57 protein-coding genes and 2 pseudogenes (1 of these 59 cut by a window edge) are annotated in these 56114 nt (G+C 67.2%); 25 read left to right on the top strand and 34 right to left on the bottom strand.

What is annotated here, in order from left to right:
* Positions 1–110: 110 nt before the first annotated feature.
* Entirely contained in the window at positions 111–920 is an 810-nt protein-coding gene (locus EL338_RS16235; RefSeq protein ID WP_126334684.1) for a hypothetical protein, read from the bottom strand.
* Positions 921–1342: 422 nt separating this feature from the next.
* Entirely contained in the window at positions 1343–1768 is a 426-nt protein-coding gene (locus EL338_RS16230) for a PPOX class F420-dependent oxidoreductase (RefSeq protein ID WP_126334683.1), read from the bottom strand.
* A 329-nt stretch (positions 1769–2097) separates the two neighbouring features.
* Between EL338_RS16230 and EL338_RS16225 the strand changes: the two genes are divergently transcribed.
* Positions 2098–2628: a TetR/AcrR family transcriptional regulator gene (locus EL338_RS16225; protein ID WP_126334682.1), complete on the top strand. Its 531-nt coding sequence runs from the start codon at positions 2098–2100 to the stop codon at positions 2626–2628.
* Positions 2629–2649: 21 nt separating this feature from the next.
* On the opposite strand, the gene EL338_RS16220 is transcribed toward EL338_RS16225, so the two are convergent.
* Entirely contained in the window at positions 2650–5547 is a 2898-nt protein-coding gene (locus tag EL338_RS16220) for an MMPL/RND family transporter (protein WP_126334681.1), read from the bottom strand.
* Complete coding sequence (locus EL338_RS16215; protein WP_126334680.1) at positions 5544–5972, bottom strand: MmpS family transport accessory protein; 429 nt, start codon at positions 5970–5972, stop codon at positions 5544–5546. The genes EL338_RS16220 and EL338_RS16215 overlap by 4 nt, the downstream gene beginning before the upstream one ends.
* Before the next feature lie 473 nt (positions 5973–6445).
* Between EL338_RS16215 and EL338_RS16210 the strand changes: the two genes are divergently transcribed.
* A complete protein-coding gene (locus tag EL338_RS16210; protein ID WP_435404908.1) occupies positions 6446–7588 on the top strand; it encodes a ferredoxin reductase in 1143 nt (380 codons plus the stop codon).
* A 12-nt stretch (positions 7589–7600) separates the two neighbouring features.
* Positions 7601–8839: a fatty acid desaturase family protein gene (locus EL338_RS16205; protein ID WP_126334679.1), complete on the top strand. Its 1239-nt coding sequence runs from the start codon at positions 7601–7603 to the stop codon at positions 8837–8839.
* A 28-nt stretch (positions 8840–8867) separates the two neighbouring features.
* Here the strand turns inward: EL338_RS16205 and EL338_RS16200 are convergent, their stop codons facing one another.
* The 6 genes from EL338_RS16200 to EL338_RS16175 form a co-directional block, all read right to left on the bottom strand.
* Complete coding sequence (locus EL338_RS16200) at positions 8868–9113, bottom strand: hypothetical protein (protein ID WP_126334678.1); 246 nt, start codon at positions 9111–9113, stop codon at positions 8868–8870.
* A gap of 72 nt (positions 9114–9185) precedes the next feature.
* The gene (locus tag EL338_RS16195) at positions 9186–9704 is read right to left on the bottom strand and encodes a thermonuclease family protein (RefSeq protein WP_235666173.1); all 519 of its coding nucleotides are present in this window, start codon (positions 9702–9704) and stop codon (positions 9186–9188) included.
* 9 nt (positions 9705–9713) lie between these two features.
* A complete protein-coding gene (locus tag EL338_RS16190) occupies positions 9714–9845 on the bottom strand; it encodes an excalibur calcium-binding domain-containing protein (protein WP_235666172.1) in 132 nt (43 codons plus the stop codon).
* A 326-nt stretch (positions 9846–10171) separates the two neighbouring features.
* Positions 10172–10501, bottom strand: a complete 330-nt coding sequence (locus tag EL338_RS16185) for a PASTA domain-containing protein (RefSeq protein WP_126334676.1) — start codon at positions 10499–10501, stop codon at positions 10172–10174.
* Positions 10502–10548: 47 nt separating this feature from the next.
* Positions 10549–10881: a PASTA domain-containing protein gene (locus EL338_RS16180; RefSeq protein WP_126334675.1), complete on the bottom strand. Its 333-nt coding sequence runs from the start codon at positions 10879–10881 to the stop codon at positions 10549–10551.
* 87 nt (positions 10882–10968) lie between these two features.
* A complete protein-coding gene (locus EL338_RS16175; protein ID WP_126334674.1) occupies positions 10969–11748 on the bottom strand; it encodes an SDR family oxidoreductase in 780 nt (259 codons plus the stop codon).
* Positions 11749–11946: 198 nt separating this feature from the next.
* On the opposite strand from EL338_RS16175, the gene EL338_RS16170 reads away from it, so the two are divergent.
* Positions 11947–12639 (top strand): DUF899 domain-containing protein, encoded by a 693-nt coding sequence (locus EL338_RS16170; protein ID WP_126334673.1) that lies wholly within the window; start codon positions 11947–11949, stop codon positions 12637–12639.
* Positions 12636–13112: an SRPBCC family protein gene (locus EL338_RS16165; RefSeq protein WP_126334672.1), complete on the top strand. Its 477-nt coding sequence runs from the start codon at positions 12636–12638 to the stop codon at positions 13110–13112. The genes EL338_RS16170 and EL338_RS16165 overlap by 4 nt, the downstream gene beginning before the upstream one ends.
* Here the strand turns inward: EL338_RS16165 and EL338_RS16160 are convergent.
* Positions 13109–13738: a TetR/AcrR family transcriptional regulator gene (locus EL338_RS16160; protein WP_126334671.1), complete on the bottom strand. Its 630-nt coding sequence runs from the start codon at positions 13736–13738 to the stop codon at positions 13109–13111. The two genes, EL338_RS16165 and EL338_RS16160, sit on opposite strands and share 4 nt — an antisense overlap.
* A 111-nt stretch (positions 13739–13849) precedes the next feature.
* On the opposite strand from EL338_RS16160, the gene EL338_RS16155 reads away from it, so the two are divergent.
* Positions 13850–14878 carry an aromatic ring-hydroxylating dioxygenase subunit alpha gene (locus EL338_RS16155; protein WP_163792194.1) on the top strand — a complete coding sequence of 343 codons (1029 nt, stop codon included), beginning with the start codon at positions 13850–13852 and terminating at the stop codon, positions 14876–14878.
* A 13-nt stretch (positions 14879–14891) separates the two neighbouring features.
* Positions 14892–15974, top strand: a complete 1083-nt coding sequence (locus EL338_RS16150; protein ID WP_126334669.1) for an NAD(P)H-dependent amine dehydrogenase family protein — start codon at positions 14892–14894, stop codon at positions 15972–15974.
* A 4-nt stretch (positions 15975–15978) separates the two neighbouring features.
* Here EL338_RS16150 and EL338_RS16145 read toward each other — a convergent pair whose 3' ends face one another.
* The 7 genes from EL338_RS16145 to EL338_RS16115 form a co-directional block, all read right to left on the bottom strand.
* A complete protein-coding gene (locus EL338_RS16145) occupies positions 15979–17076 on the bottom strand; it encodes an acyl-CoA dehydrogenase family protein (RefSeq protein ID WP_126334668.1) in 1098 nt (365 codons plus the stop codon).
* A gap of 10 nt (positions 17077–17086) precedes the next feature.
* Positions 17087–18319, bottom strand: a complete 1233-nt coding sequence (locus EL338_RS16140; protein WP_126334667.1) for an acyl-CoA dehydrogenase family protein — start codon at positions 18317–18319, stop codon at positions 17087–17089.
* Between the two features lie 412 nt (positions 18320–18731).
* Complete coding sequence (locus EL338_RS16135) at positions 18732–20087, bottom strand: DEAD/DEAH box helicase (RefSeq protein ID WP_126334666.1); 1356 nt, start codon at positions 20085–20087, stop codon at positions 18732–18734.
* 217 nt (positions 20088–20304) lie between these two features.
* Positions 20305–21306 carry a diphosphate--fructose-6-phosphate 1-phosphotransferase gene (locus tag EL338_RS16130; protein WP_126334665.1) on the bottom strand — a complete coding sequence of 334 codons (1002 nt, stop codon included), beginning with the start codon at positions 21304–21306 and terminating at the stop codon, positions 20305–20307.
* Between the two features lie 4 nt (positions 21307–21310).
* Positions 21311–21502 (bottom strand): YbdD/YjiX family protein, encoded by a 192-nt coding sequence (locus EL338_RS16125; RefSeq protein WP_126334664.1) that lies wholly within the window; start codon positions 21500–21502, stop codon positions 21311–21313.
* A complete protein-coding gene (locus tag EL338_RS16120) occupies positions 21448–23739 on the bottom strand; it encodes a carbon starvation CstA family protein (RefSeq protein WP_126334663.1) in 2292 nt (763 codons plus the stop codon). Before EL338_RS16120 ends, EL338_RS16125 begins: the two co-directional genes overlap by 55 nt.
* A 79-nt stretch (positions 23740–23818) precedes the next feature.
* Complete coding sequence (locus EL338_RS16115; protein WP_126334662.1) at positions 23819–25372, bottom strand: ATP-dependent DNA ligase; 1554 nt, start codon at positions 25370–25372, stop codon at positions 23819–23821.
* Between the two features lie 126 nt (positions 25373–25498).
* Here EL338_RS16115 and EL338_RS16110 point away from each other — a divergent pair, with 126 nt between their 5' ends.
* From EL338_RS16110 to EL338_RS16070, 11 genes and pseudogenes are all read left to right on the top strand, one after another.
* Positions 25499–26257, top strand: a complete 759-nt coding sequence (locus EL338_RS16110; protein WP_126334661.1) for an SDR family NAD(P)-dependent oxidoreductase — start codon at positions 25499–25501, stop codon at positions 26255–26257.
* A gap of 49 nt (positions 26258–26306) precedes the next feature.
* On the top strand, positions 26307–28472 hold the full coding sequence (locus tag EL338_RS16105) for an acyl-CoA dehydrogenase family protein (protein WP_126334660.1): 2166 nt from the start codon (positions 26307–26309) through the stop codon (positions 28470–28472).
* Entirely contained in the window at positions 28473–29876 is a 1404-nt protein-coding gene (locus EL338_RS16100) for a FadR/GntR family transcriptional regulator (RefSeq protein ID WP_126334659.1), read from the top strand.
* A gap of 38 nt (positions 29877–29914) precedes the next feature.
* On the top strand, positions 29915–30901 hold the full coding sequence (locus EL338_RS16095) for an NAD-dependent epimerase/dehydratase family protein (RefSeq protein ID WP_126334658.1): 987 nt from the start codon (positions 29915–29917) through the stop codon (positions 30899–30901).
* A gap of 4 nt (positions 30902–30905) precedes the next feature.
* Positions 30906–31712, top strand: a complete 807-nt coding sequence (locus tag EL338_RS16090) for an SDR family NAD(P)-dependent oxidoreductase (RefSeq protein ID WP_126334657.1) — start codon at positions 30906–30908, stop codon at positions 31710–31712.
* A gap of 21 nt (positions 31713–31733) precedes the next feature.
* Entirely contained in the window at positions 31734–32615 is an 882-nt protein-coding gene (locus EL338_RS16085; protein ID WP_126334656.1) for an SDR family oxidoreductase, read from the top strand.
* 259 nt (positions 32616–32874) lie between these two features.
* A pseudogene (locus EL338_RS16080) lies at positions 32875–33320 on the top strand (IS607 family transposase).
* Positions 33313–33405: pseudogene (locus EL338_RS26850) on the top strand (hypothetical protein); the annotation flags it as partial. The pseudogenes EL338_RS16080 and EL338_RS26850, both read left to right, overlap by 8 nt.
* A gap of 115 nt (positions 33406–33520) precedes the next feature.
* A complete protein-coding gene (locus EL338_RS26585; protein WP_235666171.1) occupies positions 33521–34435 on the top strand; it encodes a transposase in 915 nt (304 codons plus the stop codon).
* The gene (locus EL338_RS26580; protein ID WP_235666170.1) at positions 34435–34773 is read left to right on the top strand and encodes a zinc ribbon domain-containing protein; all 339 of its coding nucleotides are present in this window, start codon (positions 34435–34437) and stop codon (positions 34771–34773) included. Before EL338_RS26585 ends, EL338_RS26580 begins: the two co-directional genes overlap by 1 nt.
* A gap of 44 nt (positions 34774–34817) precedes the next feature.
* Positions 34818–35654 (top strand): class I SAM-dependent methyltransferase, encoded by an 837-nt coding sequence (locus tag EL338_RS16070; protein WP_235666169.1) that lies wholly within the window; start codon positions 34818–34820, stop codon positions 35652–35654.
* A 6-nt stretch (positions 35655–35660) separates the two neighbouring features.
* Here the strand turns inward: EL338_RS16070 and EL338_RS16065 are convergent, their stop codons facing one another.
* Genes EL338_RS16065 through EL338_RS16030 form a run of 9 tightly spaced genes read right to left on the bottom strand, consistent with a single transcriptional unit; the run spans position 35661 to position 42972 of the window.
* On the bottom strand, positions 35661–35906 hold the full coding sequence (locus EL338_RS16065) for a HypC/HybG/HupF family hydrogenase formation chaperone (RefSeq protein ID WP_126334654.1): 246 nt from the start codon (positions 35904–35906) through the stop codon (positions 35661–35663).
* The gene (locus tag EL338_RS16060) at positions 35906–36397 is read right to left on the bottom strand and encodes a hydrogenase maturation protease (protein WP_126334653.1); all 492 of its coding nucleotides are present in this window, start codon (positions 36395–36397) and stop codon (positions 35906–35908) included. The genes EL338_RS16065 and EL338_RS16060 overlap by 1 nt, the downstream gene beginning before the upstream one ends.
* Positions 36398–36401: 4 nt before the next feature.
* Entirely contained in the window at positions 36402–36521 is a 120-nt protein-coding gene (locus tag EL338_RS26945; protein WP_435404907.1) for a DUF6893 family small protein, read from the bottom strand.
* A gap of 19 nt (positions 36522–36540) precedes the next feature.
* The gene (locus tag EL338_RS16055; RefSeq protein ID WP_126336911.1) at positions 36541–37857 is read right to left on the bottom strand and encodes a hypothetical protein; all 1317 of its coding nucleotides are present in this window, start codon (positions 37855–37857) and stop codon (positions 36541–36543) included.
* A gap of 17 nt (positions 37858–37874) precedes the next feature.
* Positions 37875–38513, bottom strand: coding sequence for a DUF6084 family protein (locus tag EL338_RS16050; RefSeq protein ID WP_126334652.1), 639 nt, complete (start codon positions 38511–38513; stop codon positions 37875–37877).
* Positions 38510–39133, bottom strand: coding sequence for a DUF5947 family protein (locus EL338_RS16045; protein WP_126334651.1), 624 nt, complete (start codon positions 39131–39133; stop codon positions 38510–38512). Before EL338_RS16045 ends, EL338_RS16050 begins: the two co-directional genes overlap by 4 nt.
* Entirely contained in the window at positions 39130–40065 is a 936-nt protein-coding gene (locus EL338_RS16040; RefSeq protein WP_126334650.1) for a NifU family protein, read from the bottom strand. Before EL338_RS16040 ends, EL338_RS16045 begins: the two co-directional genes overlap by 4 nt.
* Positions 40066–40068: 3 nt before the next feature.
* Positions 40069–41865 carry a nickel-dependent hydrogenase large subunit gene (locus tag EL338_RS16035; protein ID WP_126334649.1) on the bottom strand — a complete coding sequence of 599 codons (1797 nt, stop codon included), beginning with the start codon at positions 41863–41865 and terminating at the stop codon, positions 40069–40071.
* Between the two features lie 51 nt (positions 41866–41916).
* The gene (locus EL338_RS16030; protein WP_126334648.1) at positions 41917–42972 is read right to left on the bottom strand and encodes an NADH-quinone oxidoreductase subunit B family protein; all 1056 of its coding nucleotides are present in this window, start codon (positions 42970–42972) and stop codon (positions 41917–41919) included.
* Positions 42973–43177: 205 nt separating this feature from the next.
* Between EL338_RS16030 and EL338_RS16025 the strand changes: the two genes are divergently transcribed.
* Positions 43178–43477, top strand: coding sequence for a hypothetical protein (locus EL338_RS16025; protein ID WP_235666168.1), 300 nt, complete (start codon positions 43178–43180; stop codon positions 43475–43477).
* A gap of 3 nt (positions 43478–43480) precedes the next feature.
* Here EL338_RS16025 and hypB read toward each other — a convergent pair whose 3' ends face one another.
* The 5 genes from hypB to rpe all read right to left on the bottom strand — a co-directional run bounded on the left by hypB (position 43481) and on the right by rpe (position 48492).
* Entirely contained in the window at positions 43481–44254 is a 774-nt protein-coding gene (gene hypB, locus EL338_RS16020) for a hydrogenase nickel incorporation protein HypB (protein ID WP_126334647.1), read from the bottom strand.
* Between the two features lie 14 nt (positions 44255–44268).
* Entirely contained in the window at positions 44269–44604 is a 336-nt protein-coding gene (locus EL338_RS16015) for a hydrogenase maturation nickel metallochaperone HypA (protein ID WP_126334646.1), read from the bottom strand.
* A 181-nt stretch (positions 44605–44785) separates the two neighbouring features.
* The gene (locus EL338_RS16010; RefSeq protein ID WP_126334645.1) at positions 44786–45667 is read right to left on the bottom strand and encodes a phosphoribulokinase; all 882 of its coding nucleotides are present in this window, start codon (positions 45665–45667) and stop codon (positions 44786–44788) included.
* 78 nt (positions 45668–45745) lie between these two features.
* Positions 45746–47800: a transketolase gene (gene tkt / locus EL338_RS16005; protein ID WP_126334644.1), complete on the bottom strand. Its 2055-nt coding sequence runs from the start codon at positions 47798–47800 to the stop codon at positions 45746–45748.
* Positions 47797–48492: a ribulose-phosphate 3-epimerase gene (rpe, locus tag EL338_RS16000; protein WP_235666167.1), complete on the bottom strand. Its 696-nt coding sequence runs from the start codon at positions 48490–48492 to the stop codon at positions 47797–47799. Before rpe ends, tkt begins: the two co-directional genes overlap by 4 nt.
* 163 nt (positions 48493–48655) lie before the next feature.
* Between rpe and EL338_RS15995 the strand changes: the two genes are divergently transcribed.
* Entirely contained in the window at positions 48656–49327 is a 672-nt protein-coding gene (locus EL338_RS15995; protein ID WP_126334643.1) for a response regulator, read from the top strand.
* Positions 49324–50529, top strand: coding sequence for a GAF domain-containing sensor histidine kinase (locus EL338_RS15990; RefSeq protein WP_126334642.1), 1206 nt, complete (start codon positions 49324–49326; stop codon positions 50527–50529). The genes EL338_RS15995 and EL338_RS15990 overlap by 4 nt, the downstream gene beginning before the upstream one ends.
* Here the strand turns inward: EL338_RS15990 and EL338_RS15985 are convergent.
* Positions 50517–51515, bottom strand: a complete 999-nt coding sequence (locus EL338_RS15985; protein ID WP_126334641.1) for a class I fructose-bisphosphate aldolase — start codon at positions 51513–51515, stop codon at positions 50517–50519. The genes EL338_RS15990 and EL338_RS15985 overlap by 13 nt on opposite strands.
* 169 nt (positions 51516–51684) lie before the next feature.
* Here EL338_RS15985 and EL338_RS15980 point away from each other — a divergent pair, with 169 nt between their 5' ends.
* Genes EL338_RS15980 through EL338_RS15965 form a run of 4 tightly spaced genes read left to right on the top strand, consistent with a single transcriptional unit; the run spans position 51685 to position 55493 of the window.
* Positions 51685–53115: a form I ribulose bisphosphate carboxylase large subunit gene (locus EL338_RS15980; protein ID WP_126334640.1), complete on the top strand. Its 1431-nt coding sequence runs from the start codon at positions 51685–51687 to the stop codon at positions 53113–53115.
* A gap of 18 nt (positions 53116–53133) precedes the next feature.
* The gene (locus EL338_RS15975; protein WP_126334639.1) at positions 53134–53559 is read left to right on the top strand and encodes a ribulose bisphosphate carboxylase small subunit; all 426 of its coding nucleotides are present in this window, start codon (positions 53134–53136) and stop codon (positions 53557–53559) included.
* A 3-nt stretch (positions 53560–53562) separates the two neighbouring features.
* Positions 53563–54594, top strand: coding sequence for a CbbX protein (gene cbbX / locus EL338_RS15970; protein ID WP_126334638.1), 1032 nt, complete (start codon positions 53563–53565; stop codon positions 54592–54594).
* Positions 54591–55493 carry a LysR family transcriptional regulator gene (locus EL338_RS15965; RefSeq protein WP_126334637.1) on the top strand — a complete coding sequence of 301 codons (903 nt, stop codon included), beginning with the start codon at positions 54591–54593 and terminating at the stop codon, positions 55491–55493. Before cbbX ends, EL338_RS15965 begins: the two co-directional genes overlap by 4 nt.
* Positions 55494–55497: 4 nt before the next feature.
* On the opposite strand, the gene EL338_RS15960 is transcribed toward EL338_RS15965, so the two are convergent.
* Positions 55498–56114: the 3' portion of an AraC family transcriptional regulator gene (locus tag EL338_RS15960; RefSeq protein ID WP_235666166.1), read on the bottom strand. 562 nt of this gene lie beyond the right edge of the window; only the last 617 of its 1179 coding nucleotides appear in the window; the start codon falls outside the window, past its right edge — the gene reads right to left on this strand; the stop codon is at positions 55498–55500.

The following is a 56114-nucleotide window of genomic DNA, read 5'->3' as shown; positions in this document are numbered from 1 at the left end:
GCGTGGATTTTCTGGGCTCCATTGCAAAGTAGATGATGGCCGGGATCGTGAACGCCAACCCGTATAGCACTGCAGTTGTCACAGTTTCTCTTTCGACGGAGTTCTGGCGGTCACTTGCACTGACCGAGTTCGTGGCTCGCCTCGCCGGCGACCGCCAAACCGGCGATGAAGCCCACCGGTCCGGTGAAGATTGCACCGAGTCCGCCGGTGACGATCAGGGCGGTGTCCCAGAATTTTTCTCCGGTGGAGCAGTTCTTGAGCGGGGCCTCGAGGGTCCAGCCCCAGTTCCAGTAGTAGTGCCATTCCTTCCCGGCTGGTGCAGGTGGCAGCTCTGTGGTTGCACCCCACCGAGGGCCTGGAAGCTGAACCGCATCTGCTTCGAGGGGGCCGACTGCTGGAGGTTCCGGTAGCGGGCCGAGGCCGGCGGTGGTGGTCAACGAATTGGCCACGGCTGTGTCGGTCTCGACCAGGCTGAGCGCCTCGGCCCAGATGTGTGCGGCGTGAATCTTGGCCTCGGCTTCACCGATGGAGTCGCCGAAGTCGTTGCCCGACGATTCCCACGAGACCGATAGATCATCGTGAACCGCGAGGCCGGCCTCCTCGGCCCGCGCGATCGTCGCGAGGGCCCTTCGTTGCGCCGCTTCGATCTCGGCGGCTCCAGAGCGGGCTCTGGCAGCGGTTTCGTGGAGTGTGTCGGCGACCGCGAACACTTTCAGTCGGTCGTCATGGGCGCGGACGATTGTGGCGTGAGCGGTCTGTCCGGACCAGGGCGATCCGCCAGGCGCAAGGGTGTGGTTGTACGCGGTGCTGAACGCGTGCTCCCACGTCTCGGCAGTGATTGCCAAGTAGGCGGCCGACTCGGTGAGGTGGCCGGTTCGCCAAGTCTGGATCTGGGGCCGGGAGGGCGCAGCAACGCTCATCGAGGGGTTCGGGATTGGACCTGGGCCAGGATTGCACTGGAGCGTCCCTCGTTGTTGGTGAACTCCGTCGCTACTTGGACGAGGGAGGCCGCGTTGGACTCCAATCGACTCGCGAATACCTTGGCCATAGTGCCTACCGCCGAGGTGATCATTCTGGTTGCGGCCGAAGTGGGCTGATGGGACGCGCCCCCTGTGCGCGGGGCGTTTGCTTCGAGCAACGACGTGGCCAGGCCGTCGTGCAGTATGGCGGTAGCCATGAGGTCGTCCGGATTTACCTCCACTGAATCCATGCTGGAACTATCGGGCGTGGGACTGTCGGGTGCAATTCACCTTGCTCCCCGCGCGGTTCCCAGCGCGCAGGCGACGCCATCACGATCTGCGTCGAGCCACGAACTTCCCTGCTGCCGCTCTCTAATCCTGCCCTACCCCCGACCGTCGGGCTGATCGTTGTTCTTCTGCGCTCCCCAGCCGTGCACGCGGTCGATCGCGATCAGGGCGCTGACCCGTGGACGGTCGCGGTCCGGGTACTGCTTGCCCTGATAGTGCCGCGACAGCGCGTCGATGTCGGTGAGGCCGTCGTCGGCGTAGATCTCGGTGACGTGCCCGATGAGCGTCAGGTGGGTGTACCAGTTGGCCTCGTCGAGCACCGTCAGCGAGACTCGCGGGTCTTTGCGCATGTGTTCCAGGCGCTTTCGGCCGACATCCATGTTCACCAGGACCTGGTCGTCACGCATCAGGTACCACGTGGCGGCCGAGACGGGTTGTCCGTCGGATCGAACGGTGCTGATGACGGCGGGGTTGGGCTTGGACAGCATCGTCTTGGCGTTGTCGGTCAGTAGCGAGGGCATCTGGGTCTCCGTCGTTCGGTGGGAAGGTCGTTGGGCGGGCAGTCGGACACAGAATGCCCCAACCGCACCGGGCCAACCAGGATGGCGCCGCAGCGCCTCGTCCGGACCGGAGCTTCCGATCGAAACATTTGGCCCACCGGATTCGACGTAACCAGAAGGACAGCGGTTCGGCGGCCTCGAGGTCATCCACTTGGCTAAGCTGATTGTTACGCGCGGCTTACTCGACGTCGAGAACTCCCAGGTAGTGGGTTCGCTGACGCAGCGCCGCGCGGAGCAAGGAGAACGAAGTGGCTAAGTCGGTACTGGGTCGGGGCACTGCCCGGGCCCGGGTGCTCGAAGCGGCGCTGGCGAAGTTCGCCGAGCACGGTGTCAGCGGTACGACCCTGCAGATGATCGCCGACAGCATCGGGGTGGGTAAAGCCTCGGTTTACTACCAGTTCCGCTCGAAAGAAGACATCGTGGCAGCCGCCGCGCAGCCCATGTTCGACGACATGGCGCGGGTGGTCACCATCGCCGAAGCGATCTCCGATCCGGATGCCCGTCGCGAAGTGACCATCAGCGGCTTCCTCGAGTTCAGTGTCCGGCACCGGAGGCTGTCTGCCGTCCTCGCCCGCGATCCGGCCTTGGAGAGCCTCGTGCAATCACGCGAGGATCTCACCGAGATCGTCGACCGCTTCACCAATCTGTTGATCGGCGACGGCACCAGGCCGGAGGGCAGGATCCTCATCTCGTTCGTCACCCACGGAATCTATGGCTCGGTGACGGACAAGGCTCTGGAAGACGTCAGCGATGAGGAACTCCACCGGACCTTGTTGGCCGTCGCGCAGCAGCTGACGCGCAAGGCCCCGCACTTCGAGTAGGGGGCCCGGCCGCGTGGAAAATCACACCGACGCATCCTCCGGTTGACGCTGAACTGGCGGCCAGGGTTGGGGTTTGGGTCGCTGCCGGACCATCTGAGGCCACCAGAACCACTTGCCGAGCAGCGCCGCGATCGACGTCGTCATGAACGATCGGACGATCAGGGTGTCGAACAACAGTCCCAGCCCGATGGTGGTGCCGACCTGACCCATGATGGTCAGGTCACTGACGGCCATCACCATCATGGTGAACGCGAACACCATGCCGGCCGCGGTGACCGTCGAACCGCTACCTCCGACCGCCCGGATCATGCCGGTGTTGAGGCCGGCGTGTTTCTCCTCTTTGAGCCGGGACACCACCAGCAGGTTGTAGTCCGCGCCCACTGCCAGCAGGATGATCACCGCCATCGGCAGCACCATCCAGTGCAACTCGATGCCCAGCAGATGCTGCCAGAGCAGTACCGACATGCCGAAAGATGCGCCCAGCGAGAGCACTACGGTGCCCACGATCACGGCGGCGGCCACGATGGCCCTGGTGAGCAGCAGCATGATCAGGAAGATCAGCGCGATCGCGGCGATGCCGGCGATCAACAGGTCGTACTGCGTGCCGTCGGCCATGTCCTTGAACGTCGCCGCGGTACCACCCAGGTAGATCGTCGAACCCTCCAACGGAGTGCCCTTGATCGCATTCTTGGCGGCGGTCTTGATCGGTTCGATCTTCTCGATGCCGTCAGCGGACATCGGATCGCTCTCGTGGTTGATCATGAACCGCACCGCATGCCCGTCCGGCGACAGGAACTGCTCCAAACCCTTTGCGAAATCAGGGTTGTCGAAAGCTTCCGCGGGTAGATAGAACGAGTCGTCGTTCATCGCATCGTTGAAGGCCTTACCCATCTCGGTCGAGGTCTCCTGCATGATGCGCTGCTGTTCCTGCATACCCAGCTGGGTCTGCTGCATGGTCTGCATCATCTCCCGCATGCTGACCATGGTCTGCTTCATCTCGGGCATGATCGCGATCATCTGCGGCATCAGCTCGTTGAGCCGATGCATGTGCGGCATCATCGATTTCATGTCGTCGGTCATCACGTCGATGCCGTCCAGGACATCGAAGATCGAACGCAGCGACCAGCACACCGGAATGTTGAAACAGTGCGGTTCCCAATACAGGTAATTGCGGATCGGCCGGAAGAAGTCGTCGAAGTTGGAGATGTTGTCCCGCATGTCCTCGATGTTGAGGACCATGCCGTCCATCGAGGTCACCATCTGGTTGGTCGTATCGGCCATCTCGACGGTGATGGCCTGCATCCGATCCATGTTCTCGATGGTCTTGGCCATCTCGTCGGCCTGTTTGGTCATGTCGGCGGTGCGGTCGGCGTTGTACTTCTCGTTGATGCGCTGCAGCGTGCTCTGCTGGCTGATGATGTAGGGGATCGAGGTGTTCTCGATCGGGGTGCCGTCGGGCCGGGTGATGGTCTGCACGCGGCCGATGCCGTCGAGTTGGAAGACCGCCTTGGCGATCTTCTCGATCACCAAGAAGTCCGCCGGATTTCGCAGATCCCGGTCGCTCTCGACCATCATGATCTCCGGGTTCAGCCGCGCGGGCGAGAAGTGCCGTTCGGCGGCGGCGTAGCCCTGATTGGACCGGATGTCATCGGGCAGGTAGAGACGGTCGTTGTAACTGGTCTGGTAGCCGGGTAGCGCCAGCAGTCCGATGAGCGCGACCGCGATGCTGGTGATCAGGATGGGACCGGGCCAACGCACCACGGCGGCACCGACTTTGCGCCAGCCGCGAACGCGTGTGGCGCGCTTGGGATCCAGGAATCGACCGCCGAGGGTGACGATCGCCGGCCCGAACGTCATGGCCGTCATGATCAGGACCAGCATCCCCACCGCCAGGGGGACGCCGAGGGTCTGGAAGTAGGGCAGCCGCGTGAAACTCAAGCAGAACGTCGCACCCGCGATGGTCAGTCCTGAGCCGACAATTACATGCGCGGTGCCACCGAACATGGTGTAGTAGGCCGATTCTCGGTCCTCGCCACTACTCATGGACTCCTGATATCGACCCACCAGGAAGATCGCGTAGTCCACCGAGATCGCGATGGCCAAGGTGACCAACAGGCCCGTGGCGAAGGTGGAAAGCCCGATGACCTCGTAGTAGCCCAGGAATGCGACCGCACCGCGCACTGTCAGCAGGCTGACGAACACCATGACGAGGATCAACACCATCGTCATGATCGAGCGGAAGATGATCAGCAGCATGACGATGATGACCAGGAAGGTCAGCGCCTCCACGAGTCGCATGCTGCCGTGGCTGGCCTCGGTCTGTTCGGCCGTTATCGCCGCCGAACCGGTGACGAAGACCTCGACCCCGTCGGGTGTCGGCAGGGTCTCCACGAGGGTCTTGACGGCCTCGATCGACTCCAGCGACAAGGCCTCGCCCTGGTCGCCGGCCAGGTTGGCCGAAACGTAGACGGCCTTGCCGTCGCCGCTCTGCACGCCGGTGGCGGTCAGCGGGTCGCTCCACAGGTCCTGGACATGTTCGACGTGCTTGGTGTCGGCCTGCAACGCGGCGATCAGTTCGGCGTAGTACCTCCTGGCCTCGTCACCCAGCGGTTCCTGACCCTCCAACACGATCATCACCGAGCTGTTGGACTCGTACTCCTGGAACACTTGGCCGATGTGCTGGGTCGCGATGACGGCCGGCGCCTCCTGGGGGCTCATCGAGACCGAGCGCAGCTCGCCGACGGCTTCCAGCTGCGGCACCGAGACGTTGAGCAGGACGGCGATGGCCACCCAGGCCAGGATGATCGGGACCGAGAGCTTGCGGAGCACGCGGGCGATCCGGCCGAAATGTGCGGTTTCGTAGCGCGGCCGCTGCGCGGCGACGGGACCGGTCGGCGCCTCGGCGCTGTGGGCGCTCACGCGGACTTCACGATGCAGAAGGTCTGGACGTTGGTGCCGGACGCGGTGCGCTCATCCTTGAGTTCCCCGTCGACGATCACCCGACAGCCCAGGAAACTCGTCTTGCCCTGTGCGACGAGGTTGGCTGCGGCCGACGGATCGGTGGTCTGCAGCGTGATGGACCACGGCAGGGTCACGCCGTCCACCCGTTGCGGTTCGCCGTCGAGATCCACGTAGTTCACGTCCACTGCAGCTCCCTCGGGTCCAAAGACCTCGTATGTCAATACTTTTGGATCGAAGGGGTCCGGGTCGTTGGCGAAGTTGACCTGTGTCACCAGCGGAGGATCGGAGGCAAAGAAGCCGCGGATCCGTTGCACCGTCAGACCCGCGATGCCGATCACCACCACCATCACCAGGGGCAACCACGCTCGTTTGAGCAACCGCATTCCGACACTTCCTTCTGCACCCGACGACGCGACTGGAAGGACAGATAGCACTGCAGCCGCTAGCAGTAGTCAAGTTATATTTAGTGTCTACTCGTTGCAAGCCGCCCGGCTAAGTTGTGGTCGTCGTATCGATGCCTGCCGCGCTGCCTGGCCGCGCTGATCCGGACCGAAGGCGGCTTGTATCGATTGGACAAGCCGGATGAATTCCGACGCTGTCGCCACACCGATATCCATCGCCGTCACCTACTCGGCCATCGACAATCCTGGTCGCAGCCCTATTCGGCGGGTGTCAGCGATGTCCCGAGACAGAGAACTGTCAGCGAGGTCCCGGAGCAGGAAGCCCTGCCTGGTGTGTCGCCGTGACGGGCGGCGGTTGTGGGCGGGCCGTTCATCGGGCCGGGTGTGTGAAGTAGGTTACTCGCGGGTACCACCGCAACCATGACAACGACGTGGTTCTGGTCGAGGAGTGGGCGATGGCTCCGCGACTGAGGGCGCCGCTGCGCAAGATGGCGCGGTGGAGCAGCAAGCCGGCCCAGAAGATCGACACCGCGCACACCCCGCAGGTCAATGTCCTGCGCGGCTTGGCGGCGCGTGCCACCACCCCGCTGCTGCCCGACGACTACCTCAAGTTGCTCAACCCGTTGTGGACGGCCCGGGAGTTGCGCGGTCAGATCGTGGACGTCCGCACCGAGACCGCGGATTCCGCCACGGTGACGATCAAGCCGGGTTGGGGGTTCTCGGCGGTCTACCGGCCCGGCCAGTACGTCGGCATAGGACTGCGCGTCGAGGGCCGATGGCACTGGCGGTCGTACTCGCTCACCTCGGTACCGCGGCGCCACGACAGGCACATCACGATCACCGTGAAGGCCACGCCGGAGGGGTTTCTGTCCACCCACCTGGTCAACGGCGTCAGACCGGGAACGATCGTTCGGCTCGCAGAACCCAAAGGCGACTTTGCGTTACCCGATCCGCCGCCACCGAAAATCCTGTTCATCAGCGCCGGGAGTGGAATCACGCCGCTGATGGCGATGTTGCGCACGCTGACCGCCCGCGGCCAAAGCCCTGACATCATGCACCTGCACTCCGCGCCGTCCGCCGACGATGTCATCTTTCACGACGAACTCCGCGCGCTGGAGGGGAGCGAACCCGGTTACCGCCTGCACCTGCAGCTCACGGCGCACGACGGCAAGCTGGCCTTCGACCGTCTCGACGAGCTGGTGCCGGACTGGCGGGAAAGACCGACCTGGGCGTGCGGCCCGACACCCATGCTCGACTCGGTCGATTCCGTGTGGGACGCCGCGGGGTTGTCGGAGGAGTTGCATACGGAGCGCTTCACCATTGCCCGCACCGACAAGGGCGGCGAAGGCGGCACGGTCACCTTCGAGATCTCGGACAAGACCGTCGAAATCGACGGTGCCACCTCGCTTTTGGAGGCCGGTGAGAAAGTCGGTATCCAGATGCCGTTCGGCTGCCGGATGGGCATCTGTCAGACCTGTGTCCTTCCGCTGGAAGACGGCCACGTCCGCGACTTCCGATCCGGAGACGAACACGGCGCGGGGGACCGCATCAACACGTGTGTGTCCACCGCATCAGGCGACTGCACACTGAAGATCTAAGGGGGAAAGCCTGTGGCCATCACCGATATCAAGCGCTACGCGCACCTGACGGCCGAGGACGTCGAGGCGCTTGCGCGCGAACTCGACGCCATCCGCGCCGATATCGAGGAATCCCGCGGTGAGCGCGACGCCCGCTACATCCGGCGCTCGATCCAGTTGCAGCGCGCCTTGGCCGCGGGCGGGCGCGCCGTGCTCTTCGCCAGCGGCAACAAAGTGGCCTGGTGCCTCGGCACGGCGATGCTGGGCACCGCCAAGATCATCGAGAACATGGAGCTGGGCCACAACATCATTCACGGCCAATGGGACTGGATGAACGACCCGGAGATCCACTCGACCGAATGGGAGTGGGATACCACCGCACCCAGCACGCATTGGAAGAAGTCGCACAACTTCATTCACCACAAGTACACCAACGTCGTCGGACTCGACGACGATATCGGCTACGGCATCATGCGGCTCACCCGCGACCAGCGCTGGGAAAAATGGATGATCGGCAACCCGGTCTACAACGTGTTGCTCGGCACCCTGTTCGAGTGGGGCGTCGCGGCGCACGGACTGGAGACCACCAAGTACCGCAAGGGGGAGAAGTCCCTGGCCGAGGTGCGCAAGGATCTGCGGATCATCGGCAAGAAGGTCGGCAAGCAGGTCGGCAAGGACTACATCGTGTTCCCGGCGCTGTCGGGACGCAACTGGAAGCACACCATGGCCGCCAATGCCGTCGCCAACCTGATCCGCAACTACTGGTCGTACGCGGTGATCTTCTGCGGGCACTTCCCCGACGGAGCGGAGAAGTTCACCAAGGAGGAATTCGACAGCGAGACCCAGGCCGAATGGTACTTGCGACAGATGTTGGGATCGGCCAACTTTCACGCCGGCCCGCTGATGGCGTTCATGAGCGGCAACCTGTGCTACCAGATCGAGCATCATCTGTTCCCCGACCTGCCGAGCAACCGCTACGCCGAGATCAGCGAACGGGTCCGGGCGCTGTGCGAGAAGTACGACCTGCCCTACACGACCGGGTGGCTGGGCCGGCAATATCTGCAGTCGTTTAGGACCATCGCCAAGCTGGCCCTGCCCGACAAGCTGCTCACGGCCGGCGCCGACAACGCCCCCGAGACGAACTCCGAGTTGAAGTTCCGGATCCGCGACGGAATCCGGGAAAGCTTCGGCGTCGATCCCGCCACCGGCAGACGCCGCGGGTTGCGCAGCGCGGTGCGTGAACTCGAGAACGGGGCGATCGCCCTCGCGTGACCTTTTGGGGGGCGGACGTCGTGGCGCGTTATCGGACCGGCTTTTGCCGCCCTTTGACCAGAAGTGCGACCGCCACGCCGACCAGAAGTGCCCCGCACACCAGCTGAATGACGAAGGTGCCGCTGCCCGGTGCGCTGTAGACCGCGGTCGCCCAGATGACCGTGGCCGCCAAGGCGGCAATCGCCGCGCGCACTCGGGCGCTGGGCACCGACGCGAGTGGCCGACACGCGAGATAGACCGCCGCGGGGATCACAAACGCCAGAACGAGGAACACACGACCATTGTCCCCGAGCGATTCGGGTGCGCCTGGTTGCGGCGAGCGCAACCACGCGCACCGAAATCGCGGTCAGCGGCGGGTGGAGTCGGTGTCGCCGTGGCAGGGTGGGCCCCACAGGCCGCGGCCGGCGGCCTTGGCCTCACGCTCGGCCGCCGCGATCTGCGGGTAGCGCTGCACGGGCTGGCCGCCGTAGACGTAGGCGTGCGCCATGCCGGCGCGGGCGGCCTCCACCGAGTAGTCCCAGCCGTCGGCCTTCACCAGGTAGGCCAGGGTGCGGCCGTAGCGGTCGTGCATGCCCTGGGTGGGGTCGTAGACGATCGCCACGCGTTGCTCGACGAGGTTGGCGCGCGCGAACTCGGTGGCCTGCGGACCCCAGCAGCCGACGGTGTAGCCCGGCTTCTTGGTCTCCGGGGTGTCGATGCCCAGGACGCGGATGCGCAGCCGACCGCGGACGTCGTCGCGCACGTCGATGGTGTCGCCGTCGACCACGCGCAGCACCGTGGCCGTGACCGCCACCGGATCGGCGGCGGCCGCCGGCGCGCCCAGTAGGCCGGCCAGGAGGATGACGCAGAGGACGATGAGGCGCACGGCGAAAGGTTAGCTCTCGCAGCCGATCCCGTCGCCGTCGCGGTCCAGGTGCGAGCCGTAGTACTCCGAGCTCGACGGGATGTTGGAGTAGCCGTTGGAACGCGCCTCGGTGCAGTTCTTGAACGGTGCGGCTGAGGCCAAGGGGGCTGCGGACAGGGCTACACCGGCAACAAAGACAGCAGCGAACAACGGACGAAACATGGCGAACCCCCTGGATGAACTAACTGACGAGAGCGTAAGCCATCCACAGGAAGTTGACAACGGATTGACAGGGGCAGGTGGCTCGGCTACTGCCGTCCGCCCGGATCAGCCGGCAGGGGCCACGTCGTACTCGGCCACCGACGCCGAAAGTATTGCCGCACTCTGGATCGCGATCCTCCCGCGAAGGTGCGCAAACCACGAGATTTTGGCGGCGTGTCGCCCGGGGGCGCGCACGCTCGCGCTGGTGGTGAGGCCTGGCTGCGGGCCTAGTCGCAGGACTCTTCGTACTGACGCACCACCGCGAAGCCGACCGTGGACTCCGCGGTCAGGGTCCCGCCGGCCTCGGGCACGGTGGCGCACACGGTCCAGTTGGCGGGGCTGTGCACGTCTCGATTCAGGCCCGTCAGATCGACGGTCTCGAAGGCGATCTCCTCGTTGAGCCCGGCCACCTGGGCCTCGGCCTCGGCCAGGGTGCTGCCGACCACGTCAGGCATCTCCCATTCGGGATCGTCGGCGGCGGCGGGACCGGCCAGGGCGAGCCCGCCGGCGAGCAGCACGGCGCTGAGGCCGGCCAGTGAAGTTGGGAAGTTGACCATGGTGGCAGCCTAAAATCGCTGCCTGTGAGCTCAGCGCCGAGAATGCGTCAGCAGGACTCGGTGTGCAACCGCACAACACCCAGCACGACGGTCGTTTTCGCGGTGATCGTGCCGCCGGCGCGCGGCGCGGTGGCGCAGACCGTCCAGTTGGGCGAGCTGAGCTGCTGGCGGCCGAAGCCCGTCATGTCGGTGGACACCGTGCGGAAGGTGACGCTGTCGCTGAGCCCGGCCACCGAGGATTCCGCCTGCGCCAGGGTCTTGCCGACGACGTTGGGCATGGTCCAGGTTTCGGCGGAGTCGTCGGCCGCCGAGGCGGGACCGGCGAGCAGCAGTCCGCCCGCCACCAACACCGACGCCGCGATCGGCGCACAGAACTTCATGTCATCCCCTTCGATTGCCGAAACGGTAGCGGGCCCGGCGGTTGCCGTGCACAAGTTTGCCGGAGACCGTGATCCGATCGATGCGAATCAGGAACCCGTCTCCTCTTTGGACGGGCGTTTGCGGATCCGCGGCGACAGCTGCACGATCTCGGGGACCACGCTGGGGTTCGCGTACGCCGCGGTCACCAGGGACACCAGCGTGTTGGCGACGTCGTCGAGCTCGGACATCTGCGCCGGCAGCTGACCGTGTTCCACCCAGGACTTGAACAGCTCCTCGAGCAGATCGCGGTCCGCCCCGCGCAGGATCTCGGTGTCCTCGGTGGGGCCCATGCCCACGCGGATCAACGACAGGTCGGGATGCTCGCTGCGCCACGCATTGAGGATCTCGTCGAGCGCGGCCTTGCTGGCGTCGTAGGCCGCCACGCCGGCGCGCGGCCGGCCCACCTCGCGGCTCGAGGTGATCAGCACGACCCCGTCCTCGCTCAGATGCGGCAGCGAGGCCCGCAGCACGTAGTTGGCGCCCAGCGCGTTGACCGCGTACGCGTGCAGCCAGGTCGCGACGTCGGTGTCCTCGATGTAAGCGAACGGAACGACGGTGCTGGTGAACAGCACGGCGTCGACGCTGCCGCCGAGCGACTCGACAGCCTGCGGCACGACCTTCTCGATGGCCTTGGCGTCCTGGACGTCGAGTTCGAAGGCGGTGCCGCCGATGGACTCGGCCAGCTCGGTCAGCAGCTCGACCCGGCGGGCCGCCACCGCGACGGTGGCACCGCGGGCCGCGGCGCGGCGGGCCACGGCGTGGCCGATGCCCGAGGAGGCGCCGACAATGAGGATGCGCAGTCCGGCGGCATCACGAAGCTCGCTCATGGCCGGCCACCTTCGTTCAGGCAGATCAACATCGATCCCTCACTTTCCGCGAAACCGCTGACCCGAGGTTAGGGCATCCTATGTACTCCAGGTGCAGGGACTCCCTCGGCACCCCCATTTTCCGGGCTCGGCGATGAGTATCGCGGCCGTGGGCGGTCAATCCCTCTAGCCCTACCGAAACCCGCCGCAGGAGGCTCCATGACAATCGAAAACAGACCGCCGGTGGTCGATCAGCAGACCTGGGCCGAAGCGCTGGGGGAGTTGCGGCGACGAGAGAAGGCCGCGACCCGCGAACTGGACGCGATCGCCGCGCAGCGCCGTCGGCTGCCGATGGTCGAACTGCCGGACTACACCCTGGTCGGCGAGCAGGGGCCGGTCCGGTTGGCCGAGGTGTTCCAGGGTCGCTCCCAGCTCATCACCTACCACCACATGTGGACCGACGGGGCCGAATGGCAGTGCGGTGGTTGCACCGGGCTCACCACCCAGTACACCCGCCTGGACTTCCTGGACAACTACGACGCCCGGTTCGTCATCGTCACCAATGGCCCGCTCGAGGAGGCGCTGGCCTATCGCGACAAGGTGGGCAACAAGATGCCGTGGTACTCCGCGGCGGGCAGTTCGTTCGGCGCCGACGTCGACGCCGCACCGAACGAAGGGTTTGCCGTCAACGTGTTCCTGCGCGACGGCGACACCGTGTACCGGACGTGGCACACCAACGGGCGCGGTACCGAACAACTCAGCTACACCTTCCCGTTGGTCGACATCCTGCCGTGGGGTCGACAGGAGGAATGGCAGGATTCGCCCGCGGGCTGGCCGAAATCCCCGACCTACTCCAAGTGGCTGGATTCGCCCGACGTCGCCCGCCTCTACGGGCAGGGAGTCAGCGCATGACCGTGGAGCGCTACGTCGTGACCCGAACGATTGCCGCATCCCCGGCGCAGGTGTTCGCGGTCCTGTCCGATCCGGCGCGACACCAGCAGATCGAGCCCAGCGACTGGGTGCGCGACGCGGTGGAACCACAGCGGATCGCCGGCGTCGGCGAAATGTTCGCCATGAACATGTTTTTGGAGTTCGCCGGCGGCCACTACGTCATGCACAACGTGGTCGACGTGTTCGAGGCCGACCGCAGCATCGGCTGGTTGCCGGGCACCCTCGACGACGACGGCAACCATCAGCCGGGCGGCTGGAGCTGGCGCTACGATGTGGCGCCCGCGGGCTCCGGAACCGAGGTCACGCTGACCTACAACTGGTCCGGGACACCGCAGAGCTTCCGGGACACGATCGGCGGGATGCCGCCGTTCGACAAGAGCTACCTGGTGGATTCCCTTGCCGCGCTGGATCGTTCGGTGACGGGGGAGAGCTAGGCGCGCCCCGAGTGTTCCAGGTAGGCGACGATGGCGTTGGTGAGCCCGCGGCGGGCCTCGTCGAGGTCGAAGAAGCTGCCGAGTTGACGTTCGGACACGATGCCGCGCATGGCGCCGGGGATGAACGCCGCCACCTCGCGCACCCGCTGGGCGTCGACGTCGAGATCGGCGAATGCCCGTTCGCACGACTGCAGCCAGCTGTCGCCCCACGTCGAGAGTTCGGCGGCGGTGCGCGGATACAGGCGTTGCAACTCGGCGGGATCGCTCGGCAGGGCCGCCCGCAGGTTCTCGATGGCCCGTGACTGGGTCGATGTCAGCCCGCCGTAGAGGGTTTCGATGATCGAGGAGACCCGCTCGCGCAGCGGCAGCGCCGCGTCGGTATGCACCGGGAGTTCGCCGCGTAGTTCGGCGGTGTGGTGCAGGACCGCGGCCCAGAACCCGTCGACGTCGCCGAACTGATACTTCACCGTGCCCCAGGTGGCGCCGATCTCCTTGGCGATCCGACTGGCCGAGACCGCGCCCGGATCGCCGGAGGCCAGGCAGCGCACCGCGGCCTCGAGCATGCTCTCCCGGGTGGCGATGCCGCGCCGGTTGCTGCGCCTTCCCTCGGTGCCCGCGGCGGTCATGGTGAGTGATCGTAGCCGCCGCCGCGCCATTTCACAGTGATCACTATTATTTTATGATCGCGGGCACTATCATTTGGCGGGTCCGGCCCGCGCGGCATGAGAGGTCACTCGATGGCAAAACCGCCGTTGTCGATGAAACCAACGGGGTGGTTCCAGGTCGCCTGGTCCGACGAGATCGCCGTCGGCGATGTCCACGTCATGAAGTACTTCGACCAGGAGATGGTGGCCTGGCGCGCGGAATCGGGTCAGCTGACGGTGATGAACGCCTACTGTGAGCACCTCGGCGCGCACCTTGGTTACGGCGGCACGGTGATCGGGGAGGTGCTGCAGTGCCCGTTTCACGGCTGGCAGTGGAGCCACCAGGGCCGCAACGTGTGCATCCCGTACGAGGACCGGCCCAACCGCGGGCGCCGCATCACCACCTATCCGGTGGTGGAGCGCAACGAATCGGTCTACATCTGGCACGACATCGCCGGGCGCGCGCCCTATTTCGAGGCGCCGGATGTGTTCGCCGACTTCGGGGACGGCAGCGCGGCCACCGACTACTACCCGCAGCAGCGCCTGTTCCGGCAAGCCCTGGAGATGCACCCGCAGTATGTGCTGGAGAACGGCGTGGACTTCGCGCACTTCAAGTACGTGCACAAGACGCCGATCGTGCCGGTGTTCACCCGCCACGACTTCGCGGCGCCGGTGTCCTTCGTGGACTTCACCATCACCTTCGAGGGCGACGACGGCCAGCGGATCGAGGACGTCAACAGCGGCGTGGAGGCCATCAACGGCGGGCTCGGCATCGCGGTGACCAAGAGCTGGGGAATGATCGACAACCGGACCATCTCCGCGATCACCCCGGTCGACGAGTTCACCTCTGATGTCCGGTTCATGGTGTACATCGGCCGCCCGCAGGGTGATTCGGCCACCCGGGACCCCGAGCGCGCCGCGGCCAAGGCCGCGGAGTTCGGCGACGAGGTGATCCGGCAGTTCAGCCAGGACATCCACATCTGGGCCCACCAGCGGTATTCCGACCCGCCCGCGCTGGCCAACTCGGAGTATCAGGGGTTCACGGCGATCCGCAACTGGGCCAAACAGTTCTATCCCGACGGTCGCGGTGGCAGCGCCGCCGAACTAGCCGGCCGCACCTAGAAAGGCAGACAGCATGTCCCACAACCCGATTCGGGTCTTCCAGGTCGCCACCGGCAACGTCGGCAGCGAGATGATCAAACGCATCCAGACTCGCCCCGACATCGAGTTGATCGGTGTGCACTGTTACACGCCGGACAAGATCGGTCGCGACGTCGGCGAGCTGGTCGGCATCGGCCCCGTCGGCGTGCGCGCCACCGGGTCGATCGACGAGATCCTCGCCGCCAAGCCGGATGTGCTGACCTTCCACGGGGTGTTCCCCGACGAGGACCTCTACGTGCGGGTCCTCGAGGCGGGCATCAACATCGTCACGACCGCCGACTGGATCACCGGCTGGCACCGCGACACCAACCACCCGCACCCGTCGGGCAGGCCGGTCAGTGCGCTGTTGGCCGAGGCGTGTGCCAAGGGCGGCGCGACGTTCTACGGCACCGGGATGAACCCGGGCGTCAATCAGATTCTGGGCGTGGTGTGTTCGGCCGATGTCGCCGACATCGAGAACGTCACCACCATCGAGTCCGTCGACGTGTCCTGCCATCACTCCAAGGAGACCTGGATCGAGGTCGGCTACGGCCGGCCCGTGGACGATCCGGAGATCCCCGGCATGCTGGAGAAGTACACCCGGGTCTTCGCCGACAGCGTGTTGATGATGGCCGACTGCTTCGAACTCGAACTCGACGACGTGGTCTTCAGCGCCGAATTGGGCGCGTGCACCAAGGATGTCGACCTCGGCTGGTACCAACTGCCCAAGGGATCGCTGGGCGGCAACTACATCAAGTACCAGGGCATGGTGAACGGCGTTCCGCGCATCGAGACGCATCTGGAATGGCAGATGACGCCGTTCACCGACCCGAGTTGGGACATCAAGGGCTGCTACCTCACCAAGATCGCCGGGGACCCGTGCGTCTACAACAAGCACATGATCTTCCCGAAACCCGGTGTGGACTTGAGTGATCCGACGGCGTTCGCCTCCATCGGCATGACCGTCACCGGGTTGCCGGCCCTGAACTCGCTCGAACGGGTGGTGGCCGCACCGCCGGGACTGCTCACCAGTGCGGACCTGCCGCTGCGCGGGTTCGCGGGCCGGTTCAACCTCTGAGTCGCTACTTGGACAGCTCCGCGTAGCGGCCCAGGTGGTAGTCGGTGGTGCCGAACTCGTACTGCACCGCGGTGAGCCTCTTGAAGTAGTGGCCGATGGCCAGTTCCTCGGTCATGCCCATGCCGCCGTGCAACTGGACGGCGTTCTGTCCGATGAAGCGGGCCGCGCGCCCGACGGTCGCCTTGGCTGCCGACACCGCGCGGGCCCGGGTCGCTGGTTCGGCGTCCAGGTTCAACACCGCCAGATAGACCGCAGCGACGGCCTGTTCGAGCTCCATGTACATGTCGACCATGCGGTGCTGCAGCACCTGGAAGCTGCCGATCGGCTGGCCGAACTGCTGGCGCTGCTTGCAGTAGTCGACGGTGTCGGCGACCACCTTTCGCATGCATCCCACGGCCTCGGAGGCCACGGCGGCCGCGCCCTCGTCCAGCGCTCGCGCCAGCGACGGCTCGGCCACGCACAGCATGGCGTCCGCGGGCAGGCGCAGACCGTCGAACACCAGATCCGCCGCCTGGCGGTCGTCGATGGTCCGCAGTCGGTGCGCGGTGACGCCGGCGGGCGGGTTCGTCGCGTCGAACTCGGCGAGGAACAGCGAGGTGGCCTCGGCGGTGTCGGCGGTGATCAGCAGGTGGGTGGCCAGCGGCGCGTCCAGCACCACCGTCTTGGTCCCCGTGATCACCCAGCCGTCGCCGTCGGACTCGGCGGTCGCGGGCGCGCCCGCGTCGAGGTGGGCCAGTGCGACGACGGCCTTGCCCTCGACGATCTGCTCCAGCACGGCGCGCGCGGGCGCGGTGTCGGCGCGGGCCAGCAGCCCACCGCCGACCACCACGGTGCTGACGTAGGGCTCGACCACCAGGGCCCGGCCCAGCGCCTCGGTGATGACCATCATTTCCTCGGCGCCACCGCCGATCCCGCCGACCGACTCGTCGAAGGTGGCCGCCAGGATGCCGAGTTCCTCGGCGAACGACCGCCAGATCTCGGGTTGCCAGCCGGGGCCGGTCTTGGCGGCGCTGCGGCTGGTCGCCAGGTCGTAGCGGGTGTCGAGGAACTTCGCGAGACCGTCGCGCAGCAGTTCCTGTTCCTTGCTGAGATTGAATTCCATAACCAGTTCCCTAGAGCCCGAGCGCCGCTTTGGCGAGGATGTTTCGTTGGATCTCGTTGCTGCCGGCGTAGATCGAGCCCGCCCGGTCGTTGAAGTACCGCAGCGGCGCGACCGCCTGCCAGGGCGCCCCGCTGACGTATCCGTCGGCGGGCGGCTCGTACTCGGTGACCGGTCCGCCCGGCCGGGTGGCGTGGGGCTGGTAGACCCGGCCCCGCGGACCGGCGGTCTCGAGCGCCAATTCGGTGATGGCCTGGCTCAATTCGGTGGAGATCACCTTGAGCATGGACGACGCCGGACCGGGGTTGCCGCCCTCGGCGACCACCGCCAGGGTCCGGAACTCCAGGATCTCGAGGACCTCGGTGCGGATCCGGAGATCGGCCAGCTTGCGGGCGAACGCCGGGTCCTCGATCAGCGGGCCGCCGTCGGGGCCGGGCTGATGCGTTGCGGCGGTGGCGATCTCTTCGGCCATCACCTGCAGCGCCGGGGCGGTGGCGCCGCCGCCGCGCTCGAACTCCAGCAGGTACTTGGCCACGGTCCAGCCGTCGTCGATATCGCCGAGCACGTTGGCCTTCGGCACCCGCACGCCGTCGAAGAACACCTGGCTCTGCACTTCCTCGCCGGAGGTCATCACCAGCGGGTGCACCTCGATGCCGGGGGTGTCCATCTCGAACAGCACGAAGGTGATGCCCTGCTGCTTGCGTTCCAGGCGCGAGGTGCGCACCAACGCGAACATCCAGTTGGCCTCGGTGGCGTGCGTCGTCCAGATCTTGCTGCCGGTGAGCACCAGGTCGTCACCGTCGGAGACCGCGGCCATCTGCAGGGAGGCCAGGTCGCTGCCGGATTCGGGCTCCGAATAGCCCTGACAGAAGAACACCTCGCCGGTGAGGATCCGCGGCAGGAAGAACGCCTTCTGCTCCTCGGTGCCGAATCGGATGATGGCGTGGGCGACCATCTTGATCCCCATCGGCGACAGCGACGGTGCGCCGGCCAGCTGGGACTCGCGGCTGAAGATGTAGTGCTGGGTCAGCGTCCAGTCGCAGCCGCCGTACTCGACCGGCCACGCCGGGGCGGCCCAGCCCCGCTCGTGCAGGATCGCCTGCCAGGCCATGCTGGCCTCGTGGTCGGCGTACACGCTGGTCATCAACCGCCCCGCCGCGCGCAGATCCGGGGTCAGCTTGTCGTCGAGGAACGCGCGCACCTCATCGCGAAATGCGCGGTCCCGTTCTGACCACTCCAAGTCCATACGTCGTCCTCACGCTCGGCTAACGGCACTTTCGATATTTGATCAAATCCTGCCAGACGAGGTGCCCCCGGGTCCATCCCCCTGGTGCGGGAGCTGGTCGAACGGGCGGAAACCGCGCGCCGAACCCCCGCCGGTATGCCAGGCGGGGGTCCGCGCGTCGATATGGAAGGCCTTGGACTGCACAGGCTTTGTCGTCGCCGGCGGTTCCCAGGTTCCGCACACCCGGCACTCGGGTCTGGGAAAGCCCTGAGTTGTGTGGCGATGCGGCCCAAGCGTGCCTAGCCTGGAAACCTGGGCGAAAGGAGATCAGCCCATGAACCGGATAGAGCTGTACCTACCAGGTCGGATGCGGGTGACGGTCACTGTCCGCAGGGTGCGGGTGCACCGCGGCAGGGCCCACTAGGGGGAACCGTCAGGCCGAGGCGCTGCGCTGGGGCCGACGGCCCCGTCCGCCGCGTGACCCACGGCTCCCGCCGCCGGTTGCCTGCTGTCCCGAACGTGCACCGCCGCGGCCGGCGTTGGACCCGCCGCCGGAACGGCGCCTCGGCTGGGACCGGTTCGGCTGCGGGGCGGGGGCCGCCGCCGGGGCGGGCCGCTGGTACGGCGCGAGTTCGCCGACCAGTGCGCGCACCGACTCCGACTCGGCCGACACCTGTTGCGGCTCGACGCGAATGCCGGCGCGCTGCAACAGCGACCGGGTATCGCGACGCTGTTCGGGCAGGACGACGGTCACCACATCGCCGGCGTTGCCCGCGCGGGCGGTGCGCCCGGAGCGATGCAGATAGGCCTTGTGTTCCATGGGCGGATCCACGTGCACGACGAGTTCGACGTCATCGACGTGCACCCCGCGGGCCGCGATGTCGGTGGCCACCAGCACCCGGGCCGCACCGCTGCTGAACGCGGCGAGGTTACGGTCGCGGGCGGGCTGGGACAGGTTGCCGTGCAGGTCGACCGACGGCACACCGGCCTCGGTGAGCTGCTTGGCCAGCTTGCGCGCCTGATGCTTGGTGCGCAGGAACAGGATTCGACGTCCGGTGCCGGAAGCCAGGTACTGCACCAGCTTCTTTTTGTCGTCGTTGCCGGCGACGTGGAACACGTGGTGGGTCATGGCCGCCACGGGGGAGTTGGCCTCGTCTACGGAGTGCAGCACCGGTTCCCGCAGGAACTTCGCGACCAGCTTGTCGACCCCGTTGTCCAGGGTCGCGGAGAACAGCAGTCGCTGTCCACCGGCCGGCGTGGCCGTCAGGATCCGGGTCACGCCCGGCAAGAAGCCCAGGTCGGCCATGTGGTCGGCCTCGTCGATGACGGTGATCTCGACCGCCTTGAGACTGATCTCACCCTGACGCATCAGGTCTTCGAGCCGGCCGGGGCAGGCCACGACGATGTCGACACCGTCCCGCAGCGCCTTGACCTGGCGCGACTGGGACACGCCGCCGAAGATGGTGGTGACCGTCAACCCCGCGGCGGCGGCCAGCGGCTGCAGCGTCGCGGTGATCTGGGTCGCGAGTTCGCGGGTGGGGGCCAGCACCAGGCCGGACGGTGCGGCGGCGCGGCGACGTCCCGCCGTCAGCCGAGTGGCCAGGGGCAGGCTGAACGCCAGCGTCTTGCCGCTGCCGGTCTTTCCGCGGCCGAGCACGTCGCGGCCGGCCAACGAGTCGGGCAGGGTCTTGGTCTGGATCGGGAAGGGTGCGCTAATGCCTTGCGCGGCAAGCGTCTTGACCAGTCCGGCGGGAACGCCCAGGCCGGCGAAGGTGGATTCATTTGTCACAGAAAAGTGTTGCCTTTCAGGCGTCGTTGTCAGTGCGCGCGACAGCAGCCGCAGCAGTGGCAGACGTAGTGGCGAGATTGCCGGTGGGCAAAATCGATCGCCGCGAGAACTGTTCGTGTGGGCGGTGCTGCTCACCGATATGCGGTGAGTTCCCAGAAGATTTCACGACGTACCGACGGATACTGCGCGTCGGCGTTGGACCCAGCATAACGCACGTTCAGTCCGTCCGCGCCGCGGGAGGCCGCAGCCCAGGTGGGGGAACCACCGGGCGGTAGGTGCCGTTCCAGGAATCCAGGGTCTGCAGCAGCCAGAACGCGGCGAACTCCACGATCAGCGCGATCTCCAGGGCCAGGATGCCGTGATTCCAGGTCCGCAGGTGCACGTGCAGCACGCCGACGACGATCAACGTGACGGTCATGGCGACGGCAATGGTGATGTACGCCACAGCAAATCGGCCACGGGCGCGGCAATGGCAGAAGTGCTGAACGGAGTAGCAGGCGTAGAGCACGACCACCGCGATGACGCCGCTGAACATGGCGATGGCCGCCGCGGAGTGCGCATCGGCGAGGAAGGACTCACGGTCGAACAGGAACCACAGCAGCCCGGCGGCCAGCGTCGCGGCCGTGGCCAGCGGCGCGATGACCTGGATCCACTCGAGGATGAGGTTGGCCACCTTCGCCGCGGCGCCACGTGGTCGCTCGTCGTCGGCGGGGCCCGCCTCGGCGTCGAGATCGGATCTCGGTGGTGGTCCGGCCGTCGCCCGGACCACCAGGTAGGCCGCGATGCCCACGGCGGCGCCGGCCAGCACCGCGGTGATGTTGTTGCCCACCGCGGCGGTGGCGTCGTCGTTGGTCGGCAGCCACAGGCCGCAACTGGAGGTGGGGTCCTTGGGATTGTGGACCGGACTGTGGGTCGGGACCAGAGCGACGACGAACGCGAGGAAGCCGGCGTAGTTCAGCAGGATGTCCTCGGGCCGGGTGAGTCCCTTGTAGACGATCAGGCACACGCCGGTCGCACACAGCGCGCCGACGAACACCGCGTGGCTGAGCGTGAAGTAGAACGCGCTCAGGGAGGTCTGCCAGCAGTTCTGCGGCACGGCCGTCAGTGTGATTGAGGCCAGTAGGCCGGCCACGACGGCCACCAGCGCCAACCGGACGTAGCGGTAGGTGGCCAGCGGATATCCGACGCTGGTCGACTGCGCGCCCCCGTCCTGGCTCATCGGCTCAGCAGCAGCGGGCGCCCGGGTTGGCGTCGCTGGCGGCGTGTCGCATCCGCCAGTACTCGCGCTCGGAGCACACCGGTTGGTCCGGATGTTTGCGCCGGCGGTGCTCCACGTAGCGCTGGTAGTGGTTATCGCCCATCAATGATGCCCAGTACCAACGGAAGTGACGGAGTCCTTCGGTAACGCGTCCCATTGCTTCTGCACCTCCTTCTCGGCGGCGGTGGGGATCATCCCGGCGGGAGCGAAGATCCGGGACGGCACCGGGTCGTCCTCGGTCAGCGGACGGCCGCGGCCGCGGATGGACTGCAGCGCGACGACCACCCCGGCGGCGACCACGATGAGCACCAACACCGCGAACACAATGGAGAAGGTGCCCTGGATGAAGGTGTTGCGGATCACCGCGTCGATCTCGTCGGGCGTCTTGGCCGCCCCGAAACTGGACTCACCGGCGGCCTTGGCCGCCACATACTGTGCATGTTGGGTCCAGTAGCCCACTTTGGGGTCCCCGGAGAAGATCTTCTGCCACGACGCGGTCATCGTGACGATCAGGTCCCACAGCAGCGGTAGCCCCGGTATCCACGCCCACTTCAAATGACCCTTCTTGATCACGACCACGGTCACCACGGTCAACGCGATGGCGGCCAACAACTGGTTGGCGATACCGAACAGCGGGAATAGCGTGTTGATCCCGCCCAGCGGGTCGGTGACACCCATCAGCAGGATGGAGCCCCAGGCCGCCACGACGATCACGCTGCAGGTCCACGCGCCCACCCGCCAGCTCGGGTCGCGCAGCTTGCGCATCGGTCCGCCGAGGTTGCCCAGCCCGTCGGAGAGCATGAAGCGGGCCACCCGGGTACCCGCGTCGACGGTCGTCAGGATGAACAACGCCTCGAACATGATCGCGAAGTGGTACCAGAACGCCTTGAGGTTCGGGCCGCCGAACACCTGCAGGACCTCGGACATGCCGAACGCCAGGGTCGGCGCACCGCCGGTGCGGGAGATGATCGAGGCCTCGCCGACGCTCTCGGCCGCGGCGTTGATCTCGTCGGCGGTGATGGGTGGGCCGGACAGGCCGAGGTTGTTGACGTAGTCGGCTGCCGATTCCGCGGCCCCGCCGGTGGCGGCGGCGGGCGCGTTCATCACGAAGTAGAGATGCTGGTTGAGGATCGAGGCGGTGATCAGCGCCATGATCGCGACGAACGACTCGGTCAGCATGCCGCCGTAGCCGATCAGCCGCATCTGGCTTTCCTTCTCCAGCAGCTTCGGGGTGGTGCCGGAGGCGATCAGCGAATGGAATCCCGACAGCGCACCGCAGGCGATGGTGATGAACAGGAACGGGAAGAGCGCACCGGCGAACACCGGCCCGTCGCCGCGGGTGGCGAACTGCGAGATGGCCGGCGCCTCCATGATCGGCCGGGCCAGCAGGATGCCCACCGCCAGCAGCGCGATCGTGCCCACCTTCATGAACGTCGACAGGTAGTCGCGCGGGGCCAGCAGGAACCAGACCGGCAGCACGGATGCGGCCAGCCCGTAGATGATCAGACACCACGACAGCGTCACCTTGGACAGGGTGAACCAGTCTGCACCCCACGATGTTTCGGCGACCCAGCCACCGGAGGCCACGGCCAACAGCAGCAGCACCACACCGATCACGGAGACCTCGGAGACCCGGCCCGGTCGCAGGAAGCGGAGGTACAGGCCCATGAAGATGGCGATCGGGATGGTCATCGCGATGGAGAAGACGCCCCACGGGCTTTCGGCCAGGGCGTTGACCACCACTAGTGCCAGCACCGCGAGCAGGATGACCATGATGACCAGGACGCCGACGATGGCGGCGACCCCGCCCACGGTGCCGAGTTCGTCGCGCGCCATCTGTCCCAGGGAGCGGCCGCGCCGGCGCGTCGAGATGGCCAGCACCAGATAGTCCTGCACGCAGCCGGCCACCACCGCGCCGATGATGATCCAGATCGCACCGGGCAAAAAGCCCATCTGGGTGGCCAGCACCGGACCCACGAGCGGCCCGGCGCCGGCGATCGCGGCGAAGTGATGACCGAACAGCACCCGCCGGTCGGTCGGCATGTAATCGGTGCCGTTCTCGAAGATCTCGGCCGGGGTGGCGTCTGAATCCCGCGGTTTGACGATCTTCATCTCGATGAGCCGCGCGTAGAACCGGTAGCCCAGCACGTAGGTGCAGATGGCCGCGATCACGAACCAGACCGCGTTGACGGTCTCACCGCGCAGGAACGCGATGACCACCCACGCGCACGCGCCCAGGAGGGCGATGGCCGCGAAGATCAGCTTGTGCCTGGTGGTGATGGGGGAGCGGTCGATGATCGCGACCGGAGGAAGGTCCTTCTCGGTACGTATGTAGGTGATATCGCCGGCGGTCTCCTCGATGCGTTCCGAGGGCGCGGCGGCAGGGGTTGCCACGTGGTGAGCCTTCCGATGATCTACGTTGACGTCTGCGTTGATCGTGTCATCACAGCGGCCCCATCGTGAGACTTCCGGCTCAGGTGTCGAAGATCGTGCGCACGGCCTCGACGGTGTCGGCCTCGGCCGGCGGTTTGTCGTCGCGGTAGCGCAGCACCCGCGCGAAGCGCAGGGCCATCCCGGCGGGGTAGCGACTGGACTTCTGCACGCCGTCGAAGGCGATTTCGACCACTTGCTCGGGTCGTACGCGGACCACGTAGCCGTCGGTTGGGCCGTCGGCAAGTTCCAGGAACCGGGCGGTCTGCCACTCGAGTATCGCGTCGGTCATCCCTTTGAACGTCTTGCCCAACATCACGAAGCCGCCGCCGGCGGGGTCGCGGGCGCCCAGATGGATGTTGGACAGCTTGCCGGTGCGCCGCCCGGATCCCCACTCGACGGCGAGCACCACCAGGTCCAGGGTGTGCACGGGTTTGACCTTCAACCAGCCGGCGCCCCGCCGGCCGGCCTCGTACGGCGCGTCGGGCGACTTGGCCATCACGCCCTCGTGACCGGCGCTCAGCGTGGCCGCCAGAAAGCCTTGGGCGGTAGCCGGATCCGAGGTGTGCAACCGGTCCATCCGTTGCGCCGCGGGGATCAGGTCATCGAGCGCGGCCAGGCGCTGGGCGGTGGGGGCGTCGATGAGGTCGGTGCCGTCGACGTGTAGCAGATCGAAGAAGAACACCGAAAGGTGTTGGGCGGCAGCCGCGGCCGCGCTGTCGGTGCGGCGGCTGAACCGCGAGGCGGTCACCTGGAAGCGGTGCGGGCGGCCGTCGGGGCGTAACGCGATGGCCTCGCCGTCGGCGATCAGGGTCCGTACCGGCAGGGCCAGGGTGGCGGCGACCACCTCGGGTAGGCGCGCGGTGACGTCGTCGAGGCTGCGGGTGTACACGGTGACCGCGTCGCCGTCGCGGTGGATCTGGACCCGGGCGCCGTCCAGCTTGGGCTCGAAAATCGCCGTCCCGCCGAACCGTTCGAGCGCGTCGCCGACGGCGGCGGCGGTCTGGGCCAGCATCGGCGACACGGGTTGGCTGACCCGCAGGCGGAACTCCGCGACCGCGGCGGCACCGCCGGTCAGCGCCGCGGCGGCGACCGCGGGCAGGTTGCCGGCGAGCATCGCGGAGCGGCGGATGTCGGCCGGCGGCAGACCGGCGGCCTTGGCCACCGCTTCGGCCATGACGCCGCCGAGCGCACCCTGGCGCAGTTCGCCGGAGAGTAGTCGCCGGAGGAACCGCTGCTCGACGTCGGTGGCCGCCGCGAACAGCGCCGCGACCCGGGCCGCCCGGTGCGCGGCCGATCCCTTGCCGGCGATGGCGCCGATCTCGCTGAACGCGGCGTCGACGCCCGCGACGGTGTGGCTGGGCCGGTCCGCGGGGGCCGGCAGGGACCGCAGCGCCGCCCAGCCGACCCCGATCTGGCGTTGCGGCAGGTCCCCCGACAGCCAGGACACCACGGTGGCGACCCGCTGTGCGGCCCCGTCCGGATCACCGTCGGCGGCGCCGGTCGACAGCAGCGCGGCGATCCGGTTGATCTTCGCCGTCCGGGACGACGAGGCGCCCACCTCGGCGGAGGCGGTGGCGACGTCGATCAACCGCATGCGTCCACGGTGGCACACGGGACCGACACCGCGAGATCCGGACACTCAATTCTCGACCCCGCGTGCCGTACCGTGACACGGGTCGCTAACTTTGTAACGAAACCAGGTTTTCTAGGGAGGCAGTGCATGGAGATCAACGGCAAGAAGGCCATCGTCGTCGGCGGCGCATCGGGTATGGGGCGTGCCTCGGCCGAGCTGCTCAAGGCCAAGGGCGCCGACGTGGCGATCCTGGACCGCGAGGGCTCGGACGGCAAGGACGTCGCCGAGCAGCTGGGCGGCAAGTTCTACGCGGTGGACGTCACCGACTTCGAGGGCACCGAGGCCGCGCTCGCCCAGGCCGTCGGCGACCTGGGTGGCCTGCACGTCATCGTCACCACCGCCGGTGGCGGCGTGGGCGAGCGGACGCTGGGCAAGAAGGGCGTCCACAGCCTGGACACCTTCCGCAAGACCATCGATCTGAACCTCATCGCGACCTTCAACATCAGCCGGTTGGCGGCCGAGCACATGGCCAAAAATGAGCCCGAGGACGAGGAGCGCGGCGTCATCATCAACACCGCCTCCATCGCGGCGTTCGAGGGCCAGATCGGCCAGGTGGCCTACACCGCGGCCAAGGCCGGCATCGCCGGCATGTGCCTGACCATGGCCCGCGACCTGGGCTCGGTGGGCGTGCGGGTGCTCGCCATCGCGCCGAGCCTGTTCGCGACCGGCCTGACCAAGGGCATCCCGGACGAATTCGCCACCGCGCTGACCAAGGATGCGGCGTTCCCGAAGCGGCTCGGCCGCCCCGAGGAATACGGCAAGCTGGTCACCGCCATCGTCGAGAACCCGATGCTCAACGGCCAGTGCCTGCGGCTGGATGCGGGTCAGCGGTTCGCCCCGAAGTAGTCGCGCTCTGCAATAGAGTGCACTGATAAACCGACGCTGAGGAGAACCCGTGGGCATTGCGCTGACCGACGACCATCGTGAGCTCGCCGGGGTTGCCCGCGGGTTCCTCACCGCGCAGAAGGCCCGGGCCGCCGCCCGGGAACTGCTGGACGCTCCGGAGGAGGCACGTCCGGCGTTCTGGTCCGAGCTGGCCGACCTCGGCTGGCTGGGCCTGCACATCGGCGAGGAGCACGGCGGCTCCGGGTTCGGTCTGCCCGAACTCGTCGTCGTCATCGAGGAACTGGGCCGCGCCGTGGCCCCGGGTCCCTTCGTCCCCACCGTGGTGGCCTCGGCGGTGATCGACCGGGCCGGCAGCGCCGAGCAGAAGGCGCGGCTGCTGCCCGGCCTCATCGACGGATCGGTCACGGCCGCCGTCGGTCTGGGCGGCGCGGTCACGGTCGAGGGCACCACGGCCCAGGGCAACGCCGGCGTGGTGCTCGGCGCCGGCCTCGCCGATCTGCTGCTGCTGGTCGCCGGCGACGACGTGCTGATCGTGGAGCGTGACCGTGCCGGGGTCGACGTGGAGGTTCCGGACAATCTGGATCCCACCCGCCGCTCCGGCCGGGTGCGCCTCGAGGGCGTGTCGGTCGGCGCCGAAGACATCCTCACCGGGGCGCGCGGTGCGGCGCTGGCCCACGCGCGGGCCCTGTTCGCCGCCGAGGCCGTCGGTGGTGCCGGGGACTGCGTGGACAGCGCGGTGGAATACGCCAAGGTCCGCCAGCAGTTCGGCCGGACCATCGCCACGTTCCAGGCCGTCAAGCACCACTGCGCGAACATGGCGGTGGCCGCCGAATCCGCGGTGGCCCTGGTGTGGGATGCCGCACGCGCGCAACAGGATTCCGAGCAGGAGTTCGCGCTGATGGCCGCCGCCTCGGCGGTCTCGGCGTTTGCCGCCTATGTCCGCAACGCGGAGTTGAACATCCAGGTGCACGGCGGGATCGGCTTCACCTGGGAACACGATGCGCACCTGCACCTGCGGCGGGCGATGACCCTGCGGGCGGCGCTGGGCGGTGACGCGCCCTCGGCGGACGTCTTCGACCTCACCGCCGACGGGGTGCGCCGCGCCAACAGCCTGGACCTGCCGGCCGAGGCCGAGGAACTGCGGGTCAGCGTGCGCGCCGACGCCGCCGAACTCGCCAAGCTCGACGAGGCGGACCGGTTGGACCGGCTGATCGCCACCGGCTACGTCATGCCGCACTGGCCCAAGCCGTGGGGCCGCGCCGCCGACGCCGTCGAACAATTGGTGATCGACGAGGAGTTCCGCGCCGCCGGCGTCAAGGGACCCGACTACGGCATCACCGGTTGGGTGATCCTGACCCTCATCCAGCACGGAACCGACTCGCAGATCGAACGATTCGTCGAGAAGGCGCTGCGCCGCGACGAGATCTGGTGCCAGCTGTTCTCCGAGCCGGACGCCGGTTCGGACGCCGCGGCGGTCAAGACCCGCGCGGTCCGCGTCGACGGCGGTTGGAAGATCAACGGGCAGAAGGTGTGGACCAGCGGGGCGCACTACTGCCGCCGCGGCCTGGCCACCGTGCGCACCGACCCCGATGTGCCCAAGCACGCCGGCATCACGACGGTGATCATCGACATGAAGGCCCCCGGCGTCGAGGTCCGGCCGCTGCGGATGATCAGCGGCGGCTCGGAGTTCAACGAGGTGTTCTTCAACGACGTCTTCGTCCCCGACGAGGATGTGGTGGGCGAGCCCAACACCGGCTGGACGGTCGCGCGCGCGACGCTGGGTAACGAGCGGGTGAGCATCGGCGGCGGCGCCGGAATCGCCGGCATCAAACCCGAAACGGTGATCCCGATGGTGACCGAGTACGGAGATCGGGTGGCCGGGGCCAAGATCCGGGCCGGCAACTACCTGGCCGACGACCATGCGATCCGGCTGCTGAACCTGCGGCGGGCCGTGCGCAGCATCGAGGGCGCCGGGCCCGGGCCCGAGGGCAACATCACCAAGCTCAAGCTCGCCGAGCACATGGGCGAGTACGCCGGGATCGCCGGTGCGCTCTCCGGCGCGGACCTCGCCCTGCTGGACGGGCCGACCGCGCTGGTGGCCCAGTTGGCCATGGGCGCCCGCGGAATGGCCATCGCCGGCGGCACCTCGGAGGTCACCCGCAACCAGATCGCGGAGCGGATCCTGGGGATGCCGCGCGATCCGCTGATCAAGTAGGTGCCGGACCCCGGTCCTGCCGGCGGTCGCCGGGCCGCTCAGGTCGCGCGCCTCATCGAGGCGGATATCATCCGCCGGAACTGGCCGCTCGGTGAGTCGCTGGGTTCCGAGGCGCACCTGCAGGAGCAGTACGGCGTCAGCCGGTCGGTGCTGCGGGAGGCGGTGCGCCTCGTCGAGCACCACCAGGTGGCCCGGATGCGCCGCGGGCCCGGTGGCGGGCTGATCGTCACGACCCCCGACGCCGCCCCGGCGACCCGGGCCATGGTCATCTACCTGGAGTACGTCGGCACCACCATCGACGAACTGTTCGACGCGCGGCTCCTGCTGGAACCGCTGGCCGCCGGGCTGGCCGCCGAGCGCGTCGACGAGGCCGAAATCACGGCGCTGCGAACGGCTCTGGCCGCCACCGCCGAGCAACCCGAGCGCGGCGAACTGCACATCACCCTCGCGGAGGCGGCCGGCAACCCGGTGCTGGCGCTGTTCGTCGAGGTGCTCACCCGCTTGACCGCCCGCTACGCGCGCGGCACGGGCGCCCCGACGGCCGAGGCGCGCCGCGGGCTGCGGGCCGACCACGGGGCCATCGTGGAGGCCGTCGCCGCCGGCGATGTCACCCGCGCCAAGACCCTGACCGAGGACCACGTCCGCGCCGTCACCGAATGGCTGCGCGCCCAACCCCGACGCGGCGGCCACCGGGTCGCCGAACCGGCGGCGGCCGCCCGGGGCAAGCGCGCCGAGTCGGTGGCCGCGGCGATCCACGAGGACATCGCCGCCGATGGCTGGCGCACCGGGACAGTGTTCGGCGGCGAGGGAGATCTGCTGCAGCGTTACGGGGTGTCCAGATCGATTCTGCGCGAGGCGGTTCGGCTGCTGGAGTACCACACCGTGGCCCGAATGCGACGCGGGCCGGGCGGCGGGCTGATCGTCACCGAACCGCAGCCGGAGGCCGCCGTCGACACCATCGCGCTCTATCTCGACTATCGGCGGCCCAGCCGCGCGGACCTGTCGCTGGTGCGGGAGGCCATCGAGGTCGACAACGTCGCCGCGGTGGTGGCCCGGCGCGACGATCCCGACGTGGCCGCCTTTCTGGCCCGCCGCCACGACGTACCGCCCCAGGGCGTGCCGGTCGACGATCCCCGCGCAGCGGGCTGGACGGACCTCGAATTCCACGCCGAACTGGCCGATTTGGCGGGCAACCGGGTGCTCGACATCTTCCTGCGGATCATCGTCGAATTGTTCGGCCGGCATTGGACACCCACCATGCACCCGATGCCGGGGGCCGCCGACGCCACCGAGATGTACCGCGCGCACGGCCGCATCATCGAGGCCATCCGCGACGGCGACGACAGCATGGCCAAACATCGGTCGCGGCGACACCTGGAGGCACTGTCCACCTGGTGGGTGTAGTCGACGGCGGCACGGTTGCGGCGCGATAAGGTCCGACGATGCACATTGCGGTAACGGGCGGGACCGGCTATGTCGGCGCCCATATTGTGGCCGAACTGCTGGCCGCCGGTCACGACGTGAAACTCCTGGTGGAGCCGCAGTGGTCCAACGACGCGCTGCTGGCGCACCTGCGTGGGGCCGGGACGCTGGAACTGGTGCGCGGGGATCTGCGCACCCCCGACGCGGTGGCCGGGTTGCTCGACGGCTGTGACGCGGTGCTGCACGGCGCCGGGGTGGTGGGCACCGACGACAGCCGCGAGGCGTTGATGTGGGACATCAACGCCTACGCCAGCGAACGCATCATGCGCCGCGGCGTCGAGTTGAACCTCGATCCGATCGTGCTGGTGTCCAGCTACAGCGCGCTGTTCCCGCCCCCGGGGCCGGTGATCACCCCGGATTCGCCGACCGCCGACGGGAAGTCGGCCTATGCGCGGACCAAGTCCTATGCCGATCGGGTGGCGCGGGAGCTGCAGCGCGACGGGGCGCCGGTGGTGGTGACCTACCCGTCGAGCGTGGTCGGTCCGGCGCTGCACACCGCCCCCGGCATCACCGAGCAGGGCTGGGAAACCATCGTGCGGTACCGGGTCGCCCCCAAGGTGGGCGACGCCGGCATGCAGATGGTCGACGTCCGCGACGTGGCGCTGGTGCACGAGCGCCTGATGCGGCCCGGGCGCGGCCCCAAGCGCTACCTGTGTGGCGGGCAGCTGCTCACCTTCGATCAGATGATCGCCGCGGTCGAGCGCGGTTCGGGCCGCAAGGTCCGCCGAATCCCGATGAGCCCGGCGATGTTTCGGGGTATCGGGCGGCTCGCGGACCTCACGGCCTCGGTGCTGCCGCTCGGCAGCGGGTTCAGTCACGAGGCCGCCGCGCTGATCACCGCGGCGATCCCGATGGACGACGCCGAGACCTTGCGCGAGTTGGCGATCAGCTGGCGCTCACCGGTCGAGGCCATCCTCGCCTCGTTCGCCACCGGATCCGCGCGGTGACGCGATGACCGAGAGGACGCCGGTCGCGGTGGTCACGGGGGCGAGTCGGGGCGCCGGCCACGGTATCGCCGCCGCGCTGGCCGGGCGTGGCTGGCGCGTCTACGGCACCGGCCGCACCATCACCGAGGCCCCACCGGGCGGCGTGGCCGTGGCGCTGGATCACCGCGACGACGACGCGGTGGCCGCGCTGTTCGAACGGGTCGGATCCGAGTCCGGCGGGTTGGATCTGCTGGTCAACAACGCCGCGGCCATCGCCGATGAGTTGGTGAGCCCGAAACCGTTCTGGGAGAAGCCGCTTGCGCTGGCCGATGTCCTCGACGTGGGCCTGCGCTCGGCCTATGTGGCGGCCTGGCACGCGGCACCGCTGCTGGTGCGTCGGGATCGAGGCCTGATCGTGTTCACGTCCTCGCCGGGGTCGGCGTGCTATATGCATGGTCCCGCCTACGGGGCCCAGAAGGCCGGCGTCGACAAGCTGGCCGCGGACATGGCCGTCGACTTCGCCGATACGACGGTGAGCACGGTGTCGATCTGGATGGGGATCCTGCTCACCGCGAAGCTCCGCGGCGCCTTCGGCGGGAACGCCGAGGCCCTGGCCGAGTTCGCCGAGCACGCCGAGACCCCGGAGTTCACCGGGCGCCTGATCGACGCGCTGTACCGGGATCCGGCGTTGGCCGAACTCAGCGGGCACACCGTGATCGGGGCGGAACTGGCGCAGCGGTACGGCATCACCGACGAGGGTGGGCGCCGCCCGCCGTCGCACCGGGAGATGCTCGGTGCGCCGAGGCCGCCGAGCAGCGTCGTCGTCCGCTAGCGAGCAACGGGAGGAATCACAGTGGGTACCTACGCGGTGACCGGCAGCGCGTCCGGGATGGGGCAGCAGGCCGCGCAGAAGTTGCGCGCCGCCGGACACACCGTGATCGGAGTGGACCTGGCTGGGGCCGAGGTGGTCGCCGACCTGTCCACCCCGGCGGGCCGGACTGCGGCCGCCGCCGAGGTGCTGGCCGCCGCCGGGGGCCGCCTCGACGGTGCGGTGCTGGCGGCCGGGGTGGGACCCATCCCGGGGCCGGGAAAAGCCCGGATCATCTTCGAGGTCAACTACTTCGGGGTCACCGAACTGCTCGAGGCGTGGCGACCGGCGCTGGCGCGCGGTGCCGCCGGCGGGACGTCGACCAAGGTCGTGGTGATCTCGAGCAACTCGACCACCACCATCCCGCTGGTGCCGCGGCGGGCGGTGCGCGCCCTGCTGGGCGGGGACGCCGAGCGCGCCGCGCGTGCGGTGCGCCTGTTCGGGGCCAACGCGCCGTCAATAGCCTACGGCGCCTCGAAGATCGCGGTGTCGCGGTGGGTGCGTCGCCGGGCCGTGACGGGCCCGTGGGCGGGCGAGGGCATCCGGCTCAACGCGCTGGCGCCGGGTGCGATCCTGACCCCGCTGCTGGAGAAGCAATTGGCCACGCCCAAGGAGGCGAAGAACATCCGGGCCTTCCCGGTACCGGTGGGTGGTTTCGGGGCGCCGGATCAGTTGGCCGACTGGATGGTGTTCATGCTGTCGGACGCCGCGGACTTTCTCTGCGGCAGCGTGATCTTCGTCGACGGCGGATCGGACGCCTACTTCCGCGCCGACGACTGGCCCACCCGGCCGACGCTGGCCGGGACCCCGCGCTATCTGTGGCGGTTCGCCCGCGCCGCGGTCAAGAACCGCGATTCCCGCAGGTAACGCTGCGTCGAGGACTAATCTGAAGACCAGCCAAACAAAGGAGTTGGTCATGACACGCCGAGATCGCGATCGTGAAGGACCCAGGCCCTTCTCCAACGACGGCTGCCGATGCGGCTGCGAGAAGTGCAGAGGCTCGTCGCATTGCCGCAACGTGGCCGCGGGGTGCGCCATCCGCAAGTAGCCGGCCAGGCAGGGGGTACCGAACTGTTGGGTGATATGTGAGCAAACATGATCAAATGTGTGTTTCGCTGAGTGTGTGATGTTGGCTGGGTGGGCGCGTGCGGGTGGTGTGCATCCGCAGACGGCGTATCGGTGGTTCCGTGAGGATCGGACGCCGCTGCCTGCTCACCGGTGGGAGTCGGGGACGATCTGGGTCGACGCCGCGGCCAACGGTGAGGCTGGTGGCACAGTCGTGTACGCGCGGGTGTCAACGCATTGTCGGACCCGTGTGCTTCGGTGGTGGTCGTGGAACATCGTGACCGGCTCGCGCGCTTCGGGGTTGAGTATCTCGAAGCCGCGTTGTCTGCCCATGGTCGCAAGGTTGTCGTCACCGATCAGGGCGAGACCGCCGATTATTTGGTGCGCGACATGATCGAGGTGCTGACCTCGATGTCCGCGCGCCTGTATGGCCGCCGCGGGGCGCGCAACCGTGCGACGTGGGCGGTGACGGCCACCAGACAGGTAGAGGTTGTTGCCGGTGGTTAGGTTCGAGATACCCGAGGGTTGGACGGCGCAGGCCTACCGGTACGCACTGGATCCGACACCAACACAGTTGCGGGCGTTGGCGTCTCATGCTGGTGCGGCACGGTTCGCGCACAATCACATGTTGGCGTTGGTGAAAGCGGTGATGGATCAGCGGGCTGCCGAGTGCAGCTACGGCATCGACGGCGGCCGAGCTGACTCCGGTGTTGGGGTGGTCGTTGCCGGCGTTGCGCAAGGTGTGGAATCAGCGCAAGGACTCGTGCGCGCCGTGGTGGGCGGAGAACTCCAAGGAGGCCTACAACACCGGCCTGGACGGGCTGGCCCGCGGTCTCGATGCCTGGTCGAAATCCCGAAAAGGTGAGCGGGCCGGCAGGACGGTCGGTTTCCCGCGGTTCAAGTCGGCCCGCGCCCCGCGTTCGGTGCGGTTCACCACCGGTGTCATCCGGTGCGAGGCTGATCGCCGCCACATCAGCCTGCCGCGCCTCGGTGCGGTCCGGACCCACGAGTCGACCCGTAAGTTGGCCCGCCGAATCGAGGCCGGGACGGCGCGGATCTTGTCGGCCACCGTGCGCCAAGACAGCGCCGGACGGTGGCACTGCTCGTTGCACACCATCGTCGCGGGCAAGGGGCGACCCGCGCACGCAGGCCGGTCGACGCATCCGGTGGTCGGGGTCGACGTCGGGGTCAAAGCCGACGCCCTGCTCGTGGTGGCCAGCCCCGACGGTGTGGAAGTCGACCGGATCGGCGCGCCGAAGTCGCTGACAGCCGCGCAGGGCCGGTTGCGGGCGCTGCAGCGACGCGCTGCCCGCCAGCACGGCCACTACGATCCGGGCACCAAGACCAAGCAGGCACCGTCGAAGCGGTGGCGAAAAACTCAGGCCCGCATCGGGCGTACCCATGCTCATGCCGCCGCGGTGCGCCGTGACGTGCTGCACAAGGCGACCATCGCGTTGGCCCAGCAGCACGACGTCGTGGTGGTCGAAACACTCAACGCCGCAGGCATGCGCGCCAAGGGAGGGGCTTACAAACGGGCCTCAACCGGGCGCTGGCTGATGCCGCGCTGGCTGAGGTGCGGCGCCTGCTGGGCTACAAAACGCGGTGGTATGGCAGCCGGTTGATGGAGGCCGACCGGGTTTTCCCGTCGCCGAAGATGTGCACGGTTTGTGGGAGGCGAAAGTCAAACCTCACCCTGGCCGATCGGGTCTTCGAATGTGACGACTGCGGCCATCGGATCGATCGTGATCTGGGGGCTGCGATCAACCTCGCCCGACTCGGCGCACCCACACAGTTGGGTGATCAGAGTCTCGCCGGGAGTGGCCCGGTGGCAGGACGTGGAGCCATGCGTGAGACCGAACCCGCGCCAGCGGGCGAGGCAGTGGGCGATGAAGCGTCAACCCCGCACCACCACCGGGTGGATCAGACGGGGACCGCCTCACCGCAAGGCGAGGCTGCCTGATGAACAAGCGCACTCACAATCGCTCACCAAAAGGCAACGGTGGTGTGAACGCACCGAGATCCTCGGTCCCGGACCGCGAACTGGAAGACAAGCATCGTCGGCTGTGGGGGCTGGGGGACTACCCGACCATCGCGGCCGAAGTGGTGGCGCCGCTGGGCCAGGCGTTGGTCTCCGCGGCCCGGATCGGACCGGGCATGCGGGTGCTCGACGTGGCCGCCGGCACCGGCAACGCGGCGCTCGCCGCTGCGGCGGCCGGCGCCGACGTCACGGCCACCGACCTGGTGCCGGAGCTGCTCGAGAGTGGCGAACAGCGCGCGGCGGCACAGGGTTTGGAGCTGACCTGGAAGGCCGCCAACGCCGAGGCGTTGCCGTTCGCCGACGGTGAGTTCGACATTGTGATGTCCTGCATCGGGGTGATGTTCGCACCGCACCATCAGCGGGCGGCCGCGGAGCTGGTCCGGGTGTGCCGGCCCGGGGGCACCATCGCGGTGCTCAGCTGGACCCCGGAGGGATTCGTCGGCCGGATGTTCGCGGCGATGCGGCCGTACGTGCCCGCACCACCGGCCGGTGTCTCGCCGCCGCCGCTGTGGGGCAGTGAGGGCCACGTCGTGGCCCTGCTCAACGGCGGCGTCGATGACCTTGTCGCCGAGCGGCACGCCTTGGCGGTGGACCGGTTCGCCGACGGCGCCGCGTTCCGTGACTATTTCAAGGCCAACTACGGGCCGACGATCGTCGCCTACCGCGGTATCGCGGATCACCCCGACCAGGTGGCAGAGTTGGACGCGGCGCTGGCCGAACTCGGCGACTGCGCGCTGGCCGAGGAGTCGGGGATGGAGTGGGAGTACCTGGTGGTCGTTGCGCGCCGCGCCGCGGCCTATTGACTCCGGTTACGGTGGGGCGTCGCCGCGTCCGATGATTTCCAGTCCTGCCATCGCTTGGGCGGCACCGGCGGCGTCGGTCTTCTCCATGACGAAGCCCATGTGGATGATGACCCAGTCACCCGGGGCCAACGATTGGTCGGGCAGCATGCCGATGTTCACCTTGCGATGCTCACCGGCGACATCGACGAGTGCGAGCTGACCGGAATACCCGTCGAGTAGCCGAACCACCTGGCCGGGAATGCCAAGGCACATCAGTCCGCGCTCCCCGACAGCGCGCCGTCGGATACCAGCAACGACGCCACGGTGGTCTCGACTGCCTGCACCGCACCGGGAACCGCGCCGCGGACCGGATCGGACAGACCGATCCCCTCGGCGACGGCCTGTACCTGGCAGCCGACCACGATGGTGCGTGGCGGGCTGCCGCCGAGTGCTCGGAGGCTGGCGAACACCGCGGCGGGATCCATCCCGTGGGCGTCCAGCATCGGCACCGTCTCGGGCGATTCGCGATCGACCTCGAAGACCCGCACCTGTCCGGGGGCACCCCGGTCCGGGAGCGCATCGACGAGCACCAGGGTGCCGCAGCCGTACAGCAGGTCGTAGGCCAGGTGCATGCCGCGGATACCGTAATCGACGACGCACACATCGGGATTGTCGACGACGACGTGTTGAATCACCTCGGGGCCGAAGCCGTCGTCGCCGAGAAAGATGTTGCCGATCCCGGCAACGAGGATGCGTACCGCCACCGATCTACATCTGTCGCATCTTCAGGTAACGCCGGATATCTGGAATCGACCGCACTCCGACCGCCGCAGCCGCCAGTAGTACCAATACGACCACCGCGGTGGCGGTCCACCCAACTACGTCCATGAGAAGCTCCTTTCGGGATCTAGGGTTCGGTCTCCGGCAAGGGTTCGATCTCGTCGGGGGAGAAATACAGGTGGCGACCGTAACTTTCACGAAGGGTCGCGCCCGGATCGTCCTCGACGACCACGCCGACATGCTTCTCGCCGTCGACGTCTTCGTGCACTGAGGTGACCCGGGCCGTTTTTCCGGCGACGAACATGTCCTGGGCATCCGCGCGTCGGACCGGTCGCAGCCGGACTCTGCTGCCGCGTGCCACCCGCACGCCGCTGATCAGGACGCCGTCTGTCTCCGGGGCAACGGCGTTGTCGGCCAACGGGTCCCACCACTGCACACCGTCGGGTATCTCCGGGATCAGTCCGGCCGGCCGACAATGTGGGTCGGCGTGCGGATTGCGCAAGATCCCGTGCAGGTCCAACATCGCCTCGGCGGACATGCCGTCACACTGATCGATGATGCGAGCGGCACGTGGATCGGTGGCCCGAGCTTGGGTCTTCTCTTCGTCGGTCATCGTCATCACCCGCAGCGTCAGGATCTCGTCGATCTCCGTTGCGTCGAAGAGTTCGCCTCGACTCGCCTCGGCAATCTCGGGGTGGTCGTAGAGGATGATCGGTGAGATCAGCGCCAGCTCATCGCAGCCGGGGGGTCCGGCCAGGACCGGGAAACAGCGGTGGTGCTCGCAGCCGTGCGCCGCCACCAGGGCGTCAGCGGAGGGGTCGAGTAGCGACACGAAGCCGCCCGACACGGTTTCGAGGATGACATGGGTGCCGATCATCGACCGGGCGATCGCGTCGTGGCGGTCGACTGCGGGGGCACCGGTGTTGTGGACGGTCACGGTGACCCGGTCGACGGCTCCCGCGGCTTCGACGGTGACGTCCAGCAGGCCGTGGACGCCGTGCCGCTCCCGCACCAGTCGGCCGCCGGTCAGCTCCTCGATATTGGTGGCTGCGGGTGCGGAGACCGGAAAGCGACGTTGGGGATCACTGAAATCCCAGGGGCCGTAGTGAAGCTCCGTTTCGACGGCTTCATCCCAGGTCATCCAGGAGCCCGTCGGTGTGCTGAGTTCGTCGACCAGTCGGTATCCGCCCGACTCCAGTGCGCGTTCGGCACGGCGGTGCTGCAGATGCAGGAACCGCACCATCAGTCGGAGCCCGGTGGCGTCGCGGACGAGCAATTGCGCCGACATCGAGGAGTTCTCGCCGAGACCCGCGCGCTCAGCGCCGGGCGGGCCGAGCACACCGAACTGCCAACGCGCCTGGTTCTTGCTCGACGTGGCGCGGTATGGATAGAGCAGGTAGCCCTCGTAGAGCACCGCGTCGGCTACTGCGCGGGCCCGGTCCATCACGGTGCTGTCGACGCTCACGGCACGTCCTCCGGCAACGGCAACAAGCTGGCCAGCGCGTCGTCGAGGCCCAGTAGACCGCGTCGCGACCTGTACGCGGCCAGGGCGGCGATGGTGTCGTGGCTCAGCCGCACCCAACCCAGGCTCGGATAGTGCGTGTCGATCAGCTCGCGCCACACCGATACCGGCAGATCGTAGCGGGCGTCGCGGTCCCAGGGCACCTGCTGCACCCATAATCCGTTGGCACCCTTGCGAAAAACAGTTCCGCTGAACAGGAACTGCAGCGGCAGCGATCCGTCGCGCAGCGCGTGCAGATACTTCGACGCAGAGACCTCGAAGTCGTAGGTGCACTCCAACGGTAGGTCGACGGTGGCCGTGCCGGTGAATCCGGGCACCATCGTGGCGGCCTGCTGCCACAGGAAGGTCTGCTGGGTTCGGGCCCAGCGCGATCGTGGGCCGAACAGATCGAGCAGTCCCGCGGCCTCGGCGTCGGAGTATCCGCGCCGCAGCGGTTCGATACGCACCTGGCAGCGCAATGCGATCGCGTGGACGGGGTCCTCGGTGCGCGCCGACACTGCGATGTGCGCCGCCAGCACCGGCGTCGCCGCATAGGGTTCCGGCTCGACGTTGACCACGGTGAACGTCAGATCGCTCACGGTGGAACATCCTTGGCCCGCTCGCCGATCGTGCCGAAGAACCCGTCGATGAATGCGTGGACGTCGGTGCCGCCGTCGAAGCCGCGCCATAACGAACGCAGCCCGCCGACGAATTCGTAACAGGTGTCGATCGGGAGCAGAAAGCATTGCGGTGTCCCGATTTCGGGCATCCGGATCAGCAGCGCTTCGACATCGTCGGCGAGCAATGCGCTCCGGTCGTCCCCGGCCGTGACCGCATCCCACAGGTCGAGTTCCAACTCGGATTCACATGCCCCGGCCGCGCCCGGATAGAACGCGACAACCCGGTCCAATGCCGAGTTGCGGAAGAAGAAGGCGACCTCGACAGGGATTTGCAGTGCGCTCCAGGCATGGCGGTCCACGGTGAACTCCGGGAACGACAGAAACCGGTCCGGTACGGCCCGGTAGCGCAGGTCCGCCCGGCTGTCGGTGAACAGCAGATAGCATCCGCGGCATACGCACATCAGTTGGCGGCCAACGACATCGACCACGTGTTGATGGTGGTCGCCGATATCTTCGGCGCACATCTCGCAACGCTCGCCGGCTACCGGTTGAGGACGGCGGGAAGTGATGCGCGACAACACGTCATACGGTCCACTCATGCTGAGACCCCGGTGGGCGCGACGGCCATGGCCAGCGATAGCACCCCGTCACGAACCAGCAGCGGCAGCGGCTCGAGGTGCCCGGTTGTTTCCGCCAGGCCCGCTCCGGCATGCACGACGTCGTAATGGGCGCCGCAGTGCGGACAGCGCAGCACCGGGTCGCGTGATCCCAGGACGCGGTGCAGGACCGCCCCGGCCATGGAGTCATCACAGGATGGGCAGTGGTCCCGGTAGGCGTAGAGGTTGTCTCCGATAAGGCAGGCCAGCACGACGTAAGGACCCACGTCGAATCCGCCGACCTCGCCGGGGGCCAGATCCGCGATGTCGGGAACGGGGTGCCAGGACGTCCGGGTCGGATGTGCGCGCACCCGGCCCAGCAGGGATTCGGCGGGAATCACCGCCGCGGCGGGCTCGGAGGGACTGTCCGGCGCGGCAACCACTTCGATGGCGGTCACCTCGGGGGCGGCGGCTCGGACGGCATCCTCGACGGCCAACTCGAGGGTGATCGCCGAGGATGGACAGCTCTTGCAGCTGCCGGTGAAGCGGAGCCGCACGGTGGCACCCTCGGGTCCCGAGGTGATCTCGAGGAGATCCACATCCCCGCCGTGTGACCCGAGGTACGGGCGGACCCGGTCCAATGCATCCGAGACCCGACGCCTCAGGTCGTGCGGGTGTAGGCCGTGCACCAGGAGCAGGCTGGCGACCAGATCGTCCTCGGCCAGCTGCTCCAGGTGGTGATCCTCGGCCATCGTCACGATGCGCTGCAGCGCTTCACCGTAGAGTTCGACGACCTCGCGGACGAGTTGTTCGGCACGCTCCCGCCCCCGGGGGCCGCCCGTCCCGGTGCCGGCGGCATCGAGCAGGGTCTCGATGCGGTCACCGGCCGTACGCCACCGGCCGTCATCACCCGGGGGACTGGCGCGGCCGGTCATGTCCTACTCCCCGGTGGCCGTCTGCGTCGGTGAATGCAGTCTCTGCAGGGTTTTGCCCTCCCCGAGGTACATGTGCACACCGCACGGCAGACACGGATCGAAACTGCGCACGGTACGCATGATGTCGATGCCCTTAAAGTGCTCGCGGTCGTTCTCTTCGAAGATGGGACTGCCGGCGACGGCATCTTCGTAGGGCCCGGCCGTTCCGTAACTGTCCCGCGGGTTGGCGTTCCACGGCGTGGGTGGATAGGGGTGGTAGTTGGCGATCTTGCCGTCCCGGATCACCATGTGGTGACTCAGCACGCCGCGGACGGCCTCGGTGAAGCCACAGCCGATGCCCGCCTCGGGCACCTCGAACTTCTCCCAGGTCTTGGTACGCCCGGCGCGGATCTCCACGAGCGCCTTCTCCGCGAAATGCAGTGCGGCCGCAGCGGCATAGGCCTGGAAGTAGGTCCGGGCCCGGTTGCGCTCGAGCGTGTTGCTGCCGTGCTCGGGAATGTTCCACTCCAGCTCGACGGGTCCCTTCAGCGCGGTCTTGGGCAGGTTGATCTTCACGCTGTGACCCGTCGACTGCACGTAGCCGATGTCGACCAGCCCGGCAAGCGCCGTTGTCCACAGCCTCGCAAGCGGTCCACCGCCGGTGTCGAGGGCGAGGTGATCCTTGCCGTCGAACCAGCGAGGGGACATCACCCAGCTGTATTTGTCTTCCATATCGCGCTTTTGTGGCCGCGGATTGGTGTGTTGGTTCCATGGATGCCGGCGGTCCACCGGGTTGCCCAACGGATCGCGTTGCACGAACATCTCCTGATCGGTCCAGTCGTCGTAATACGAACTGCCCAACAGGATCCGGATGCCCAGGTTGATGTCGACCAGCGAGGTCGTCACCAGCTTGTCGTCCACCACCACGCCCGGTGTCACGAACATCGCCCTGCCCCAGCGCTCCATGTCCTTGTAGTCGAAGTTGCATACCTCGGGGTCCTGGAAGCTGCCCCAGCATCCGAGCAGCGTGCGCCGCAGGCCGACCTGCTCGTAGCCGGGAACCGCGTCGTAGAAGAAGTCGAACAGATCGTCGTGCATGGGCACGACCTTCTTCATGAACTCGACGTAGCGCATCAGCCGGGTCATGTAATCGGTCATCAACTGGATGGTGGCGGTGGTTCCGATGCCGCCGGGATAGAGGGTGGACGGGTGGACGTGCCGGCCCTCCATCAGGCAGAACATTTCCCGGGTATAGCGGCTGACCTGCAGCGCCTCTCGGTAGAACTCGCCGGAGAACGGGTTGAGGGCTCGCATGATATCGGCGATTGTCTTGTGACCGTGGGCATCTGCGTGGGGCGCCGCAGTGTTCTCGGCCTTCTTGAGCACGCTGGGGTTCGTCTCCGAGACCATCCTCTCGCAGTAGTCGACCCCGACCAGATTCTCCTGGAAGATATTGTGGTCGAACATGTACTCGGCGGCCTCGCCAAGGTTGATCAGCCACTCGCCCAGATGCGGCGGCTTGACGCCGTAGGCCATGTTCTGCGCGTAGCAGGAGCAGGTGGCGTGATTGTCGCCGCAGATACCGCAGATGCGGCTCGTGATGAAATGCGCGTCGCGAGGGTCCTTGCCCTTCATGAAGATCGAGTAGCCGCGGAAGATCGACGAGGTGCTGTGGCATTCGACGACTTGGCGGCTCTCGAAGTCGATCTTGGTATAGATGCCGAGGCTGCCGACGATCCGGGTGATCGGATCCCAGGCCATCTCGACGAGTTGGCCCGGCACGTTCTTCATCTGTGACGGCTCGGGGATGATGGTTGTCATCTTGGTGCCTTCTATTCGAGTTGTCCATCGGGCAGTTGGTCGACGCGGCACCTACCAGGTGCGTCGCGCCCCGGTGACGAGTTCTTTACCGCGGTGCCGCCACTTGGGTTCCTTGTCCACGGTGTACTGGGTGACGTGGCGCAGGCTACGCACCACCGATCCGTAGATCCCCGACGCGGCGGTCGAAAGTTTGCCGCCGGGCGGTTCATCCATGAACGGCATGAACTTGTCGGGGAATCCCGGCATGGTGCAGCCGATGCAGATGCCGCCGACATTGGGACAGCCACCGATTCCGTTGATCCAACCTCGCTTCGGCACATTGCATTTCACGACTGGCCCCCAGCAGCCCAGCTTGACGATGCACTTGGGTGACCCGTACTCCTTGGCGAAGTCGCCCTGTTCGTAGTAACCCGCCCGGTCGCAGCCCTCGTGCACGGTGGCGCCGAACAGCCACTGTGGTCGCAGGGCGTCGTCGAGCGGAATCATGGGCGCCTGACCAGTGGCCATGTACAGCAGATAGGTCAGCGTTTCCGACAGGTTATCCGGCTGGGTGGGACATCCTGGCACGCAGACGATCGGGATGCCGGCCTTGCTCTTCCAGTCCCAACCCAGATAGTCGGGTACGCCCATCGCGCCGGTCGGGTTGCCGGCCATGGCGTGGATGCCGCCGTAGGTGGCGCACGTCCCCGCGGCCACGATCGCGGTGGCCTTCGGCGCGAGCCGGTCCAGCCACTCGCTGGTGGTCATCGGCTGGCCGGTGGCCGGGTCGTTGCCGAACCCGCACCAGTAGCCCTCGGCGTGGAGTTGCTCATTGGGGATCGAGCCCTCGACGACGAGCACGAACGGATCGAGTTCGCCGCGGTCGGCCTTGAAGAACCAACCGAGGAAGTCGTCGGCCCCGCCGGCGGGGCCGCACTCGAAGTCGATCAAGGGCCAGTGCATGGCGACCTGGGGCAGACCGGGCAGCGCCCCGAGCGCGATCTCCTCGATTGTGGGCTGGGTAGCGGCAGTCAGCGCCACCGAATCGCCGTCACAACTCAGGCCTGCATTGATCCACAGAACATGGATCAGTGCTTCTTCTGCTTTGACTGCTGCTTCCGTGGGCATGCTGCAGCTTCCCGGGGCTGGGCTGGAGCCCCTGCGCCGCCGGAGTCGACCGTCGGCCCACTTGCGCGGCGTTAGTCCAGGGTCTACCCGGCAAGCATGTGATGTCAATCACAAGTTTGGCCGAGGCGAGGTCAGGAGCGGCCAGTTTCGAATAGTTAGGTTAGGTAGCCCTCACTTATGGCGGTTCCTTCGACATGCTTTGCCGATGAGCAGTGGATTTCAGATGTCCCAGTCAATCCGCGAGTGCTCCTGCGAAGGGGTGGCAGAGTGGAAGGCTCGGCCAACGGCGGTGCGTCCTGAGAGCTGCGCCGATGAAGCCCATGGAGTCGAAACCTTCGTGGTCGAGGAGTGCGGTCAATGGGCGGTGGACATCGTCGTAATTTTCGCCGACGGCGTGGTGCGCAAGCGCATCGCCTCGCACCGTACTCGGAGTCGCGCCGAGATTGCCGCGAGCTTGATCAAACGTGCCGCCGAGCGCGGTGGGCGCCAGCTGCGCTTCTCCTGAGTGCTATCCGGCGACAAAACTGCGCACCCAGTCGTACCACGCTGACATTCCATCGCCGGTCCGGGCGCTGACCGGCAGGATGGTCGCCGCGGGGTTGACCGCGCGAATACTCGCGATGTAATCGCCGACATCGATGTCGAGGTGCGGCACCAGGTCGGTCTTGTTGAGCAGCACCAAGTCGACGGCGCGGAACATCACCGGGTACTTCAAGGGCTTGTCGTCACCCTCGGTGACCGAGTAGACCATGGCCTTGGCGTGTTCGCCAACGTCGAACTCGGCGGGGCAGACCAAGTTTCCGACATTCTCGATGACCAGCAGGTCCAGCTCGGACAGCCGGAGTCCCGCCAGCGCGCGGTTTACCATCGGGGCGTCCAGGTGGCATTCGCCGCCGAAGCCGTTGTTGGTGTTGAGCAACGATACCTGTGCGCCGCGACCACTCAGTTTGGCGGCGTCGAGGTCGGTCGCGATATCGCCCTCGATCACGCCGATACCCATCTCGGCGGCCAGGGTGTCCAGCGTGGACGCCAGCACGGTGGTCTTCCCGGAACCCGGGGAGCTCATCAGATTCAGGGCGCGGATCCCGTTCGCCTCGAGGAGATCGCGGTTGATGCCGGCGCGGATGTCGTTCTCGGCGAAGATCGATTCGAGCACCTCCACGCGTTGGGCGCCGGTTCCGTATCCGCTATGGTCGCCGTGGTCGTGCCCGTCGTGCCCGTCGTGCCCGTGATGTTCGTGATCGTGCACCGTACCGTCATCGTGGCGGTGGAATCGACCCATAGTGAGACCTTTCGTCACGTGACGTCGAGTGACGTCACCAGAAACTCATTGCCGCGCAGTACCTCGACTTCGCCGCTCCGACATCGAGAACAGCACACCGCCCAGCGTGATTCGAGCCCCCCGCGGTGTCCGCATTGGCCGCAGCGCACTTCGGCGGGGACCAGTTCGAGTTCGAGTTCGGCTTCGGGCATGTCCTCATGGCTTCGTACCAACGTCCAGCAGAACTCCAGCGATTCGGGCACCACCTGGCGCAGGGCGCCGACTTGGACCCGCACGACATCGACCTGCCGACCGGCGGTATGCGATTTGACCACCCCGGCGATGGCGTGACACAGCGATAGTTCGTGCATTACCCCATGTTGCCTTGAGGAGGACGTAGTCGCCGAGCTTTCGACCAGCAATGTTGGTGGATGGCGCGGCATTGGACGGCGAGCAGCGGTGGCGCTGGTAAACCGACAGCCGAATCTTGCACGGCCAGCTCGTCTGAACGCGCGCCGACGTCGAGGATGCCGGAGTTCAGCGCGACTCGGGTCATCGCGTCGCCTTGAGCAGATGGAACAGCAGCATCATCTGGGTCACCGCCAACGGGGTGCTGTGACCACCGGCGATCGCACCGAGCGCGTCGGTCATCTCGAGCCGGTCCTCGGTGAGCGCTCGCCAGAGCAGCTTCTCCGCCCGCGCGGACTCCTCGGGATCGACGTAGCCGTGCACGTGCAGGCTGTCCACCGGGCGCCCGTCGTGATCGTTGGCCAGACCCATGTGCATGGTGGCGGTGATCTCGGGCCGCAGCACCGAGGTGAGATCGGGTTGGGGAATGTTGGGTCGCAGCAGCAGGGTCGCCGACAGCGGCGTATCCGGCGGGTCGTTGCGCTGCTCGATGGGTGCGAACCGCACCACCAGGTCGGCGAATGCCCGCTGCGGCAGTACGAATTGCTGCGCGTCGGACTCCCGGTCGGCAAGTTCGGTCAGCACCTGATCCGGGGTGTACCCGCGAGACGCGCAGTCGCGCTGGGTCTTCCAGTCCCGACGGACATTGTCATCCGGATCGAGATACACGGCGAGGTCGAAACACGCGCGGCACAGATTGGTGTGCAACGGCAGCAGGCCCTCGACAATGATGTAGTCGGCGGGATCTACCACGACAGGACGCAGCAACCGCCCGCTGGCGTGGTCGTATACCGGTTTGAGGACGGACTGCCCGGTGGCGAGCAACTGTAGGTGCTGGCCGAGGATGTCGAGGTGATTGCAGTCCGGGTGCAGGGGAGTCATCCCGTTGAGCGAGCGTTCGAGCCGATCGAAGCGGTGGTAATCGTCGGTCGAGATGGACAGGCACCGATGCGGCCCCAGCGTGTTGACCAATCCCGCGGCGACCGTACTCTTGCCCGAGGCGCTGTCCCCGGCAATCGCGAGCATCACCGGCCGCCGACGAGATCCCCGGTGATTGTCGAGGAATCGGACCAGTTTGCCGCGAACCACGAATCCGCCCGAGGCTCAGCCGGTTCGGCCCGACAGTGCATCCTCGGCGACATCCGCGACCACGGCGGGCGTCAAACCCATGTGTGCGGCGACCGCCGCGCCGGGTCCGCTCTCTCCGAAGCGTTCGAGCCCGACGACTCGATCGCGGGGGCTCGACAGCGCCCGCCAACCGGTGGTGACACCTGCCTCGATCCAGACGACCGGCGCGTCCGGGAACCCGGCCCACGTGCCGTGCGATGTGCACTCCAGGCGCTCCCGGCACATCACCGATGCGACCGTGGTCGCCACGCCGCGTTCACCGAGGATTTCGGCGGCCTCGAGGGCAAGTCCAACCTCGGACCCACTGGCGGCCAGAACCACGTCGGCGGACTTGCCGCCGGACCGGACGATCCGCGCGCCGTGGGTACCGATATCGTCGAGCCCGTCGCCGCCCAGGGTCGGCAGATCCTGCCGGCTGAGGATGAGTGCCGTTGGCCCACTGGTATTTTCCGCGGCCAGCTGCCAGGCCATCGCGGTCTCCGCCGCGTCCGCAGGGCGCAGCACCGTCAGCCCCGGAATGAGCCGCAACGCCTCGATCTGCTCGATTGGCTGATGTGTGGGCCCGTCCTCCCCGACGTGCACCGAATCGTGCGTGAAGATGTAGACGACGGGCAGTTTCATCAACGCCGACAGGCGCAGCGCCGGCCGCAGATAGTCGGAGAACACCAGAAAGGTGCTCCCGAATGGACGCAGGCCGCGATGCAGCGCCATTCCGTTCATCACGGCCGCCATCGCGTGTTCCCGGATGCCGAAATGTATCGTGCGGCCGCTGAAGTCATCGGCGCTGACATCGCCGCCGGGAATCGCGGTATTGGTCGACCCGGCGAGGTCCGCCGATCCTCCGACGAGCCCCCGGTAGACTTCGGCCAGGGCGTTGAGGGCTTTGCCCGATGCCTTTCTGGTGGCCATCCTGTCGGCGACCGCCACGTCGCGGGCGCAGCGGCCGAGCGCATCTGCGGCATCGGTGGGCAGCGCGATTCGGTCCAGTGCGAAATCGGCGGCCAGCTCGGGATTGGCCGACTGCCAGGCGGTGTGGATGCGAGTCCATTCGGCGTGTGTGATGGTCCCGGCGGCGGCGAGCGCAGCCGCGCTGGCGCCGACCGCATCCGGTACCCGGAACGACTGGTCGGGCCAATCGAATCGCTTGCGCATCGCGGCGAGCGTGGCCGCGCCGAGCGGGCTGCCGTGCGCTTTCGGGGTACCTTCCACGCCCGGCGCGCCGAAGCCGATGGTGGTCTGGACCTGGATGAACGTGGGCCGACCATCGGACTCCATTGCCGAACGAAATGCCTGGCCCAGGGCTTCGGCATCGTTACCGTCCGGCACCGAGACCACTCGCCAGCCGTAGGCGGTGAATCGCGCAGCAGCGTCATCGGCGCACGAGTTCGACGCGGCGCCATCGATGGTGATGTCGTTGTCGTCGAAGATGACGGTCAGTTTGTCCAGGCCGAGGCGACCGGCCAGCGACGCGGCCTCATGGCTGAGCCCCTCCATGAGATCGCCGTCGCCGGCGAGCACCCAGGTTCGGTGGTCGACCACGGTGTGTTCAGCGGTGTTGCACCGCGCGGCCAGCATCCGTTCGCCGAGAGCCATCCCGACCCCGTTGGCGATGCCTTGGCCCAGCGGCCCGGTCGTGGTCTCCACCCCGGGGGTGTGGCCGAACTCGGGGTGTCCGGGTGTGCGTGAGCCCAGTTGGCGGAACTTGCGTAGTTCGGACATCGGCAGGTCGTAGCCGAACAGGTGCAGCAGCGCGTACAGCAGCGCCGACCCGTGGCCCGCGGACAGCACGAATCGGTCCCGGTCCGGCCACTGCGGGTCCGCCGGATCGTGGCGCAGGTAGCGCGACCACAGGGTCCAGGCGATGGTGCTGGTCCCCAGCGGGAGCCCGGGGTGGCCGCTGTTGGCGGCCTCCACCATATCGGCCGCCAGGAAGCGCAGGGTGTTGATCGCCAGCGCATCCAATTCCGCTGAGTAGGAAGGTGTTTTGCGTTCGTTGGCCGCGGTGACGGTGTTCGTCGTGGTGGTGGTCATCCTGCGACGAGCCTTCCGGTCTGTTCGCCGGCCGCGGCGCGCAGTGCGGCCGCCTGCTCGGACATGGTGGATGAGTTGCTGAACAGGGCCGACCCGGCACAGAATGTGTCGGCGCCGGCCCGCGCCGCACGACCGATGGTCGCCGGGCCGATGCCGCCATCGACCTCGAGTTCGATGGGAAGCCCGCGTCGATCGATTTCCGTTCTGGCCGCGGCGATCTTGGATTCCATGCTGGCCAGGTACCGTTGGCCGCCGAAGCCGGGATTCACCGTCATCACGAGCAACAGATCGGTGCGGTCGAGTACATCGGCCACGGCGCACAGTGGGGTTGCCGGGTTGATCGCGACTCCTGCCTTGGCGCCGAGATCCTCGATGGCGCAAAGGGTTCGATGAAGATGCCGACATGTCTCGGCGTGCACAATGACGATCTCGCACCCGGCCTCGACCCAGCGCGCCAACATGGGATCGGGATCGTCGACCATCAGATGGGCTTCGAAGCCGATGTCCACCCGGTCCCTGCAGGCGGCGATGACATCGGGTCCGAAGGTCATGTTCGGGACGAACACACCGTCCATCACATCCCATTGGATCCGGTCGATTCCGGCATCCGCGATCGCGGTGACGTCGCGGCCGAGTTCGGCGAAATCCGCAGGCAGTACGGATGCGACCAGGGTCGCGGGGGGAGATGTCACGAGCAGAACCTCCTGAGGGCTGGATGCCTCACGACGCTATGACGGTATGCCCGTTGGCGACTCCCCCGAGTGGGGGAATCGAAGGTTGTTCCCCAATTGTGCGGTCGGTGACCTGCCAGGAATTCTTCGTACGGTTCCTTGCTGTCGCGTTTATGGTGAACACATGACGGCGGCAACGGCGGCAGTTCCGGTGCGGGTGGTACTGGTCGATGATCACGAAATGATCATCGAGGGACTCAAGGCGATGTTGGCGTCGTTCAAGAATCGTGTCCGTGTCGTCGGTGAGGCCGTCGGAGCGGAGAATGCGCTGGGCGTCATCGCCAGCCTTCAGCCCGATATCGTGCTCTGCGATGTACGCATGCAGGGGGCCAGCGGTCTGGATCTGTGCCGCACGATTCGGGAACGGGACCCGGACCGCAAAGTGGTTCTGCTCTCGGTGTACGAAGATGAGCAGTACCTGTTCCAGGCACTGCGAGCGGGTGCGTCGGGGTATCTGCTGAAAGGCATCAGCAGCGACGAATTGGTTCGTCAGCTCGAGTATGTGCAGGCCGGTTCGACCGCCATCGACGCCGGACTGGCAGCCCGGGCGGCCGATACCGCGGCGCGGCTGCAACGGGACGAGTTCTGGCCGGGCGCGCGGCACGGGTTGACCCAGCGGGAGAGCGAGATCCTCGCGTTCGTGGTCGCCGGGCTGTCGAATCGCGGTATCGCAGGCAAACTCGTGATCGGTGACGAGACGGTCAAGAGCCACCTGCGCTCCATCTACCGAAAGTTGGGCGTCGGTGACCGCACCGCCGCGGTCGCCACCGCGCTACGTGAAGGCATCTACCAATGACCGGCCTGGTCCATGGGTTGGTCGATGAGGATCGCGAGGTCGAGCTATTGCTTGGCATCGTTGCGGCCACCTCGAGCGGCCCGGGAGTCGAGTCACTGGCTGCGGCCGTCGCGGAGCTGATCACTTCGGTCACCGCTTCCGACGTGTGCTTCGTGCACGTGCTGGACGATTCCGGGCGCTCGCTCACCCTTGCGGGTGCGACGCCCCCGTTCGACGAACAGGTGGGTCTGATCACCATGCCGCTGGGCGAGGGCGTGTCCGGCTGGGTGGCCAGTCATCGTGCGCCCGTGGTGATCACCGACAACAAGGACGAGGATTCGCGCTATGTGCCGATCGCGTCGCTGCGTGGTTCGGACTTCACCTCGATGGCCTCGGTACCGATGCAGACCGAACTCGGTGGGTTGGTTGGTGTGCTGAACGTGCACACCGTTGCCCGGCATGACTTCACGGGTCGGGACATCGAGTTGTTGCTCGCGATCGGAAGGCTGCTTGCCGGTGCGCTCGACCAGGCCCGGATGCACCGCCAGGTCGCGGCCCGCGAGCGGGCTCACGAGAACTTCGCCGAACAGGTGATTGCCGCACAGGAATCCGAGCGGCGCCGGTTGGCAGGCGATATTCATGACGGGATCTCGCAACGGCTGGTGAGCCTGACGTACCGACTCGATGCGGCGGCGCGGGCGGTCGGCGCATCCGACGGACCCGAGGCCGCCGACCAGTTGGAGAAGGCCCGTGATTTGGTGGATCTGACGCTGGCCGAGGCGCGCGCGGCGATCGGTGGGCTGCGCCCGCCGGTGCTGGACGATCTCGGTCTGGTCGGCGGGCTGGCCAGTCTGGCTTCGTCGATACCCGAAATCGATCTGGACCTCGAGCTGGCCGACCGGCGATTGCCCGAACACGTCGAGGTGGCGCTGTACCGCATTGCGCAAGAGTGTCTGCAGAACGTGGTCAAGCATGCGCGGGCCATGACGGCCAAGGTGTGGTTCGAGGTCGACGATGGCGGCACGGCGCGCCTAGAGGTCAGCGATAACGGCGTCGGTTTCGATCCAGCCCCGGACCGCGCTCCGACCAGCTACGGCATGCTGTCGATGAGTGAGCGCGCCGAGCTGGTCGGCGGCCAGCTATCGGTCCGTTCCCGCCCTGGTTGGGGCACCACGGTCACGGTGACCGTGCCGGTCGACGCGGCCGCCGATCACGCCGGTTGAAGCCTCTCGCGGCCCCGTAGCGCGTTGGCGTTCGCCGCGACATGACTGGCCAGCGCCCGCTGTCCGGCCTCGACCAAACCTTCGTCACCGTGCCAGGCCGCCAGCGCCGGCGACACCAGCGCTCGGCCGAACGAGAATGTCAGCGGCCACGGCGTGTTGTGGCTCTGCATCGCCGCGAGGTTGGCGGTGGCCCGCTCGGGCTCCTGCCCGCCAGAGAGGAACGCCACCCCGGCCAGCTCGGCCGGCCAGGCCCGGAGCACGGCGACGGTGGCCTCGGCCACCTGTTCCGGGGTGGCCCGGACCGGATGATCCTCGCCCTCGATCACCATGTTGGGCTTGAGCACAATCCCGGCCAGGCCCACGTTCATCGCGCGGAGTTGCTGGCGTACCGCGGCATGCACGCTCGCCGTGACTTCGGCGCAGCGCTCGAGGCTGTGTTCACCCGACATCAGGACTTCCGGTTCGACAATCGGAACCAGGTCGGCCTCCTGACACGCCGCGGCATACCGGGCCAGCGCACTGGAGTTCGCCGCGATGGCGCCCCAGCTGGGTCTTTCCTCGGTGATCGTGAATACCGCGCGCCATTTGGCGAATACCGCTCCCGCCTCGGCGTAGCCGGCCAGTCGGGCAGGCAGCCCGTCCAGCCCCTCGGTGATGGTTTCTCCCGGCAGGCCCGGGCACGGTTTGGCCCCGGTATCGACCTTGATGCCCGGCAGGATGCCGAGCGTCCGGATCGCCTCGGGGAAAGGTCGGCCGTCGCTGAACACCTGTCCCAGGGTCTCCTCGCACAGGATGACGCCCGATACCCCCGCCGCCAGATCGGCCGTGGTCACCAACAGCTCGCGATAGTCGCGGCGGCTCTCGGCGGTCGGCACCACACCCACCTGCTCGAGTCGCGTCGACATGGTGCTGATGCTCTCGTCGGCGGCAAGGATTCCCTTGCCGGGCATGGTCATGGCGGCCGCGGTCTCGTTACACGTACTCATCGGAACTCCTGTCCTTGATCGACTGAGCACAACGTAGGTCCGTCGAAACACGCCGACCTCACCCGATCGGAGGAATGCCCGGGGGTGGTTTAATAGTTAAGTATTTACTTCAGTTTCAACCCATTTCTATCGATAGACAGGTTTAGTATTGGCTGCCACGATCGTTCGCATGGCAGATAGATGGAACGCGGGAGTCATTCCCTACGCAGAGATGGGCTACTGGCAGCCGGATTACGTCCCGAAGGAGTCAGATGTGCTGTGCGCCTTCCGGATTACCCCCCAGGACGGTGTGCCGCCCGAGGAAGCCGGTGCGGCCGTCGCCGGTGAATCCAGTACCGCGACATGGACCGTGGTGTGGACCGACCGGCTCACCACCTTCGAGCACTACCAGGCGAAGTGCTACAGCGTCGAGGCGGTGCCCAATGCCCCCGGGCAGTGGATCGCGCTGATCGCCTATGACATCGACCTGTTCGAGGAGGGGTCGATCGCCAACCTCACCAGTTCGATCATCGGCAACGTGTTCGGGTTCAAGCCGCTCAAGGCGCTGCGACTGGAGGATATGCGGATTCCCACGCATTACGTCAAGACGTTTCAGGGGCCCGCGCACGGCATCGTCATGGAGCGCGAGTATCTGGGCAAGTTCGGCCGACCGCTGCTGGGCGCGACCACCAAACCCAAGCTGGGCCTGTCGGCGCGCAACTATGGCCGCGTGGTGTACGAGGCCCTGCGCGGCGGCCTGGACTTCACCAAGGACGACGAGAACATCAACTCGCAGCCGTTCATGCGGTGGCGCGACCGGTTCCTGTTCTGCATGGAAGCGGTCAACCGTGCCCAGGCGGCAACCGGTGAGATCAAGGGGCACTACCTCAACATCACCGCGGGAACCATGGAAGAGATGTACGAGCGGGCGGATTTCGCCGCCGAACTGGGTTCCGTGGTGGTGATGATCGATCTGACCATCGGCTATACCGCCATCCAATCGATGGCCAAATGGGCTCGCGACAACAGCGTGCTGCTACATCTGCACCGTGCCGGGCACGGCACCTACACCCGGCAGAAGTCACACGGTGTGAGCTTCCGGGTGATCTCCAAATGGATGCGGCTGGCCGGTGTCGACCATATCCACGCGGGCACCGTCGTTGGCAAGCTCGAGGGTGACCCGAACACCACGGCCGGCTTCTACGACACATTGCGTCTGGACAGCATCCAGGCCGATCCGGTCAAGGGTCTGTACTTCGACCAGGAATGGGCATCGATCCCCGGCGTCATGCCGGTCGCTTCCGGTGGGATCCACGCCGGCCAGATGCATCAGCTGATCCACTACCTGGGTGAGGACGTGATCCTGCAGTTCGGCGGCGGCACCATCGGACACCCGATGGGTATCGCCGCGGGTGCCGAGGCCAACCGGGTCGCGCTGGAAGCCATGATCAAGGCCCGCAACGAGGGCCGGGACTACTACAAGGAAGGCCCAGACATCCTCAAGAAGGCCGCGGCCAAGAACCGCGCGCTGGACACCGCGCTGGCCACCTGGGGCGATATCACCTTCAACTACGAATCCACCGACACCCCCGACGTCGTCGCGACGCCGACGACCGTCTGACACGAAAGGAGCTCACACATGCGAATCACCCAGGGCACCTTCTCGTACCTGCCCGATTTCACCGATGAGGAGATCACCGCACAGATCAATTACGCACTGTCCAATGAGTGGCCGCTGTCGGTCGAGTTCACCGACGACCCCCATCCACGCAACACCTACTGGGAGATGTGGGGTCTGCCGATGTTCGACCTCAAGGATCCGGCCGGCGTGCTGCTGGAGGTCAACGCGTGTCGATCGGCGAACCCGAACAGCTACATCCGGCTGAACGCGTATGACGCGAGCCTGGGCCGACAGACGACGGCGCTGTCGTTCATCGTCAACCGGCCCGCCGAGGAGCCCGGCTTCCGGCTCGACCGCGCCGAGCGGGCCAACCGCCAGATCGGGTACACCACGCATTCGTATGCCACCGAACGTCCCGAGGGGGACCGGTACCGATCGGACTGACCGATGACATTGCAGACACCAAATAAGCCGCAATCCGCCGAGAACCCGCGCAGCTCATTCGGGTACCGGCCACGTCCGGCCCCCGGTCCGCAGCTGGACGGGGAACCGGACGTGCCCGCGGAGGATCTGCTGCCCCCGGGCGCGGTCGTCGACATTGCCGCCGCACGGAAGGATTCGGGCGTCGATGACGTACTGGCCGGACTCGATCGCGAACTGGTGGGATTGGAGCCGGTGAAAACCCGGATCGCCGAAATCGCCGCGCTGCTGCTCGTCGACCGGATGCGGGCCCGCTTCGGGGTCAATGCGCCCCAGCCAACGCTGCACATGTGCTTCACCGGGAATCCCGGGACGGGCAAGACCACCGTGGCGCTGCGGATGGCCGATCTGCTGCACCGGCTGGGGTATCTGCGGCGTGGCCACTTGGTCAGCGTGACTCGCGATGATCTGGTCGGGGAGTACGTCGGGCATACCGCTCCGAAGACCAAGGATGTCATCAAGCGTGCGATGGGTGGCGTGCTGTTCATCGACGAGGCCTACTACTTGTACAAGGTGGAGAATGACCGCGACTACGGGTCGGAATCGATCGAGATTCTGCTTCAGGTGATGGAGAACCATCGTGCTGACCTGGTGGTGATTCTGGCTGGCTATGCGGACAAGATGGATCAGTTCTTCTCGGCCAACCCCGGAATGCAGAGCCGGATCGCCCACCACATCACCTTCCCCGACTACGCCGTCGGCGAGCTGGAGGACATCGCGCTGTTGATGACCGACGAGTTGGGCTATCGGTTCTCCGATGAGGCCCGCGAGGTCTTACGCCGGTATCTCGAGTTGCGGATCGACCAACCCTGGTTTGCGAATGCGCGCAGCGTGCGCAATGCACTGGAGCGGGCCCGGCTTCGGCACGCCCGACGTCTGCTCGCAACCGGGGGCGATGTCGGTTTGGCCGGGCTTTCCACCATCGAGCCGGCCGATATTCTGGCGAGCCGGGTGTTCGGTACCGATCCCGTCGACACCGTGGCAGGAGGGCGCCGATGACCACCAACGCGCGGCTGCGTGCGCTGGTCGAGCTCGCCGAAACCGGCTCGGTTCGCGGTGCCGCGGAGCGCCTGGTGGTGACCGAATCCTCGATCTCGTCGGCGCTGCGCGCGCTGAGCAACGACATCGGGATAGCCCTGGTGGACCGGCACGGCCGTGGGGTGCGGCTCACCCCGGCCGGGGAGCGGTACGTCGAGTACGCGCGCCGGATTCTCGGCCTGCACGACGAGGCGATCCTGGCCGCCCGCGGCGAAGCGGATCCGGAGCACGGATCGGTGCGGTTGGCGGCCGTCACGTCGGCCGGCGAGCTGCTCATCCCGGCAGCGCTGGCTTCCTTCCGGACCAGGTATCCCGGAGTCGTACTGCACCTCGAGGTCGCTTCCCGCAGCCTGGTCTGGCCCATGCTGGCGCGACACGAAGTCGATCTGGTAGTCGCCGGCCGCCCGCCCGAGGATCTGCGCCGGAAGGTGCGAATGCGGGCCGTGAGCCCGAACACCCTGGTCGTCGTCGGCGCCCCGGCGCTCGCCAAGGGGATCGACCCGGCCACCGCAACCTGGCTGTTGCGCGAGACCGGGTCGGGTACCCGGTCCACCCTGATGGCGCTGCTCGAGGATCTGGAGGTGACGCCGCCGCAGCTCGTGTTGGGTTCGCACGGCGCGGTGGTCGCGGCCGCGGTGGCCGGGCTGGGCGTCACGCTGGTGTCCCGGCAGGCGGTGCTGCGCGAACTCGACGGCGGCGATCTGGTCGAGATCGCCGTGCATGGCACGCCGATCAGCCGGCCCTGGCACGTCGTCAGTCAGTTGTCGCCGACCACGTCGACCGAGCTGTTGATCGACCACCTGACGGCCAATCCCGGGCTTGGCTGGCTGCCGGCGAAGTCGGTGCAGCAGGCGTCCTGACCCGTCACCGCCGCAGCGTCTCCGACGGTGTCTCGCCCCAGCGCTTCCGGTACTCGACGGCGAAACTGCCGAGGTGGTGAAAGCCCCAGCGTTCGGCGACCGCGGTGACGGTGACCCCGTCCGACGGCACCGCGTCGGTGAGTTCCTCGTGCACCCGGTCGAGGCGCCGGCTGCGCAGATAGGCCATCGGTGACATGCCCAGCTCGTCTCGAAAACCCTGCTGGATCGACCGCACACTCATGTGCACGCTCTTGGCGACGGCGTCCATCGTGACGCGCTCGGCCAGGTGGTCGTCGATGTAGTTCATCGCGTCTCGCACGACGGTACGGGATTGATCCGGCTGCGCGGGTTTCAGCAGTTCGCGGTGATACGTCGATGGCTGCAGCTGCAGCAGCGTGCTCATCACCAGCTCCTCGATCGCTCCGATGCCCTGACCACGCTGGATCAGCGAACCCGGATGGAACACCTCGGAGTGGATCAATTGGACCGCGGTGTGCCAGCGCATGGCAGCCTCGGTGGCCAGATCGAATTCGGGCTCGAACTCGAGCGGCTTGGTCAAGCTGCGGCCCAGCAGCCGGGTCAGGTGGGCGATCATCGGCTGCTGTTCGATGCGGATCAGCA

This window comes from Mycolicibacterium chitae (genome assembly GCF_900637205.1).
In the GTDB taxonomy this organism is placed as follows: Bacteria; Actinomycetota; Actinomycetes; order Mycobacteriales; family Mycobacteriaceae; genus Mycobacterium; species Mycobacterium chitae.
Note: the sequence above shows the minus strand (reverse complement) of the source record. Positions and strands in the feature narration are given on the sequence as shown.

Excerpts from the sequence above, each read along its gene's own strand:
- EL338_RS16235 (WP_126334684.1), bottom strand. The coding sequence starts at position 920 with ATGAGCGTTGCTGCGCCCTCCCGGCCCCAGATCCAGACTTGGCGAACC.
- EL338_RS16230 (WP_126334683.1), bottom strand. The coding sequence starts at position 1,768 with ATGCCCTCGCTACTGACCGACAACGCCAAGACGATGCTGTCCAAGCCC.
- EL338_RS16215 (WP_126334680.1), bottom strand. The coding sequence starts at position 5,972 with ATGCGGTTGCTCAAACGAGCGTGGTTGCCCCTGGTGATGGTGGTGGTG.
- EL338_RS16210 (WP_435404908.1), top strand. The coding sequence starts at position 6,446 with ATGGCTCCGCGACTGAGGGCGCCGCTGCGCAAGATGGCGCGGTGGAGC.
- EL338_RS16185 (WP_126334676.1), bottom strand. The coding sequence starts at position 10,501 with ATGGTCAACTTCCCAACTTCACTGGCCGGCCTCAGCGCCGTGCTGCTC.
- EL338_RS16180 (WP_126334675.1), bottom strand. The coding sequence starts at position 10,881 with ATGAAGTTCTGTGCGCCGATCGCGGCGTCGGTGTTGGTGGCGGGCGGA.
- EL338_RS16175 (WP_126334674.1), bottom strand. The coding sequence starts at position 11,748 with ATGAGCGAGCTTCGTGATGCCGCCGGACTGCGCATCCTCATTGTCGGC.
- EL338_RS16170 (WP_126334673.1), top strand. The coding sequence starts at position 11,947 with ATGACAATCGAAAACAGACCGCCGGTGGTCGATCAGCAGACCTGGGCC.
- EL338_RS16165 (WP_126334672.1), top strand. The coding sequence starts at position 12,636 with ATGACCGTGGAGCGCTACGTCGTGACCCGAACGATTGCCGCATCCCCG.
- EL338_RS16160 (WP_126334671.1), bottom strand. The coding sequence starts at position 13,738 with ATGACCGCCGCGGGCACCGAGGGAAGGCGCAGCAACCGGCGCGGCATC.
- EL338_RS16155 (WP_163792194.1), top strand. The coding sequence starts at position 13,850 with ATGGCAAAACCGCCGTTGTCGATGAAACCAACGGGGTGGTTCCAGGTC.
- EL338_RS16150 (WP_126334669.1), top strand. The coding sequence starts at position 14,892 with ATGTCCCACAACCCGATTCGGGTCTTCCAGGTCGCCACCGGCAACGTC.
- EL338_RS16145 (WP_126334668.1), bottom strand. The coding sequence starts at position 17,076 with ATGGAATTCAATCTCAGCAAGGAACAGGAACTGCTGCGCGACGGTCTC.
- EL338_RS16140 (WP_126334667.1), bottom strand. The coding sequence starts at position 18,319 with ATGGACTTGGAGTGGTCAGAACGGGACCGCGCATTTCGCGATGAGGTG.
- EL338_RS16130 (WP_126334665.1), bottom strand. The coding sequence starts at position 21,306 with ATGAGCCAGGACGGGGGCGCGCAGTCGACCAGCGTCGGATATCCGCTG.
- EL338_RS16125 (WP_126334664.1), bottom strand. The coding sequence starts at position 21,502 with ATGGGACGCGTTACCGAAGGACTCCGTCACTTCCGTTGGTACTGGGCA.
- EL338_RS16115 (WP_126334662.1), bottom strand. The coding sequence starts at position 25,372 with ATGCGGTTGATCGACGTCGCCACCGCCTCCGCCGAGGTGGGCGCCTCG.
- EL338_RS16110 (WP_126334661.1), top strand. The coding sequence starts at position 25,499 with ATGGAGATCAACGGCAAGAAGGCCATCGTCGTCGGCGGCGCATCGGGT.
- EL338_RS16095 (WP_126334658.1), top strand. The coding sequence starts at position 29,915 with ATGCACATTGCGGTAACGGGCGGGACCGGCTATGTCGGCGCCCATATT.
- EL338_RS16090 (WP_126334657.1), top strand. The coding sequence starts at position 30,906 with ATGACCGAGAGGACGCCGGTCGCGGTGGTCACGGGGGCGAGTCGGGGC.
- EL338_RS26580 (WP_235666170.1), top strand. The coding sequence starts at position 34,435 with ATGGAGGCCGACCGGGTTTTCCCGTCGCCGAAGATGTGCACGGTTTGT.
- EL338_RS16065 (WP_126334654.1), bottom strand. The coding sequence starts at position 35,906 with ATGTGCCTTGGCATTCCCGGCCAGGTGGTTCGGCTACTCGACGGGTAT.
- EL338_RS26945 (WP_435404907.1), bottom strand. The coding sequence starts at position 36,521 with ATGGACGTAGTTGGGTGGACCGCCACCGCGGTGGTCGTATTGGTACTA.
- EL338_RS16055 (WP_126336911.1), bottom strand. The coding sequence starts at position 37,857 with ATGGACCGGGCCCGCGCAGTAGCCGACGCGGTGCTCTACGAGGGCTAC.
- EL338_RS16045 (WP_126334651.1), bottom strand. The coding sequence starts at position 39,133 with ATGAGTGGACCGTATGACGTGTTGTCGCGCATCACTTCCCGCCGTCCT.
- EL338_RS16040 (WP_126334650.1), bottom strand. The coding sequence starts at position 40,065 with ATGACCGGCCGCGCCAGTCCCCCGGGTGATGACGGCCGGTGGCGTACG.
- EL338_RS16035 (WP_126334649.1), bottom strand. The coding sequence starts at position 41,865 with ATGACAACCATCATCCCCGAGCCGTCACAGATGAAGAACGTGCCGGGC.
- EL338_RS16030 (WP_126334648.1), bottom strand. The coding sequence starts at position 42,972 with ATGCCCACGGAAGCAGCAGTCAAAGCAGAAGAAGCACTGATCCATGTT.
- EL338_RS16025 (WP_235666168.1), top strand. The coding sequence starts at position 43,178 with ATGAGCAGTGGATTTCAGATGTCCCAGTCAATCCGCGAGTGCTCCTGC.
- hypB (WP_126334647.1), bottom strand. The coding sequence starts at position 44,254 with ATGGGTCGATTCCACCGCCACGATGACGGTACGGTGCACGATCACGAA.
- EL338_RS16015 (WP_126334646.1), bottom strand. The coding sequence starts at position 44,604 with ATGCACGAACTATCGCTGTGTCACGCCATCGCCGGGGTGGTCAAATCG.
- EL338_RS16010 (WP_126334645.1), bottom strand. The coding sequence starts at position 45,667 with ATGCTCGCGATTGCCGGGGACAGCGCCTCGGGCAAGAGTACGGTCGCC.
- tkt (WP_126334644.1), bottom strand. The coding sequence starts at position 47,800 with ATGACCACCACCACGACGAACACCGTCACCGCGGCCAACGAACGCAAA.
- EL338_RS15995 (WP_126334643.1), top strand. The coding sequence starts at position 48,656 with ATGACGGCGGCAACGGCGGCAGTTCCGGTGCGGGTGGTACTGGTCGAT.
- EL338_RS15990 (WP_126334642.1), top strand. The coding sequence starts at position 49,324 with ATGACCGGCCTGGTCCATGGGTTGGTCGATGAGGATCGCGAGGTCGAG.
- EL338_RS15985 (WP_126334641.1), bottom strand. The coding sequence starts at position 51,515 with ATGAGTACGTGTAACGAGACCGCGGCCGCCATGACCATGCCCGGCAAG.
- EL338_RS15980 (WP_126334640.1), top strand. The coding sequence starts at position 51,685 with ATGGCAGATAGATGGAACGCGGGAGTCATTCCCTACGCAGAGATGGGC.
- EL338_RS15975 (WP_126334639.1), top strand. The coding sequence starts at position 53,134 with ATGCGAATCACCCAGGGCACCTTCTCGTACCTGCCCGATTTCACCGAT.
- cbbX (WP_126334638.1), top strand. The coding sequence starts at position 53,563 with ATGACATTGCAGACACCAAATAAGCCGCAATCCGCCGAGAACCCGCGC.
- EL338_RS15965 (WP_126334637.1), top strand. The coding sequence starts at position 54,591 with ATGACCACCAACGCGCGGCTGCGTGCGCTGGTCGAGCTCGCCGAAACC.